This window comes from Streptomyces sp. NPDC003456 (assembly GCF_042878735.1).
Classification (GTDB): Bacteria; Actinomycetota; Actinomycetes; order Streptomycetales; family Streptomycetaceae; genus Streptomyces.
In genome coordinates this window covers 392,325-449,134 of sequence record NZ_JBIAOK010000004.1, presented here as the reverse complement: position 1 = coordinate 449,134, position 56,810 = coordinate 392,325, and the positions used below count along the sequence as shown (strand labels likewise).

Annotated in this window: 50 protein-coding genes and 1 pseudogene (1 of these 51 only partly in view); 30 read left to right on the top strand and 21 right to left on the bottom strand. The window is 73.5% G+C overall.

What is annotated here, in order from left to right; translation table 11 throughout:
* The 3 genes from ACFYWG_RS18215 to ACFYWG_RS18205 all read right to left on the bottom strand — a co-directional run.
* Positions 1–282, bottom strand: partial view of a GntR family transcriptional regulator gene (locus tag ACFYWG_RS18215; RefSeq protein WP_376334279.1) — the 5' portion only. The gene continues 471 nt to the left of window position 1, outside the view; 282 of the gene's 753 nt are visible here — the first part of the coding sequence; its start codon is at positions 280–282; its stop codon lies off the left edge, out of view.
* Between the two features lie 147 nt (positions 283–429).
* Positions 430–1,578 carry a DUF4190 domain-containing protein gene (locus ACFYWG_RS18210; protein ID WP_389202201.1) on the bottom strand — a complete coding sequence of 383 codons (1,149 nt, stop codon included), beginning with the start codon at positions 1,576–1,578 and terminating at the stop codon, positions 430–432.
* 239 nt (positions 1,579–1,817) lie between these two features.
* On the bottom strand, positions 1,818–2,723 hold the full coding sequence (locus ACFYWG_RS18205; protein ID WP_383510389.1) for a LysR family transcriptional regulator: 906 nt from the start codon (positions 2,721–2,723) through the stop codon (positions 1,818–1,820).
* A gap of 93 nt (positions 2,724–2,816) precedes the next feature.
* On the opposite strand from ACFYWG_RS18205, the gene ACFYWG_RS18200 reads away from it, so the two are divergent.
* Together ACFYWG_RS18200 and ACFYWG_RS18195 are read left to right on the top strand one after the other, a co-directional pair.
* On the top strand, positions 2,817–3,647 hold the full coding sequence (locus ACFYWG_RS18200; protein ID WP_383510392.1) for an oxidoreductase: 831 nt from the start codon (positions 2,817–2,819) through the stop codon (positions 3,645–3,647).
* Positions 3,648–3,839: 192 nt separating this feature from the next.
* Positions 3,840–5,420 carry a S8 family serine peptidase gene (locus tag ACFYWG_RS18195; RefSeq protein ID WP_383510394.1) on the top strand — a complete coding sequence of 527 codons (1,581 nt, stop codon included), beginning with the start codon at positions 3,840–3,842 and terminating at the stop codon, positions 5,418–5,420.
* A 63-nt stretch (positions 5,421–5,483) separates the two neighbouring features.
* On the opposite strand, the gene ACFYWG_RS18190 is transcribed toward ACFYWG_RS18195, so the two are convergent.
* Positions 5,484–6,047: a DUF4383 domain-containing protein gene (locus tag ACFYWG_RS18190; RefSeq protein WP_383686149.1), complete on the bottom strand. Its 564-nt coding sequence runs from the start codon at positions 6,045–6,047 to the stop codon at positions 5,484–5,486.
* A 52-nt stretch (positions 6,048–6,099) separates the two neighbouring features.
* On the bottom strand, positions 6,100–6,609 hold the full coding sequence (locus tag ACFYWG_RS18185; RefSeq protein WP_383511106.1) for a MarR family winged helix-turn-helix transcriptional regulator: 510 nt from the start codon (positions 6,607–6,609) through the stop codon (positions 6,100–6,102).
* 74 nt (positions 6,610–6,683) lie between these two features.
* Here ACFYWG_RS18185 and ACFYWG_RS18180 point away from each other — a divergent pair, with 74 nt between their 5' ends.
* From ACFYWG_RS18180 to ACFYWG_RS18150, 7 genes are all read left to right on the top strand, one after another.
* Positions 6,684–8,825, top strand: a complete 2,142-nt coding sequence (locus ACFYWG_RS18180) for an MMPL family transporter (protein ID WP_383511104.1) — start codon at positions 6,684–6,686, stop codon at positions 8,823–8,825.
* A 114-nt stretch (positions 8,826–8,939) separates the two neighbouring features.
* Positions 8,940–10,535, top strand: coding sequence for an SDR family oxidoreductase (locus tag ACFYWG_RS18175; protein ID WP_389202197.1), 1,596 nt, complete (start codon positions 8,940–8,942; stop codon positions 10,533–10,535).
* The gene (locus ACFYWG_RS18170; RefSeq protein WP_383511100.1) at positions 10,532–11,908 is read left to right on the top strand and encodes a cryptochrome/photolyase family protein; all 1,377 of its coding nucleotides are present in this window, start codon (positions 10,532–10,534) and stop codon (positions 11,906–11,908) included. Before ACFYWG_RS18175 ends, ACFYWG_RS18170 begins: the two co-directional genes overlap by 4 nt.
* 123 nt (positions 11,909–12,031) lie before the next feature.
* Entirely contained in the window at positions 12,032–13,174 is a 1,143-nt protein-coding gene (locus ACFYWG_RS18165) for a polyprenyl synthetase family protein (RefSeq protein ID WP_389202194.1), read from the top strand.
* A complete protein-coding gene (gene crtI, locus ACFYWG_RS18160) occupies positions 13,171–14,742 on the top strand; it encodes a phytoene desaturase family protein (protein ID WP_389202192.1) in 1,572 nt (523 codons plus the stop codon). The genes ACFYWG_RS18165 and crtI overlap by 4 nt, the downstream gene beginning before the upstream one ends.
* Complete coding sequence (locus tag ACFYWG_RS18155; protein ID WP_389202190.1) at positions 14,729–15,721, top strand: phytoene/squalene synthase family protein; 993 nt, start codon at positions 14,729–14,731, stop codon at positions 15,719–15,721. Before crtI ends, ACFYWG_RS18155 begins: the two co-directional genes overlap by 14 nt.
* Positions 15,714–16,721, top strand: a complete 1,008-nt coding sequence (locus tag ACFYWG_RS18150) for a Rieske (2Fe-2S) protein (RefSeq protein WP_086683670.1) — start codon at positions 15,714–15,716, stop codon at positions 16,719–16,721. The genes ACFYWG_RS18155 and ACFYWG_RS18150 overlap by 8 nt, the downstream gene beginning before the upstream one ends.
* A 229-nt stretch (positions 16,722–16,950) precedes the next feature.
* On the opposite strand, the gene ACFYWG_RS18145 is transcribed toward ACFYWG_RS18150, so the two are convergent.
* The 5 genes and pseudogenes from ACFYWG_RS18145 to ACFYWG_RS18125 all read right to left on the bottom strand — a co-directional run.
* Positions 16,951–18,519, bottom strand: a complete 1,569-nt coding sequence (locus ACFYWG_RS18145) for an FAD-dependent oxidoreductase (protein ID WP_389202188.1) — start codon at positions 18,517–18,519, stop codon at positions 16,951–16,953.
* The gene (locus ACFYWG_RS18140) at positions 18,516–19,304 is read right to left on the bottom strand and encodes a class I SAM-dependent methyltransferase (protein WP_389202186.1); all 789 of its coding nucleotides are present in this window, start codon (positions 19,302–19,304) and stop codon (positions 18,516–18,518) included. The genes ACFYWG_RS18145 and ACFYWG_RS18140 overlap by 4 nt, the downstream gene beginning before the upstream one ends.
* Complete coding sequence (locus ACFYWG_RS18135; RefSeq protein WP_389202184.1) at positions 19,301–20,515, bottom strand: lycopene cyclase family protein; 1,215 nt, start codon at positions 20,513–20,515, stop codon at positions 19,301–19,303. Before ACFYWG_RS18135 ends, ACFYWG_RS18140 begins: the two co-directional genes overlap by 4 nt.
* A gap of 310 nt (positions 20,516–20,825) precedes the next feature.
* A complete protein-coding gene (locus ACFYWG_RS18130) occupies positions 20,826–21,884 on the bottom strand; it encodes a B12-binding domain-containing protein (RefSeq protein ID WP_389202764.1) in 1,059 nt (352 codons plus the stop codon).
* 15 nt (positions 21,885–21,899) lie between these two features.
* Positions 21,900–22,157: pseudogene (locus ACFYWG_RS18125) on the bottom strand (MerR family transcriptional regulator); the annotation flags it as partial.
* A gap of 161 nt (positions 22,158–22,318) precedes the next feature.
* Here ACFYWG_RS18125 and ACFYWG_RS18120 point away from each other — a divergent pair.
* The 4 genes from ACFYWG_RS18120 (at position 22,319) to ACFYWG_RS18105 (ending at position 24,910) form a co-directional block, all read left to right on the top strand.
* Positions 22,319–22,936, top strand: coding sequence for an RNA polymerase sigma factor (locus ACFYWG_RS18120; protein ID WP_389202182.1), 618 nt, complete (start codon positions 22,319–22,321; stop codon positions 22,934–22,936).
* Between the two features lie 96 nt (positions 22,937–23,032).
* Complete coding sequence (locus ACFYWG_RS18115) at positions 23,033–23,863, top strand: DUF4397 domain-containing protein (RefSeq protein ID WP_389202180.1); 831 nt, start codon at positions 23,033–23,035, stop codon at positions 23,861–23,863.
* The gene (locus tag ACFYWG_RS18110; RefSeq protein WP_383508670.1) at positions 23,856–24,539 is read left to right on the top strand and encodes a class F sortase; all 684 of its coding nucleotides are present in this window, start codon (positions 23,856–23,858) and stop codon (positions 24,537–24,539) included. The genes ACFYWG_RS18115 and ACFYWG_RS18110 overlap by 8 nt, the downstream gene beginning before the upstream one ends.
* Positions 24,539–24,910 (top strand): hypothetical protein, encoded by a 372-nt coding sequence (locus tag ACFYWG_RS18105; RefSeq protein WP_389202178.1) that lies wholly within the window; start codon positions 24,539–24,541, stop codon positions 24,908–24,910. The genes ACFYWG_RS18110 and ACFYWG_RS18105 overlap by 1 nt, the downstream gene beginning before the upstream one ends.
* 86 nt (positions 24,911–24,996) lie before the next feature.
* Here the strand turns inward: ACFYWG_RS18105 and ychF are convergent, their stop codons facing one another.
* On the bottom strand, positions 24,997–26,085 hold the full coding sequence (gene ychF / locus ACFYWG_RS18100; protein WP_383508674.1) for a redox-regulated ATPase YchF: 1,089 nt from the start codon (positions 26,083–26,085) through the stop codon (positions 24,997–24,999).
* A gap of 169 nt (positions 26,086–26,254) precedes the next feature.
* Here ychF and ACFYWG_RS18095 point away from each other — a divergent pair, with 169 nt between their 5' ends.
* Positions 26,255–26,857, top strand: coding sequence for a DUF6542 domain-containing protein (locus ACFYWG_RS18095; protein WP_383508677.1), 603 nt, complete (start codon positions 26,255–26,257; stop codon positions 26,855–26,857).
* Between the two features lie 59 nt (positions 26,858–26,916).
* On the opposite strand, the gene ppgK is transcribed toward ACFYWG_RS18095, so the two are convergent.
* Entirely contained in the window at positions 26,917–27,690 is a 774-nt protein-coding gene (gene ppgK / locus ACFYWG_RS18090) for a polyphosphate--glucose phosphotransferase (protein WP_376334950.1), read from the bottom strand.
* A 71-nt stretch (positions 27,691–27,761) separates the two neighbouring features.
* Complete coding sequence (locus tag ACFYWG_RS18085; RefSeq protein WP_389202174.1) at positions 27,762–28,787, bottom strand: 4-hydroxy-3-methylbut-2-enyl diphosphate reductase; 1,026 nt, start codon at positions 28,785–28,787, stop codon at positions 27,762–27,764.
* A gap of 118 nt (positions 28,788–28,905) precedes the next feature.
* On the opposite strand from ACFYWG_RS18085, the gene ACFYWG_RS18080 reads away from it, so the two are divergent.
* The 4 genes from ACFYWG_RS18080 to ACFYWG_RS18065 all read left to right on the top strand — a co-directional run bounded on the left by ACFYWG_RS18080 (position 28,906) and on the right by ACFYWG_RS18065 (position 33,068).
* The gene (locus ACFYWG_RS18080; protein ID WP_389202172.1) at positions 28,906–30,285 is read left to right on the top strand and encodes an APC family permease; all 1,380 of its coding nucleotides are present in this window, start codon (positions 28,906–28,908) and stop codon (positions 30,283–30,285) included.
* Positions 30,286–30,875: 590 nt separating this feature from the next.
* Complete coding sequence (gene xseA, locus ACFYWG_RS18075; protein ID WP_376329111.1) at positions 30,876–32,084, top strand: exodeoxyribonuclease VII large subunit; 1,209 nt, start codon at positions 30,876–30,878, stop codon at positions 32,082–32,084.
* A 9-nt stretch (positions 32,085–32,093) separates the two neighbouring features.
* Positions 32,094–32,339: an exodeoxyribonuclease VII small subunit gene (locus tag ACFYWG_RS18070; RefSeq protein WP_376329109.1), complete on the top strand. Its 246-nt coding sequence runs from the start codon at positions 32,094–32,096 to the stop codon at positions 32,337–32,339.
* A gap of 138 nt (positions 32,340–32,477) precedes the next feature.
* Entirely contained in the window at positions 32,478–33,068 is a 591-nt protein-coding gene (locus ACFYWG_RS18065) for a malonic semialdehyde reductase (RefSeq protein ID WP_389202169.1), read from the top strand.
* Positions 33,069–33,184: 116 nt separating this feature from the next.
* Here ACFYWG_RS18065 and ACFYWG_RS18060 read toward each other — a convergent pair whose 3' ends face one another.
* On the bottom strand, positions 33,185–33,709 hold the full coding sequence (locus ACFYWG_RS18060; protein ID WP_389202167.1) for a DUF4245 domain-containing protein: 525 nt from the start codon (positions 33,707–33,709) through the stop codon (positions 33,185–33,187).
* Between the two features lie 128 nt (positions 33,710–33,837).
* Between ACFYWG_RS18060 and glpX the strand changes: the two genes are divergently transcribed.
* Positions 33,838–34,872: a class II fructose-bisphosphatase gene (gene glpX, locus ACFYWG_RS18055; protein ID WP_376329102.1), complete on the top strand. Its 1,035-nt coding sequence runs from the start codon at positions 33,838–33,840 to the stop codon at positions 34,870–34,872.
* A gap of 81 nt (positions 34,873–34,953) precedes the next feature.
* On the opposite strand, the gene ACFYWG_RS18050 is transcribed toward glpX, so the two are convergent.
* Both ACFYWG_RS18050 and ACFYWG_RS18045 read right to left on the bottom strand, forming a co-directional pair.
* Complete coding sequence (locus ACFYWG_RS18050; protein ID WP_369197122.1) at positions 34,954–35,331, bottom strand: WhiB family transcriptional regulator; 378 nt, start codon at positions 35,329–35,331, stop codon at positions 34,954–34,956.
* Positions 35,332–35,505: 174 nt separating this feature from the next.
* Positions 35,506–36,222: a DUF1707 domain-containing protein gene (locus ACFYWG_RS18045; RefSeq protein ID WP_385419896.1), complete on the bottom strand. Its 717-nt coding sequence runs from the start codon at positions 36,220–36,222 to the stop codon at positions 35,506–35,508.
* A gap of 166 nt (positions 36,223–36,388) precedes the next feature.
* Here ACFYWG_RS18045 and ACFYWG_RS18040 point away from each other — a divergent pair, with 166 nt between their 5' ends.
* From ACFYWG_RS18040 to ACFYWG_RS18025, 4 genes are all read left to right on the top strand, one after another.
* Positions 36,389–38,059, top strand: a complete 1,671-nt coding sequence (locus ACFYWG_RS18040) for a fumarate hydratase (protein WP_389202164.1) — start codon at positions 36,389–36,391, stop codon at positions 38,057–38,059.
* Between the two features lie 77 nt (positions 38,060–38,136).
* On the top strand, positions 38,137–39,540 hold the full coding sequence (locus ACFYWG_RS18035) for a class II fumarate hydratase (protein ID WP_385419900.1): 1,404 nt from the start codon (positions 38,137–38,139) through the stop codon (positions 39,538–39,540).
* 82 nt (positions 39,541–39,622) lie between these two features.
* Positions 39,623–40,315 (top strand): DUF402 domain-containing protein, encoded by a 693-nt coding sequence (locus ACFYWG_RS18030; protein ID WP_383508703.1) that lies wholly within the window; start codon positions 39,623–39,625, stop codon positions 40,313–40,315.
* Positions 40,316–40,630: 315 nt separating this feature from the next.
* A complete protein-coding gene (locus tag ACFYWG_RS18025; protein WP_383508706.1) occupies positions 40,631–42,754 on the top strand; it encodes a SpoIIE family protein phosphatase in 2,124 nt (707 codons plus the stop codon).
* Positions 42,755–42,823: 69 nt separating this feature from the next.
* Here ACFYWG_RS18025 and ACFYWG_RS18020 read toward each other — a convergent pair whose 3' ends face one another.
* On the bottom strand, positions 42,824–45,115 hold the full coding sequence (locus ACFYWG_RS18020) for a transglycosylase domain-containing protein (RefSeq protein ID WP_389202161.1): 2,292 nt from the start codon (positions 45,113–45,115) through the stop codon (positions 42,824–42,826).
* 275 nt (positions 45,116–45,390) lie between these two features.
* Here ACFYWG_RS18020 and ACFYWG_RS18015 point away from each other — a divergent pair, with 275 nt between their 5' ends.
* From ACFYWG_RS18015 to ACFYWG_RS17995, 5 genes are all read left to right on the top strand, one after another.
* Positions 45,391–46,335, top strand: a complete 945-nt coding sequence (locus tag ACFYWG_RS18015) for an SPFH domain-containing protein (protein WP_376329083.1) — start codon at positions 45,391–45,393, stop codon at positions 46,333–46,335.
* On the top strand, positions 46,332–46,658 hold the full coding sequence (locus ACFYWG_RS18010) for a hypothetical protein (RefSeq protein ID WP_389202159.1): 327 nt from the start codon (positions 46,332–46,334) through the stop codon (positions 46,656–46,658). Before ACFYWG_RS18015 ends, ACFYWG_RS18010 begins: the two co-directional genes overlap by 4 nt.
* A gap of 153 nt (positions 46,659–46,811) precedes the next feature.
* Positions 46,812–47,336: a PadR family transcriptional regulator gene (locus tag ACFYWG_RS18005; protein ID WP_376329078.1), complete on the top strand. Its 525-nt coding sequence runs from the start codon at positions 46,812–46,814 to the stop codon at positions 47,334–47,336.
* Positions 47,333–48,022 (top strand): ABC transporter ATP-binding protein, encoded by a 690-nt coding sequence (locus ACFYWG_RS18000; protein ID WP_376329075.1) that lies wholly within the window; start codon positions 47,333–47,335, stop codon positions 48,020–48,022. Before ACFYWG_RS18005 ends, ACFYWG_RS18000 begins: the two co-directional genes overlap by 4 nt.
* On the top strand, positions 48,019–50,355 hold the full coding sequence (locus tag ACFYWG_RS17995; RefSeq protein ID WP_389202156.1) for an ABC transporter permease: 2,337 nt from the start codon (positions 48,019–48,021) through the stop codon (positions 50,353–50,355). The genes ACFYWG_RS18000 and ACFYWG_RS17995 overlap by 4 nt, the downstream gene beginning before the upstream one ends.
* A 16-nt stretch (positions 50,356–50,371) precedes the next feature.
* On the opposite strand, the gene ACFYWG_RS17990 is transcribed toward ACFYWG_RS17995, so the two are convergent.
* Complete coding sequence (locus tag ACFYWG_RS17990; protein ID WP_383511133.1) at positions 50,372–51,316, bottom strand: LysR substrate-binding domain-containing protein; 945 nt, start codon at positions 51,314–51,316, stop codon at positions 50,372–50,374.
* Positions 51,317–51,455: 139 nt separating this feature from the next.
* Here ACFYWG_RS17990 and ACFYWG_RS17985 point away from each other — a divergent pair, with 139 nt between their 5' ends.
* Both ACFYWG_RS17985 and ACFYWG_RS17980 read left to right on the top strand, forming a co-directional pair.
* Positions 51,456–52,010, top strand: coding sequence for a peroxiredoxin (locus ACFYWG_RS17985; protein WP_190195680.1), 555 nt, complete (start codon positions 51,456–51,458; stop codon positions 52,008–52,010).
* A gap of 6 nt (positions 52,011–52,016) precedes the next feature.
* A complete protein-coding gene (locus ACFYWG_RS17980; RefSeq protein ID WP_376329070.1) occupies positions 52,017–52,550 on the top strand; it encodes an alkyl hydroperoxide reductase in 534 nt (177 codons plus the stop codon).
* Between the two features lie 66 nt (positions 52,551–52,616).
* Here ACFYWG_RS17980 and ACFYWG_RS17975 read toward each other — a convergent pair whose 3' ends face one another.
* The 3 genes from ACFYWG_RS17975 to ACFYWG_RS17965 form a co-directional block, all read right to left on the bottom strand.
* Positions 52,617–53,933, bottom strand: coding sequence for an AI-2E family transporter (locus tag ACFYWG_RS17975; protein WP_383511122.1), 1,317 nt, complete (start codon positions 53,931–53,933; stop codon positions 52,617–52,619).
* Between the two features lie 140 nt (positions 53,934–54,073).
* A complete protein-coding gene (locus tag ACFYWG_RS17970) occupies positions 54,074–54,775 on the bottom strand; it encodes a transglycosylase SLT domain-containing protein (protein WP_376329064.1) in 702 nt (233 codons plus the stop codon).
* 417 nt (positions 54,776–55,192) lie between these two features.
* Positions 55,193–56,518 carry a PhoH family protein gene (locus ACFYWG_RS17965; protein WP_383504577.1) on the bottom strand — a complete coding sequence of 442 codons (1,326 nt, stop codon included), beginning with the start codon at positions 56,516–56,518 and terminating at the stop codon, positions 55,193–55,195.
* Positions 56,519–56,810 lie beyond the last annotated feature (292 nt).

Here is a 56,810-nt window from a genome sequence, read left to right as displayed (position 1 = left end):
GAACGGTGTGGCCCCGCCGGACGGGCGGTATCCGGAGCGGGAGATGCGCCGGGGCACGGGGCGCTCGCGCACGTACGTCCCGGAACCGGAGCGGCCCTCCACCAGACCTTCCGCCATCAGCACCTTGCGGGCCTCCAGCGCGACCGTGTCCGAGACGCCGTACTCCTGGCGGATTCTCGCCTGGGAGGGGAGCCGGGTGTGCGGTGGCAGCTGACCGTCGACGATCTTCTGGCGGAGATCACCCGCGACGCGCAGATACGCCGGCTGCTCACCGAATGTCACTGGCCGCTCCCATCAGGTTGTACAGACAGCAACAGCGTGGCAACCGTATGTTGGGCGAGGCAAGCAAAGGCCAGGGAATCACTCGATGTGATGACATGCGGCGCCTGAAGCCTTTACGCAGGCACTTTCTCCCCGCTATGGGCGCCGTCACACCTGTGCCGCGGAGTCACCGCCCTCGTCCGGCCCGGGGTACGGCGGCTCGGCGGCCAGGCCGAGGGCCTTGCGGGCGGTGACGGCCGCGGGTCCGTCGACGTACGCGTACGCCTCGACGTGGTGCGCGGCGTACGCGTCGGCGTCGGCGGCGGTGCTCGCCCGGTCCCACGCCGCGCGCGCGTCCTCCAGGTCGGCGACCAGGGCGCCGACCGGTCCGCGGGCCCCGGACGGCCAGGTGTACGCGCGCAGGGCCTCGATCTGCTCGTCCAGCACGTCGCGGACCTGGGCGGCCCAGGCGCGGTGGGCGGCGAGGCCGTCCTCGGGGGTCTCCTCGGGTTCCTCGTACAGCGCCGCGTCGACGGCGTTGGCCGTGGAGAGGAAGACGACCTGGTCCGGGCCGAGCGTCGAGGGGTCGCAGCGCAGCGATCCGGTCAGCGGGGGCCCGTGGTCGATGCGGGCGAAGACGCAGGTGATCGCGCGGTCGCCGAAGCGCCGGCTCTCCGGCGAGGGCATCAGGTGGTACACGTCCACGTCGGCCGGCACCGCCCAGGTGTCCATCGCGTACCGGTCCTGCAGCGCGTCGCACCGCTCCTCGGCGAGCTCCCCGATCTCCGCGTCCCCCGGGTGGGCGCCGCCCGGCAGCGTCGCGATGCCGAAGACCTCGCCGTCGTGCCCGCTCGCGCACGGCACCGTGTCGACGGCGGAGGTGTAGCCCTCCAGGCCGCCGGGCGCGTCGAAGCAGTCGCCCTCCTCCAGGGCGAGGACCTCGTTGCCCCGCGCGGCGTCGGTGAACCCCTCCCAGGCCCGGGAGGCGAGGCCGGTGGACAGCACAGCCGCCCACAGCACGGCCCCGGCGGACGACAGCGCCACTCCCGTGAGGGCCATGCCGCGCCCGCTCTGCCCCGTCCGCTTGATCTGCCGCAGCGCGACCAGCCCCAGGACGAGCCCGGCGACGGGCAGGAAGCACAGCAGACCGAGCACCAGGGCGGCGACGGCGAAGGCGTTGACGGACACCGGGGTGCCGTACGGACGCCCGTACGGCCCGTGCGGGGGCGGGGTGGGCAGGGCCGGCGACAGGTCGGCCGGGGGCGGCGCGAACGGATCCCGGGGCTGCGGGTCGCCAGGGGGCGCGGGTATCGACACGGGCGGAACGCTCCTGGCTGAGGCGGCGGACGGGGCCGGCGGACGGCTGGGCGCATCGTAAGCGGGCGGCCTGACACGGCCACCGCACGGGCCCGCGGGGCCGAACCGGCGGGCGGGCCGACACGGCCACCGCACCGGGCCGCGGGAGTCGAGGTCGGCCGGGGCCGCTGCGGCTTTGGCAGTGCGGGTGGGGACCACGGGCGGGAGGCCGAGGCGCCGGAGACGTGCCGTCCGCTCCTCTAGGCCCGCCCCGTCACCTGGCGGCAGGCCCGTGCGTAGGACCGGATGAGGGTCCGGTGCTCGTCCTCGCGGCGCCAGGCCAGGGCGTAGCGGCCGGGTGGGACGCCGTGGACCGGTCGGGCCGTCACGCCGCCCAGGGTGAGCAACGGGACGTTGCCGGCGGCGACGAGGCAGACGCCGAGACCGGCGGCCAGGGCCTCGTAGGTCTCCTCCGTGCCCGCGACCTCGGCGCCGATGCGGGGCGGGCGGCCCGCGCGGGCGTCGAGCGCGAGCCAGAAGTCGCGCAGGGGGCCGGTGCCGGCGGGCAGGGCGAGGAACGGTTCGTCGAGCAGTTCGGCGAAGTCGACCGCGGGGCGGGCGGCGAGGGGGTGGGTGTCGGGGAGGGCGACCATCAGCGGCTCCTCGGCCACGACCGTCCAGGCGTAGCGGTCCTGGTCCGGCAGGGGCAGCCAGACGAACGCGACGTCGGCGGAGCCGTCGGCGAGGCCGGCGGTCGGGTCCTCCCAGGTGACCTGGCGCAGCCGGACCGTGGTGCCGGGGTGTGCGGCGGTGAAGCGGGAACGGATCGCCGGCAGCAGCCCGCCGCGAACCGGACTCGTGCTCATGCCGATCACCAGGGTGTCGCGCCGCTCGGCCCGCAGGGCGTCCATCGCCGCCGCTCCCTCCCCCCACGCGTCCAGCACGGCGCGAGCGTGCGGGAGCAGGGCCGCGCCGGCCTCCGTGAGGGACACGCCGTGCCGGTCGCGCCGGAACAGCTCGGTGCCCAGCTGGCGCTCCAGGGCGCGGATCTGCTTGCTCAGGGCGGGCTGGGACACGTAGAGCCGTTCGGCGGCGCGGGTGAAGTGCAGCTCCTCCGCCACGGCGACGAAGGAGCGCAGGTCCCGTACGTGCACGTCCACGGTCATGCCCATCAGTTATCACCGAAGGTCTTGGACGGACAACGGTCCGGGCGGTGAGGGTGATGGGTGACAGGACGAGGAGCGAAGCGAGGAGCGGTCATGGACAAGGTGTGGCTGATCACGGGTGCGAGCAGCGGGTTCGGGCGGGCGCTCGCCGAGGCCGCGCTCGCGGCGGGCGATGTCGTGGTCGGCGCGGCCCGGCGCCCCGAGAACCTGGGCGATCTGGCCGCCGCCCACCCGGACCGGGTGGAGGTGCTGCGGCTGGACGTCGCCGACACGACGGCCGCCGAGGCCGCGGTACGGGACGTGGTGGCGCGGCACGGGCGGATCGACGTGCTGGTCAACAACGCGGGCCGCACGCACGTCGGGGCGTTCGAGGAGACCACCGAGCAGGAGCTGCGGGAGCTGTTCGAGGTGCACGTGTTCGGACCCGCCGCCCTCACCCGGGCCGTGCTGCCGTTCATGCGCGAGCGGCGCTCGGGCGCGATCGTCCAGATGAGCAGCATGGGCGGGCAGATGTCGTTCGCCGGCTTTTCGGCGTACAGCGCGACGAAGTTCGCCCTGGAGGGCCTGTCCGAGGGGCTCGCGGACGAGGTCGCGGAGTTCGGTGTCAAGGTGCTGGTCGTCGAGCCGGGCGCCTTCCGTACCGGCCTGTTCGCGGCCGGGCGGGCCGGGGCCAGCCGGGACAGCGGCGTCTACGCCGGGGTGGCGCGGACCCGCGCCGCGGTCGCCGGGGGCGACGGCACCCAGCCGGGTGACCCGGCCAAGGCCGCCGCGCTGATCCTGGCCGCGCTGGACTCGGATGACACGCCGCTGCGCCTGCCTCTCGGGGACGACGGCGTCAGCGCCGTGCTCGGCCATCTCGACCAGGTGCGCGGCGAGGTCCTGGCGTGGGAGAAGCGCAGCCGGGACACGGCGTTCGACGCCTGACGGGCCGCCACGAGGGCCCTGCGGCGCGCGCAGGGCCCTTGTGCAATCCCCGGGGAGGCCTCAACCTGGCGCTGACGCACACGAGTTGCCGCTCGATTGACATGCCCATGACCTTTCGGCCACTCATCGGCGGCGACCGACGGGCGTGCACCCCACCCCACAGCGCACCACCGATCGAGGAGGACCCCTCAGATGGCAGTGATGCGTACTCCCCACGGTTCCCCCCGCCGCAGACTCGCCGCGCTCGGCGCGGCGGCCTGCGCGGCGCTGGTCGCGAGTCTCGTCTCCGCCCTCCCCGCCGGAGCGGCCCCGGTCGCGGCCGAAGGGCGCATCCAGTACGAGGACGCCGCGAACTCCGTTCCCGGCAGCTACATCGTCACCCTCAGGACCGAGCGCGCCGGCTCCGCCGAGGGCCGGGCGCTCGCGCACAAGTACGGCGCCGACATCGAGCGGACCTACACCAAGGCCCTGAACGGCTACGCCGTGGCGGCCTCCGAGTCCGAGGCGAAACGTCTCGCCGCCGATCCGGCCGTCGCCTCAGTGGTGCAGGACCGGACGTTCTCCATCAGCGCGACGCAGCCCAGCCCGCCCTCCTGGGGCCTAGACCGCATCGACCAGAAGAACCTGCCGCTGAACAACGCGTACACCTACCCGGACTCCGCAGGCGAGGGCGTCACGGCGTACGTCATCGACACCGGTGTGCGCATCTCGCACGGCGACTTCGGTGGCCGGGCCGCCAACGGCTACGACGCCGTCGACAACGACAACACCGCCCAGGACGGCCACGGCCACGGCACGCACGTCGCCGGCACGATCGCCGGCAGCGCCTACGGCGTGGCCAAGAAGGCCAAGGTCGTCGGGGTGCGCGTGCTGAACAACTCCGGCCAGGGCACCACCGCCCAGGTCGTCGCGGGCATCGACTGGGTGGCCCGCAACGCGGTGAAGCCGGCCGTCGCCAACATGTCGCTCGGCGGCGCCGGCGACACCGCCATCGACACGGCCGTGCGCAACGCCATCACCTCTGGCGTCACCTTCGTGGTCGCGGCCGGAAACGAGTCCACCGACGCCTCCACCCGCTCCCCCGCCCGCGTCGCCGAGGCCGTGACGGTCGGCGCGACGACGTCCACCGACGCCAAGGCGAGCTACTCCAACTACGGCTCGGTCCTGGACCTGTTCGCACCGGGCTCCTCGATCACCTCGGCCTGGAACTCCGGCGACTCGGCGACCAACACCATCTCCGGCACCTCGATGGCGAGCCCGCACGTCGCCGGGGCCGCCGCGCTGCACCTGGCCGCCAACCCCGCGGCCACGCCCGCGCAGGTCTCCGCCGCCCTGACGTCCGCCGCCACCACCGGCGTCGTCACCAGCCCCGGCACCGGCTCGCCCAACCGCCTCCTGAACGTCGGCGGCGGCTCGACCACCCCGCCCGGGCCGCGCTTCGAGAACACCGCCGACCAGGCCATCGCCGACAACGCCACCGCCGAGTCACCCGTGACCGTCTCCGGCGTCTCCGGCAACGCGCCCTCCGCCCTGGCGGTCGAGGTGCACATCGTCCACACCTACATCGGCGACCTCCAGGTCCAGCTGGTCGCCCCGGACGGCACCGCCTACACGCTGAAGGCGTACGGCACCGGCGGCAGTGCGGACAACATCGACACCACGTACACCGTGAACGCCTCCGCGGAGGCTGCCGCGGGCACCTGGAAGCTCCGGGTGAGCGACAACGCCCGGTACGACACCGGGCGGATCGACGCCTGGGCGCTGCAGTTCTGATCCCCGCACGCGGGAGGGGGCCGGGCCGGTGACGGCCCGGCCCCCGGCCGTGCCGGGCGGGTCTCAGCCGGGCAGGCGCCCCCGGGCCGCGCTGCCGGCGTTCGCCACCGGGAGCTCCTGCGGCCGGTCGGCCGCGGGGCCGAGCGCCCGGGTGTCGGGGGCCGCGCGCTCCGGGTGCCGGCGCCGGTAGTACGGGTTGTCGGGGGCGAGCCGGCTGGAGACGCGGCCGTACATGCCGAACGTGGCGATGACCAGGCCCATGACGAAGCTGAAGATCACGTTGGTCATGCCGAAGTCGAGGATGTTGGCGGGCCGGTCCAGCAGGAAGATGTGCACGAAGCCGCTCAGCACGAACAGCGCTCCGACCGTCATGTTGAGCGTGGAGGCGAAGTTGCCCCCGATCACGGCTCCGCCGAGCAGCGCGAGGCCCACCACGGTCGAGATGACGCTCAGCGCCACGTTGGTGGTCATGCCCGCGATGGTGTCGCCGGAGGTGTTGAAGGGACTGAGGGCGTCGGCGAAGCCGAGGGCCGCGAACACCAGGAGCACCAGGCCGCAGAAGCCGGCGCCGTAGCGGTAGACGGTCGCCAGGTGGTGGTCGACCGGAAGTTCGTCTCGTAGCTTCATGCCCCTGTTTCGCCGGTTGTGTCCCTTTCGGATGCGGCGATCGGAAGGAGCCTCATTCGGGGGCCCGGCGCAGCGCGGCGAGCTCGGCGTTCATCTCGCCGAGGAACCGGACGACCACCGCCAGCTCCCCGGGGCTGAACCGGCTCAGGGCCGACTCGGTGCCGCGGGCCAGGGGCAGGAAGTAGTCCCGGGCCAGGCTCCGGGCCGCGTCGGCGTAGTGCAGGTGGACGACGCGTCGGTCGCCGCCGTCCCGCACGCGCCGGACGTGCCCGGCCCGCTCCAGCCGGTCCAGGCAGGCGGTCACCGCGCCCGAGGTGAGGTTGAGCTGCTTGCGCAGCCGGCCGGGCGTCATGGGCTCGCCGCCCGCCACGGGATCGGCCTCCGCGTCCAGGATCGCGATCAGCGCCTGCATGTCGGTCAGGTGCAGGCCCTGCGCCTGGGCGAACTCCTGGGCGATGCGGTTGAACTCGCTGTTCATCCGGCGCAGCAGGACGGCGAAGGACTGCAACCCGATCGGGTCGTCCGCCGGAAGAGATGGCGTGGGCTCACCGGGACCGCTCATCCCCCCAGCCTAGTATCTCTCAATGATTGAGATACTTTATGAGTGAGTCACTTCGTCTACGGCTTGGGATACGCATGACTACCGCACAGCGTTGGGCCCGACGGCTCGTACCGCTCGCTCTGCTGCTCGTCTGGCTGGGGGTGGGCGGGACACTCGGCCCCTTCGCGGGCAGACTGGGCGAGGTCGCCACCAACGACCAGGCCGCCTTCCTGCCCCGCAGCGCCGAGTCCACCCAGGTGCTGGAGGCGCGCGAGGCCTTCGACCAGTCCGAGACGCTGCCCGCCGTGGTGGTCTGGACGGCGGACGGGAAGCGGCTGACCGCTGACCAGCAGGCCGACGCCACCCGTGCCGTGGCGCAGCTCGCCGGGGAGCCCGGGGTCGTGGACCGGCCCTCCCCCGCCCTGCTCTCCGAGGACCGCGAGGCGATGCAGGCCGTCGTCCAGCTGGCACCCGACCTGGGCGAGGAACTGCCCACCGCCCTCGAGAAGGTGCGTGCGGCGGTCGGGGACGTGCCGGGCGCCGAGGCGCAGATCGCCGGACCCGCGGCGAGCCAGGCCGACCTGGCGGACGCGTTCGCCGGCATCGACGGACTGCTGCTGGGCGTGGCCCTCGGCGCCGTGCTGCTGATCCTGCTGCTCGTCTACCGCAGCGTCCTGCTGCCGTTCCTGATCATCATCAGCTCGGTCTTCGCCCTGGGTCTGGCCTGCGCCGTGGTCTACGCCCTGGCCGAGCGGGACGTGGTCCGGGTGGACGGGCAGGTGCAGGGCATCCTGTCGATCCTGGTGATCGGCGCGGCCACGGACTACGCGCTGCTGCTCGCCGCGCGCTTCCGCGAGGAACTGGCCGTGCGCGGGGACCGCACGGCCGCCGCGATCGCCGCGCTGCGCCGCTCCTTCGGCGCGATCACCGCCAGCGCCGCGACCGTGGCGCTCGGACTGCTGGCCCTGCTCGCGAGCGACCTCACCAACAACCGCGCCCTCGGCCCGGTCGGCGCCATCGGCATCGTCTGCGCCGTGCTCACCACGCTGACGTTCCTGCCGGCCGTGCTGGCCCTGCTGGGCCGTGTCGCCTACTGGCCGTCCCGGCCCAAGGCGCCGGAGGAGTCCGCGCAGGGCACCGGCGTGTGGCGCAAGGTGGCCGCCCTGGTCGACGGCCGGCCGCGCCGGACGTGGGTGGTGACGGCACTGATCCTGGCCGTGTTCGCGGCCTTCTCCCCCACCCTGTCCTCCAAGGGCGTGCCGCTCGACGAGATCTTCGTCAACGACGCGCCCTCGGTCGCCGCGCAGCGCACGCTGGGCGAGCACTTCCCCGGCGGCTCCGGCAACCCGGCCGTCATCATCGCCGACGCCGACCGGGTCTCCGAGGTGACCGCCGCCGCCGAGAGCACCGAGGGGGTCGCCACGGCGAGCCCCGTCACCGCCTCCGGGCGTCCCGGGGACGGCAAGCCCCTCGTGGCCGACGGGCGGGTCCTCGTCAACGCCACGCTCAAGGCCTCGGCCGACAGCGACGAGGCCAAGGCCACCGTCGAACGGCTGCGCACGGAGGTCCACGCCGTCCCCGGCGCCGACGCCCTGGTCGGCGGCTACACGGCGCAGCAGTACGACACCCAGCAGACCGCCGCCCACGACCGGACGCTCATCGTGCCCGTCGTGCTCGCGGTGATCCTCCTGATCCTCATGGTGCTGCTGCGCTCGCTGCTCGTGCCGGTGCTGCTGGTGGCGACCGTCGGGCTGAACTTCCTGGCCACCCTGGGCGTCTCGGCGCTGGTCTTCCAGCACCTGCTCGGATTCAGCGGCACGGACGCGTCGGTGCCGCTGTACGGGTTCGTGTTCCTGGTGGCGCTCGGCGTCGACTACAACATCTTCCTGATGTCCCGGGTGCGGGAGGAGGCGCTCGTGCACGGCAACCGCCAGGGCGTGCTGCGCGGGCTGACCACGACCGGCGGGGTGATCACCTCCGCGGGTGTGGTGCTGGCCGCGACGTTCGCCGCGCTCATGGTGATCCCGCTGGCCTTCCTGGTGCAGATCGCCTTCATCGTCGCCTTCGGCGTGCTGCTCGACACGCTCGTCGTCCGCTCGCTGCTGGTGCCCGCACTGGTGATCGACGTCGGACCGCGGGCCTGGTGGCCCAGTGCGCTGGCCCGCCGGGAGCCGCCGCGGGCCGGCGCCTCCGAACCGGCCCCGCGGGAGGCGCACGCCGGTACTCCCTCCGACTGATTCACGCGCGGCGTCTGTGTCGTGCATCCGTGACGGCCGCCGACCGGGAAGTCTTCGGGGAGCAACGCGGCATTGCACCGGCACGGCACAGCGCCGAGGAGTGGAGACAGGACCATGACGACGGACGCACAGGGGTTGCACTGCCTGGTCACCGGGGCGTCCGGGTACGTGGGCGGGCGCCTGGTGCCGGAACTGCTGCGGGCCGGTCACCGCGTCCGGTGCCTGGCGCGCTCCCCCGGCAAACTCCGCGACCACCCGTGGGCGCGGCAGGCCGAGGCCGTGCAGGGGGACGTCACCGACGCGGAGTCCGTCGCCGCCGCGATGCGCGGGATCGACGTGGCCTACTACCTGGTGCACGCCCTGACGTCGGGCTCCGGGTTCGAGGAGACCGACCGCAGGGCCGCACGCGTCTTCGCGGAGCAGGCGCGGATCGCCGGGGTGCGGCGGATCGTCTACCTCGGCGGGCTCACCCCGCAGGACGTGCCCGAGGAGCAGCTCTCCCCCCACCTGCGCTCCCGGGCCGAGGTGGGGCGGATCTTCCTCGACTCCCCCGTGCCCGCCACGGTGCTGCGGGCGGCCGTGGTCATCGGCTCGGGGTCGGCCTCGTTCGAGATGCTGCGCTACCTCACGGAACGGCTGCCCGTCATGGTCACCCCGAGCTGGGTGCACACCCTCACCCAGCCCATCGCCGTGCGGGACGTGCTGCACTACCTCGTCGGCTCGGCGACCATGCCGCCCGACGTCGACCGGGCCTTCGACATCGGCGGTCCCGACGTCCTCACCTACCGGGAGATGATGCGGCGCTACGCCGAAGTCGCCGGGCTGCGGCGGCGGTTCATCGTCCCGGTCCCGGTGCTGACCCCGCGCCTGTCCAGCCACTGGGTCGGGCTGGTCACCCCCGTGCCGGCCTCCCTCGCCCGGCCCCTGACCGAGTCGCTGCGGCACGAGGTCGTCTGCCGGGAGCACGACATCGCCCGCTACGTGCCGGAGGGCCCGGGCCGGCCGCTGCCGTTCGACGAGGCGCTGTCCCTGGCGCTGCGCAAGGTCCGCGACGCGCAGGTGTCCACGCGCTGGTCCTCGGCGTCCGTGCCCGGCGCGCCCAGCGACCCGCTGCCCACCGACCCGGACTGGGCGGGCGGCAGCCTGTACCAGGACGAGCGCGAGCGCCCCGTCGACGCCTCCCGGGAGGCGCTGTGGAGGGTCGTCGAGGGCATCGGGGGCGAGAACGGCTGGTACTCCTCCCCCCTGGCCTGGGCGGTACGGGGCTGGCTCGACCGGTTCGTCGGCGGGGTCGGGCTGCGCCGGGGCCGAAGGGACACCCAGCACCTGAGGGTGGGCGACTCCCTGGACTTCTGGCGGGTGGAGGAGATCGAGCCGGGCCGTCTGCTGCGGCTGCGGGCCGAGATGCGCCTGCCCGGGCTGGCCTGGCTGGAGATGTACACCGAGACCGACGAGCAGGGCCGTACCCGCTACCGGCAGCGCGCCCTGTTCCACCCGCGCGGGCTGCTGGGCCACGCCTACTGGTGGAGCGTCGCCCCGTTCCACGCCGTGGTGTTCGGCGGCATGGCACGCAACATCGCGCGGGCCGCGGCCGGCGAGGTCGGCACGGGCCGCAGCAGCCGGGCCGGCCGCATCCGCGGGGGCCGTTCCGCGGGAAGAACCGGGCAGCGTCATACGGAACCGCGCCACCGCACCAGGAGTGACACATGACCGTCGCGGTCGTCCTGTTCACCTCGGACCTGCGTCTGCACGACCACCCGCCCCTGCACGCGGCGCTGCGCGCGGCGGACGAGGTGGTCCCGCTCTTCGTGCACGACCCCGCGGTGCACGCGGCCGGTTTCGACGTGCCGAACCGGGCCGCCTTCCTCGCCGACTGCCTGGCCGACCTGGACGCCTCCCTGCGCGAGCGCGGCGGCCGCCTGGTGGTGCGCTCGGGCCCGGTCGCCCGGGAGGTGCGCGCGGTCGCCGCCGCCTGCGGTGCCGCGGAGGTGCATCTGGCGGCGGGCATCACCGGGTTCGCCCAGCGCCGCGAGGAGCGGTTGCGCAAGGAGCTGTCGGCGGACGGCGTCGCGCTGCACGTGCACGACGACGTCATCACCGCCCTCGCCCCCGGCCGGGTCACCCCCAACGGCTCCGACCACTTCGCCGTGTTCACGGCCTACTACCGCCGCTGGTCCCGGGAGCGGCTGCGCGAGCCCCTGCCCGCGCCGGACGCGGTCCGCGTGCCCGCAGCCGCGACCGGCGAGGAGCCGCCGTCCCGCGCGCGGCCCGCGGACGTGTCGCCGGGCCTGGCGGCCGGCGGGGAGACGGCGGGCCGCGAGCGGTTCGCCGACTGGGCGCGCACGGACCTCGCCGGCTACGCCGACTCGCACGACGACCTGGCCGGTGACGCCACGTCACGGCTCTCCCCCTACCTGCACTTCGGCGCGCTGTCCCCGGCGGAACTCGTCCACCGGGCCCGCACGCGGGGCGGCGCCGGGTCCGAGGCGTTCGTGCGCCAGCTGTGCTGGCGCGACTTCCACCACCAGCTCCTCGCGGTGCGGCCCGAGGCGTCCCGGCAGGACTACCGCAGCCGCGGCGACCAGTGGCGCGGCGAGGACGAGGCGGCCGAGGACATCACCGCTTGGCGGGAGGGCCGCACGGGCTATCCGATGGTGGACGCCGGCATGCGCCAGCTGCGCCACGAGGGCTGGATGCACAACCGGGCGCGGCTGGTGACGGCGAGTTTCCTGACCAAGACGCTGTACGTCGACTGGCGCGTCGGCGCCCGGCACTTCCTGCGGCACCTGGTCGACGGCGACGTCGTCAACAACCAGATGAACTGGCAGTGGGTCGCCGGCACCGGCACCGACTCCCGCCCCCACCGCGTCCTCAACCCTGTCCTGCAGGGCAGGCGTTACGACCCGGACGGGACCTACGTACGGCGCTGGGTGCCCGAGCTGGCCGACGTCGAGGGCGGCGCGGTGCACGAGCCCTGGCGGCTCCCGGACGACCGGCGGGCCGCGCTGCGTTACCCCGAACCGGTCATCGGCCTCGGCGAGGGACTGGCCCGTTTCCGCGAGGCGCGCGGACGTCAGCGGTGAACCGGGTACCCATGAGCGGACTGCGTACGGACACGTGGCGACGTCGCATCGGTGCGCATCCGGAACACCACTGTCGGCGGAAGCACTGATGTGCGAATGACCGGATGCGAGAAGGGGTTGCGCATGCTTGGACCGCGGCCGACTGTGGCCGGACCGGGGGCACCGGACGACGCCCCGCTCACCGCCCCCGGGGCCACCCGGGCCGTGGAGGCCGTGCTCGGGCAGGTGCTCGAGGCGCGGCTGCGCCACGCCCGTCAGACCGACGCGGTGGCCGCGCGCGACCTGGCCGAGCGCGTCGCCGCGTTCTCCCTGCGCGGCGGCAAGCGGCTGCGCACGGCGTTCGTGTGGTGCGGCTGGCGGGCCGCGGGGGGAACGGGCGACACCGACCCGGTCCTGCGCACCGGGGCCGCCCTGGAACTGCTCCAGGCGTGCGCCCTCATCCACGACGACGTGATGGACGGCTCCCCGCTGCGCCGGGGGGCGCCGGCCCTGCACGTGGACTTCGCCCGCGGGCACCGGGCGGCGCGGATGTCCGGCTCGGCCGAGTCGTTCGGCTCGTCGGCGGCCGTGCTGGCCGGCGACCTGGCACTGGCCTGGGCGGACGACCTGCTGACGGAGACGGCGCTCGCCTCGCCGCACGGCGCCCGGCTGCACGGCGAATGGCGGGCCATGCGCACCGAGATGGTCGCCGGCCAGTACCGGGACCTGAAGGCCCAGGCGAGCGGATCGTCCAGCGGCGAGGAGGCCCTGGCCATCGCCGAACTGAAGAGCGCCCTGTACACGGTCGCCCGGCCCCTCGCGCTGGGCGCCGCGCTGGCGGGAGCCGACCCGCACACCGTGGACGCGCTGCGGGCCGCCGGGCGGTGCGCCGGGCTGGCCTTCCAGCTGCGTGACGACGTCCTCGGCGCGTTCGGCGACCCGCTGCTGACCGGGAAACCCGCCGACGACGACCTGCGGTCGCGCAAGCTCACCCACCTGCTGGCCACGGCCGTGCGGCTCGCCGGGACCACCGGCGACCGCGAGGCCGCCGCCGTGCTCGCCGCGGACCCGGACGCGCGGTCCCCGCAGACCGTGGAGCGGATGCGGGCGGCGCTGGAACGGACGGGGGCGCGGGCCGAGGTGGAGGCCAGGATCGCCGAACTGGCGGCCGCCGCCCTGCGGCACTTCGAGGCCACCGGCGCCGGCGCGCGGGTACAGCAGGAGTTCACCGTATTGGTCGAGCGGGCAGCGGGCGTCGCCCCGCGCCCGGCGGAGGAGCTGGTATGAGGACCGTGCCGGGACCGACGGACCACGTCGTCGTCGTGGGTGCCGGGCTGTCCGGCCTGGCCTGCGCGCTGCACCTGCTGGGCGCGGGCCGCCGGGTCACACTCGTCGAACGGGACCCCGGGCCCGGCGGCCGTGCCGGGCAGGTGCGGCTCGGCGGCTACCAGGTGGACACCGGGCCCACCGTGCTGACCATGCCCGACCTGGCCGAGGAGGCCTTCGCCGCCGTCGGCGACAGCCTGTACCGGCGCGTCGAACTGACGCCCCTGCACCCCGCCTACCGGGCCGGCTTCGCCGACGGCACCTCGCTGGACGTGCACACCGACGGCGACGCCATGGAGGCCGAGGTGCGCCGCTTCGCCGGGCCCGCCGAGGCGGCGGGCTACCGCAGGCTGCGCACGTGGCTGGAGCAGTTGTACCGGGCGCAGATGCGCCGCTTCATCGACACCAACTTCGACTCGCCCTTCCAGCTCGCGCACCCCGACCTGGCCCGGCTGGCGGCCCTCGGCGGCTTCGGCCGGCTGGACGCCCGCATCGGCCGCTTCCTGAACGACCCGCGGCTGCAGCGGGTCTTCTCCTTCCAGGCGCTGTACGCGGGGGTCGCCCCGGCCCGGGCGCTCGCGGCCTACGCGGTGATCGCCTACATGGACACCGTGGCCGGAGTCTGGTTCCCCAAGGGCGGGATGCACGCCCTGCCCCGCGCGATGGCCGACGCGGCGGCGGACGCCGGTGCCGAGCTGCGCTGGTCGGCGGAGGTCAGTGCGCTGGAGAGCGTCTCCGGGCGGGTGGGGGCGGTCCGCCTCGCCTCGGGTGAGCGCATCCCGTGCGACACGGTCGTCCTGACCTGCGAACTGCCCGCCGCCCACCGCCTGATGGGCCGGACACCCCGGCGCCCGGTGCGCCTGCGGCACTCCCCCTCCGCGGTGATCCTGCACGCGGGCACCGACCGCACCTGGCCCGGCCTCGCCCACCACACCCTGTCGTTCGGCGCCGCGTGGGAGCGCACCTTCGACGAACTGACCCGCACGGGGTCGCTGATGAGCGACCCCTCCCTGCTGATCACCCGTCCGACCACGCACGACCCCTCCCTGGCGCCGCCGGGCCGCCACCTGCACTACGTGCTGGCGCCCTGCCCCAACACCGACGTCGGCCCCTCCGCCGCCGCCTGGCGGGACCTCGGCCCCCGCTACCGCGACAGCCTCGTCGCCGAGCTGGAACGGCGCGGCCTGGACGGGTTCGCGGACAGCGTCCAGGAGGAGATGCTGGTGACCCCGCTGGACTGGGCGGCCCAGGGCCACGCCGCGGGCAGCCCCTTCTCGGTGTCCCACACCTTCGCCCAGACCGGGCCCTTCCGGCCCCGCAACCTGGTGCGCGGCGTGGACAACGTGGTGCTCGCGGGCTGCGGCACCACCCCGGGCGTCGGCGTGCCGACCGTGCTCATCAGCGGCAAACTCGCCGCCTCCCGCGTCACCGGCGGACCCGGCCGCCGCCCCTCGGGGCCCCGGCCCCGCCCCGCCGCGGCGGATCTCCCGTCCACTCCGACCGGAGCAGGAGCCCATGACCCGTCGTGAACTGGACGCCGCCGGGATCACCGACCCCGGCCTGCGCGCCGACTACACCCGGTGCCGGGAGCTCAACGCCCGCTACGGGCGCACCTACTTCCTGGCCACGCGCCTGCTGCCGCTGGAGCGCCGCTCGGCCGTGCACGCGCTGTACGGGTTCGCCCGCTGGGCCGACGACATCGTCGACGACCTGGACCGCGGGCGCACCCCCGAGGAGCGCGACCTGTCGCTGAAGCGGCTGGAGGGCGACCTCGCGCACGCGCTGCGCACCGGCGGCGGGGACCAGCCCGTGGTGCGGGCGGTGGCCGACACCGCCGACCGGTACGGCATCGAGGTGCCGCTGTTCGAGGACTTCCTCGCCTCGATGCGCTCGGACCTGACCGTCACCGACTACCCGACCTACGCCGACCTGCGCGCGTACATGCACGGCTCGGCCGCGGTGATCGGCCTGCAGATGCTGCCCGTGCTCGGCACGGTCGTGCCACGCGAGGAGGCCGCACCGCACGCGGCGGCCCTGGGTGTGGCGTTCCAGCTGACCAACTTCCTGCGGGACGTGGGCGAGGACCTGGACCGCGGCCGGGTGTACCTGCCGGCGGACCTGCTCGCCGCGCACGGCGTGGACCGGCCGCTGCTGGAGTGGAGCCGGCGCACCGGCCGGCAGGACCCGCGCATCCGGGCCGCGTTCGTGGCGGCCGAGGAGATGACCCGGGACGTCTACCGGGAGGCGGAGCCGGGCATCGCGATGCTCGACCCCCGGGTGCGGCCCTGCATCCGGGCGGCCTTCACGCTGTACGGCGGCATCCTGGACGAGATCGCCCGGCAGGAGTACACCGTGCTGCACCGCCGTGCCGTCGTCTCCCGCCCCCGGCGGGCGGCGACCGCGGCGGCCGGGATCGTGCGGGTGGCCGCCGCGCGCCGGCGCGCCCGCTCGGCGCGCCCGGCGGCCGGGACCGTCGTACTGGAGCGGAAGGAGCCGGGCCATGGATGACCGGGCGGGCAGGACACGCTGGACGCCGCCGCTGCGGCGGCGCAACGGGCCGAGGTGGGCGGAGCAGGCCCCGACCTGGCGGGCGGCGCGGCCCGGCCTGATCGCCGACGCGCTGAAGCGGGCCTCCGCGCGGCCCTCCGGCAACTGGTTCGTGGCCGGCGCCTCGCGGGACGTGCGCCCCGGGGGCGGCCCCCGCGGCCGGACGATCGGCGGCGTCGAGGTCGTGCTGTGGCGCTCGGACTCGGGTGAGCTGCGCGCGGGTCCGGGGGCCTGCCCGCACCTGGGTGCGCCGCTGCGGGACAGCCGGGTGGTGTGCGGCACGCTGGTGTGCCACTGGCACGGGCTCGCGCTGGACGGTTCGCCGACAGCGGGCTGGCAGCCGTTCCCGGTCCACGACGACGGGGTGCTGGTGTGGGTGCGGCTGGACGCGCTCGGCGGGGAGGAGCCGTCGGAGCGGCCCGTGATCCCGCCGCGTCCCGAGGCGCCCGGCGCGGTGGACTCCGTGTACACCGGGGTCGGCCGGTGCGAGCCGCAGGACGTGGTGGCCAACCGGCTCGACCCGTGGCACGGCTCGTGGTTCCACCCGTACTCCTTCGTCGACCTGCAGGTCGTCCGCGAGCCGGAGGGCGAGGAGGACGACGCGTTCGTCGTCGACGTGTCCTTCCGGGTGGCGGGACGTCTGGTGGTGCCCGTGCGGGCGGAGTTCACCGCTCCGGAGCCGCGCACGGTCGTCATGCGGATCACCGACGGCGAGGGCGCCTCCTCGGTGGTGGAGACCCACGCCACGCCGCTGACCCGGGCGGGCGACGAGCGGCCGCGCACGGCCGTGGTGGAGGCGGTGATCGCCACCTCCGAGCGGCGCGGCTTCGCCCTGGCCCGGGCCGCGGCCCCCGCCCTGCGCCCCCTGATGCGGCACACCGCGGGACGCCTGTGGCGCGACGACCTGGCCTACGCGGAGAGGCGCTGGGAGCTGCGCAGCACGGGCCGCTTCCCGGGCTGAGCGGCACCCCGGAGCGCCGCCCGGCCGACCTGCCCGAGCGGCGCTCCCGGCTGGAAGAACCCCGCCGGACGGGCGCGAGCGGCGCACCCGGCCGGTACGGCACCGCCTGACGGGCCCGGGCCACTCGGCCCGGGCCCGTCCGACTGCCTGGGCGGGTCCGGCTACCCGCTGCCCGGGCCGATCCGGGCACCCGGGCCCGTCCGGCGGACGGGCCGGGGGCGCGGTCTTCTCAGGGACGCCGGCCGGCGAGGGCGCCGAGGGCGCGCAGCGCCGGGGAGCGGCCCGCGCGCGGGACCGTCCACAGGACCTGTCCGCGCACGCCCCAGCGGGCGAGCAGCTCGTTGGAGGCCAGGAAGCCGGTGGTGGCGGCGCGTTCCATGAGGGCCACGGGCAGGTCGCAGCGCAGGCCGTCGCCGGCCAGCGTGAGCCACGGGTGCGGGGTCGTGACCGTGGGGCGGCGGTGGTGGGTGCCGGCGGTGAACATCGGGCAGTCCGCGCGCCACTCGTGCCGGACGTCGACGACCCGCGCCCGGCTCGTCTCCGGGTACACCCGCCGCAACTGGGCGAGCAGTTCGTCCTGCACCTTCTCCCGGTCCGCCCCCTCGGGGACGGCGTAGGCGTGCAGTTCCACCACCGAGCCCCCGGTGCGCGCGGCCCAGCGGGCGGCCTCGCCCTCGTAGCGCTCCAGGACGCTGATGTTGTCCAGGCCCTCGTAGCCGCTGGTGCCGAGGAAGCCGGGGCGGTCGGGCCGTACGGCCCGGTCCAGCCAGAACCGGGAGACGAGGAACGGCGGGGCGGTGCGCAGCGCGTCGATGTCCGCGCGCCAGGGGGCGGTGCCCAGGCCGGGCGAGGCGGCGACGGTGCCCCGCAGCCCTCCGGTGTCCAGGGCGAGCACCACCGCGTCGTACCGGCCGGTTCCCGCGTCCGTGCGCACCTCGGCCCCGCCCTCGCCGTCGAGGGGGTCGACGCCGTGGACGGCCGTGCCGGTGCGGATGTCGGTGCCCAGGCGCTCGAGGTAGTCGCCGAGCGGCTCCCACAGGGCCTGCGGGAAGGGCTCGTCGGGCACGTCGAACAGCAGCCCCTCGGAGGAGCCGAGGAAGTAGATGTGGAACATCAGCATCAGCTCGGCGGCGGACAGTTCGCGCGGGTCGGCGAAGAAGCTGCGCGAGAACACTTCGAAGGCCAGGTGGTGCGCGGCCTCGGGGAAGCGCACGCCCTGCAGGAACCCGGTCGCGCTGACCCGGTCGAACCGCTCGTACACCTCCGGCACGCGGACGTCCAGCAGCGGCAGCGCCGCGCGGGCGTCCATGGAGGTGAGGTCGCGCCAGCCGAACGTGGGGCTGAGGGCGACGAACCCGAGCGCGCTGAGCGGCGGGGTGCGCGGGACGCGGGCGAAGCTGTCGGTGAGCCCGCCGCTGTGCCGCAGGGGGTAGTCGGGCAGCGGGGTGAGCCGGTCCAGGCCGGGATCGGTCCGGCGCAGCAGGCCGCGCAGGTTGTAGTACTGGCGGAAGAACGCGTGGAAGCCGCGGGTCATGGTCACCTCGGAACCGTCCGCGAGCCGGGTGCGCTGCCCGGCGAGGCGGCCGCCGAGGGACTCCTCCCGTTCGTAGAGGGTGACGCGGGCGCCGCGTTCGGCCAGCCCGGTGGCGGCGGCGAGGCCGGCGATGCCGCCGCCCACCACGGCGACGGACGGCGCGTCCCCCGGCGCGAACCGGTCCCGGCCGGGGGCGGGCCTCAGCACCTCGGCCTTGCGGTCACGGCCGCGGCGGGCGGCGGTGTGTGTGGTCCGGGTGGTCATCGGCCGGCCTCCACGGTGGGAACGGGTGCCGCGGCCGTGCCGGGGAAGCTCTGCCGGGCCGGCCCGGCGGCGGCCGGGACGGGGCCGTTGCGGGCGACGAAAGTGTGGGTGATGCCGGTCTGCCACCCGGCCAGGGGCAGGGCGCGGGCGCCCGCGAAGCCGGCGCGGGTCAGCCGGCCGGTGAAGTCGGGGGCGGCGTCGAAGTCGAGGACGCTGTGCCACAGGTGCCGGTACAGGGCCCGGTCGCCGGTGAGGGTGCCCGCCGGGATGACGAACCCCTGGCAGACGGCCGTCCACAGCGCCCGCTGCGCCGGTGAGCCGCCGAGGCTGTACTCGTGCACGGCCAGCCGCCCGCCCGGCTTCAGCAGGGTCCGCACCGAGTGCAGCACCGCATCGGGGTCGGTCACGTTGCGGAAGAGGTAGGCGGCGAAGACCGCGTCGAAGGGGCCTTCGCCGGCGGTCGGCAGTTCCTCGGCGCTCAGGTGCAGGAACCGCACCCGGTCGGGCCACGGTTTGGCCAGGGCCTGCCGCAGCATGCCGCCGGAGGCGTCCACGGCGGTGATGCGCGCCCGGGGCGCGGCCCGCAGCAGGGCCCGGGTGGAGGCGCCGGTGCCGCATCCGAGGTCGAGCACGTGCAGCCCGGCCCCGTCGTCGGGCAGGCGCAGCCGGCGCGCCGAGCGGAGCAGGTCGGTGCGGTAACCGGGGTTGAGGGCCGTGAGCCGGTCGTAGGTGCGGGACGCGTGGTCGAAGGCGCGTGCCAGGTCGTGGTCGCGCAGCAGGGTCATCGGTGGCTTACTCCGGTTCCTGGGAGGGGATGGGTTCGGCGGGGCAGGAAGGGCACTTCGAGCGCGGTGCGCAGCATCGGCCCCACGGGGGTGCGCAGTCCGATGCCCCATTCCTCCCGGAGCGAGGTCGCGCCGTCGAGGAAGCGCAGCAGGCGGTGCGCCGGCGTCCGGCGGAACAGGCCGGTGAAGAAGTCCGGGCCGTCGACGCGCCCGGTGTCCAGGGCGCGCAGCAGTACCGCGTCCATGGCCAGCGCCCGCCGGCCGTGGGGCGGGGGCACGGCGTCGCGGCCGTCGCGCAGGGCGGCGGCGACGGCCCGGCTGTGCCGCTGGACGGCGGCGAAGGTGTAGCCGGTGGCGGGGCGGGTGGCGCCGCCCGCGGTTCCGATGCGGAAGACGGACCGGCCGGTGCGGCGCGCGAAGCGCCCGTCGGTCATGGGGATGACGCCCTGCTCGGCCGACTCGACCTCGAACCCGCCCAGCCGCAGCACGTCCCGGGCGTAGTGGCCGAGCGCGGCCTCGTACGCCTCGGTGGTCAGCGGGGCGCGGGAGAACTCGGTGTACTCGACGAGGGCCCGGTCCGCGGCCAGCGGGAGGACGTACCCGAAGGCGAGCCCGTGCCGGGGCTGCGGCACCCGGAAGTCCATCAGGTCGGCGACGCCGGGGTCGAACCGCTCGCGGTCGGTGCGCACGAACCAGCCGCGGAAGTGCTGCAGCAGCTGGGTGCGGGCGGCGGGCAGGGCGGGCAGCGGCCGTGAGTCGAACACGTACCGGGCGCGCAGCGTCAGGGCCCGCCCGCCGGGTGCCGTGCAGCGGACCTCCGCGCCCCCGGGGACGTCGCGCACGGTGTCCGCCGTGGCCCGCAGCACCCGCCCGCCGGGGGCCTGCTCCACACGGGCGTGCACCAGCCGCTCGAACGCCGAGGAGCGCACCATGCGGTAGGTCGCGGGGGCTGGGTCGACGGTGAGGGCGGTGCCGTCGCGGCCGTGCACCCGCAGCAGGGGCCAGGCGGCGGTCACCGCGGCGCCCAGGTCGTCGTGGCCCTCGTCCCAGTAGCACCAGGTCCGCTCGGCCGGGCGCACGGGACCGTCCGGGGGTTCCACCACGGTGACGCGGGCGGCCCCGGTCTCGACCAGCCGGTGCGCCAGGCTGAGCCCGGCGGCCCCGCCCCCGACGACCACGACCTCCGGCGCCCCGGGCGCTCCCGCGGTCACCGGGCGCCGGCCCGGTGGGCAGCGCGGCTCGCGGCCGGGATCGAGGCGGCGGCGGCCGGCGACGGGCGGGGCGGGCGGTACGGGCTCACCGGGCGCCCTCCCCGTACGAGGAGCCGCCGCGCGGGCCGCGGCGCGGGTCCGGTCCGCGACGGGCGCGGCGGGCACCCGCCCGCCCCGTCGGTCTCGGCGGTCGCAGCCCGCCCCCACGCACCGATCATCCGCACACCCGCTCCCACCGCCCGGCCGACGCCACCATTCGATCCTCCGTCACTTCCCCGGCGGTAGCGGACCCGGATGCAGCCGGGTCCGGTCAGCGCGACACGACCGACTCCAGCAGCGCGACGGCTTCCGCCAGCCCGGTCGGCCGCGGCAGCCCCGTCACCGCCCGGCCCGCCCAGCCCGGCCCGATCGTCAGGACGACCGGCTTGCGCCGGGCACCGCGTACCCCCCATTCCATCGCGGCAACGTGCGCGGCCAGTGGACGGCTCGCGGTGGTACGGGATTGCGCCCACAGCGCGACCGCCGCCGGGCCGGTCCTGCGGACGGCGGTGACGAGCGACTCGACGGGCAGCGCTCCGCCGAACATCCGCACGGGCAGGCCGCGTTCGGCCAGTGCGGCGGCCAGTACCTCCAGCGGCAGCGTGTGGCTCTCCCCCGGCACGCAGGCGAGCACCGTGGTGGCGCCCGGGCGGTCGGCGGCGGAGGGCGGGGTGCAGCGCCGCAGCGCGCCGGAGACGTGCCAGGACAGGAAGTGCTCGACCTCGACGTACTTCTCGCCGGAGCTCTCCCACTTGCGGCCGACCGCCTGGAGCGTGGGCATGATCACCTCGGTCCACGCGGCGATCAGCCCGTGCTGCTCGATCGCGGACCCGAGCAGCTCGTCCAGCGCGGCGGCGTCCAGGCGCAGGGCGGCCCGGGCGATGCCCTTGCACTCCTGACGCACGTCGCCCAGCCGCATCCCGCTGCCGGCCCGGCTGCGTCCCCGGGCGGGCCCTGGCCCGGTCGCGGGGCTCCGCCCGCCGCCGGCAGTGGGGGCGGGACCCAGGGCGTCGTCGACGATGGCGGAGACCAGTCCGGATTCCGGTCCGTCGTCCGCGTCCGCGTCGATGTCCGCCGCGTCCCGGCCGGACAGCCCTGCTGCGTCGCTTCCGGCCGCGTCGCTTCGGTCCGCGCCCGGACCGGCGCCCCGTGCTGCGTCGATTCGGGCCGCGCCGCGGCCGGGCACCCCTGCGTCGAAAGCACCCGCGTCCGCACCCGTCGCGGCCCGCCCCGCGTCGGTTGCGGCGGGGGCGGGGCCGCGCGCAGGCGCCCCGGCGGCGTCCCCCGCCCCGAAGACCCGGGTGGCGCCCGGCGGCGTCTCGCGCAGCACCGTCCGGGCCGCCTCCGCAGGCGCTATCCCCGTCGCCGTCAGCGCGCACATCCGCTCCAGCCGGGCCACGTCCACGGCGGTCCACCTGCGGTGACGGCCGCCCGTGTGCGCGTCGGGGCCGAGACCGTAGCGCCGGTCCCAGGTGCGGACCGTCGTCGGGGCCACGCCCAGCCGTCTGGCCACCTCGCCGGTGGTCAGCCCGGCCCCCTCCGGCAGGTCGGCGCGCGGCTGCGGAGCCGTCGCGGGGTTGTCACTGCGTTCCTGTGCACCCATGCGTCGATCGTACGACGCACAAACGACGCATGTTGAGCTGCGTCGTTTGTGCACCGAACACTGACGGGGAACGCACGGTCCGCGGCTCCCCCCGGCGGCGGCAGGTGCGGTCCGACAACGGCCTTCCGTCCCCGCACGGAGCCCGGCAGGAGGAACCCGGCATGATCACGAACACACGAGTCGCCGCCCCCGCCCCGCCCGTGGAGGAGACACGCTACGAGGAGGAGCTGGCCCGGGGCCTGCTGGCCGCCGACGAGGAGGCGTTCGCCGCGATCTACCGGCGCTGGGGCTCCCTCGTGCACACCATGGCCACGCGGGTGCTCGGCGACACCCATGAGGCGGAGGACGTCACCCAGCAGGTCTTCCTCGGCGCCTGGCACGGCCGCGCGGGCTTCCGCCCGGAACGGGGCCCGCTCGGCGCCTGGCTGGTCGGCATCACCCGCCGCAAGATCGTGGACGCGCTGGCCGCCAGGACGCGGCGTCTGACGCTCGTCGACTCGGCCGCCCGGGACGCGGACGCCCCGGCGGGCCACGGCGAGTCGGCACCGGACCGCGTGCTGGACCGCGTGCTGCTCATCGACGCCCTCGGCCGGTTGCCGCGCCACCAGCGCGAGGTGCTGTGCATGGCCTTCTACGAGGACCTGACCCAGACGCAGATCGCGGAGCGCACCGGTATGCCGCTGGGCACGGTCAAGAGCCACGCCCGCCGCGGTCTGCACCGGCTGCGCCAGGCGGTCGAGCAGAGCCCCGTCCACGACACCGGCGTGCGATCCGGCTGAAGCGGGGCCGCGCGGAGCGCATCCGGTGCGGCCCCGACGCCCGAAACAGGATCGAGACTCCGCACCGTACGGAGACTTGCCGAAGGGATGATTCCGATGACCTCCACCCTCCGCCTCGCCCTCGCCGCCACCACCGGAGCCTGCGCCCTCGCGCTCGGCGCCGCCGCGCCCGCCCTGGCCGCCGACGACTCCGGCAAGGCCATGGTGTCCGTCTTCCACGGCATCCCCGACCTGACGGTGGACGTCTACGCCAACGGCGACGAACTGCTCAGCGACTTCAAGCCCGGCACCGTGACGGACCCGCAGTCCCTCGACGCCGGCACCTACGACATCAAGATCTTCGAAGCGGGCAAGGGGCCGGACGGCACCCCGGCCCTGCAGAAGACGGTGGAGGTGCCCGAGGGCGGCAACGCCACGGTCGCCGCCCACCTCTCCGCCGACGGCCAGCCCGAGCTGACGGCCTTCGCCAACGACGTCTCGCAGGTCGACGCGGGCAAGTCCCGCCTCACGGTCCGCCATGTCGCGGCGGCACCGGCCGTCGACGTCCGGGCCGGCGGGCAGACGGTCTTCAGCGACCTGACCAACCCGAAGGAGGACATCGCCGAGGTCGACGCGGGCACGATCAACGCCGACGTGGTGCTCGCCGGCACCGACACGGTGGCCATCGGCCCGGCCGACCTGAACCTCGCGGAAGGCACGAGCAACGTCGTCTACGCCTGGGGCAGCGCGGAGGACAAGAACCTGGCGCTGGCGACCCAGACGTTCAGCGGCATGGAGTCCAGCCCGCGCGGTGTTCCCGCCGGCGGGAGCGGCGCCGCGGTGACCCCGAACTCCACCGACCTGTCGGCCGGCTGGGCCGTCGCGGGCGGGGCGGCCGTGCTGACGGGCGCGCTGGTGGTCCGCCGGATCGCCGGCCGGCGTGGCTGACCGCGCGCGCCGGCTGACGGGACCGATCGTGGCGGCTGCCGCTCTGGCAGCCGTCCTCGGTTTTCCGCCGGAGCCGAACGACTCTCCGGTGGGTCCGGACTTCGGCACGGCCCGCTCGGACGTGCCGACCGGGACGGCGGCTCCGGCGGGTCCGCAGGACCCGGCGGAGGGGCACGCCCCGGCCGGCCCGCACTCCCCGCGCGACGCGGCACAGGCGCCTGCCCCGCCCGAGCGCGTCCTCGCGCCGGGCGTCGGCCTCGACGCCCGGGTCGGCCCGGTGGGTGTGACGGCCGAGGGCGACATGGCCGTCCCCGAGGATCCGTCCGAGGCCGGCTGGTACCGCTACGGCCCCGCGCCGGGCGGCGACCGGGGCTCGGCCGTGCTCGTCGGGCACGTCGACGACGACACCGGCGAGATCGGCGAGTTCGCCGCGCTCTACGACGTGCGGCCCGGGGACCGGGTCGAGGTGCGCCGGGCGCAGGCCGAGCCGGTGCGCTACCGCGTCGTCGCGCGCGAGACCGTGCCCAAGGACGAGCTGCCCGCCTCGGTGTTCCGCCGCTCCGGCGCCCCCGTCCTCACGCTCATCACCTGCGCGCCGCCGTTCGTCCCCGAGCGGGGCGGCTATCTGTCCAACCTCGTCGTCACGGCGGAGCCCGTCGAGTCCGGGAGGGCGTAGTGGCCCATGTAGAGCCCGCTCACCTGGTGGAACTGGCCCTCGGGCACGCCACGGCGAGCGAGGAGGACGCCGGTGCGCTGCGCCACATCGAGCAGTGCCCGCGCTGCCGGGACGAGCTGCGGACGATGACCCGCGTGGTCACCGCCGCGCGCACGGCCCAGCTGGTGGACCTTCCGGCCGCGCCCCCGGAGCGCGTCTGGCAGCGCATCACCCACGACCTGTACCGCGAGCCCCCGGCCCCCCTGGCTCCGGTGCCGGCCGCCGGCTGCGCGAGGAGGGACCGGCTCCTCCTCACCGCCCTCGCCCTCACGGTCGTCGCCGCCCTCCTGGCCGCCCACCGCGCCCGGCGGCAGCGCGGGGGAACCGCTTAGGCAGCGCGAAGGGGTCGACCCGGGAGAGCCGACCCCTTCCGCAACCGCAGGGCCGCCGGACCGGCGGCCACCCTCACGTCACATGGTCAGACGTTGAAGCGGAACTCCACCACGTCGCCGTCCTGCATGACGTACTCCTTGCCCTCCATGCGGGCCTTGCCCTTGGCGCGGGCCTCCGCGACCGAGCCGGTCTCCACCAGGTCGTCGAAGGAGATGACCTCCGCCTTGATGAAGCCCTTCTGGAAGTCCGTGTGGATGACGCCGGCCGCCTCGGGGGCCGTGGCGCCCTTCTTGATGGTCCAGGCGCGGGATTCCTTCGGACCGGCCGTGAGGTAGGTCTGCAGGCCGAGCGTGCGGAAGCCGACGTGCGCCAGGGTGGCCAGGCCGGGCTCCTCCTGGCCGACGGACTGGAGCAGCTCCAGCGCCTCGTCCTCGTCGAGCTCGGCGAGGTCCGCCTCCAGCTTGGCGTTGAGGAAGATCGCCTCGGCGGGGGCGACCAGGGCCCGCTGCTCGTTCTTGAAGTCCTCGTCCGTCAGCTCGTCCTCGTCGACGTTGAAGACGTAGAGGAACGGCTTGGTCGTGAGCAGGTGCAGGTCGTGCAAGAGCTCGGCGCGCTCGGTGCCCTGGACGATGCCCTGGGAGAAGAGGGTGTCGCCCTTCTCCAGGATCTCCTTGGCCTCCTCGACGGCCTTCACCTTCGGCGCGATGTCCTTCTTGATCCGCGACTCCTTCTGGAGCCGGGGCAGGACCTTCTCGATGGTCTGGAGGTCGGCGAGGATCAGCTCGGTGTTGATCGTCTCGATGTCGTCCTTGGGCGAGACCTTGCCGTCCACGTGCACGACGTTCTCGTCCTTGAAGGCCCGGATGACCTGGCAGATCGCGTCGGACTCACGGATGTTCGCGAGGAACTTGTTGCCCAGGCCCTCACCCTCGCTGGCGCCGCGCACGATGCCCGCGATGTCGACGAAGTCGACCGTGGCCGGGAGCACCCGCTGCGACGCGAAGATCTCCGCCAGCTTCGTCAGGCGCGGGTCGGGGACGCCGACCACACCGACGTTGGGCTCGATCGTGGCGAACGGGTAGTTGGCCGCCAGCACGTCGTTCTTGGTCAGGGCGTTGAACAGGGTCGACTTGCCGACATTCGGCAGACCGACGATTCCGATCGTGAGCGACACGTTGCGACTTCCCGTGAGTGGAGAGGGCAGGGGGCCTAAGGAGCGGCCGATCCACCAGTCTACGGCGTGCCCGCCACGGCCCCGGCGACGTATCGAACGCGTGCCCAAGGCGGGGTCCACGGCGTGTCAGACAGCCTATTCGGCATATTGAACGACCTAAGTTGGTGCGGTGGAGCGATACAGGACGCGACCTGCCCAGTACGGAACGCGACGCGACCGGCCCCGGCCGCCCCTGCCGCCGCAGGTGAAGCGCGGTGCGGACGGCCGTCCCGCGCGCCCGGCCCGGCCGCCGGGCCAGCAGCGGCACCCGGCCCCGGCGCGGCGGCCCGCACCGGTACGGCGGCCGGCTCCGGCTCCCGCTCCGGCCGCCGGGCGCCTGCCGAACCCCCGCCTGACCGGGCTGGGCAGCGGGCTGTTCTGCGCGGCGGTGATGTTCCTCCTCGGCGCGCTCTGCTCGGCACTGTTCGGGGCGTCGCTCACGGTGTACGGGGTGCTGTTCCTGCCGGTGTCCGTGCTGACCGCGCTGTGGGTGCGGCCCGGGGACCTGATGACCGCGCCCATCGTGGTGCCGATCGCGTTCGCCGTGGGGCTGCTGCCGGTGGCCGACGGCGACGGCGGGGTCGGCGGCCGGCTGATGGGCCTGGTGACGGCGCTCGCCACCGAGGCCGGCTGGCTGTACGGCGGGACGCTGCTCGCCGGGGTCCTGGTGATCGCCCGCCGGATCCGGCTGGTGCACCGGCGGCGTACGGCCGGGGCCCGTCAGCCGGCCTGACGGGCCCGGGCTCCCGCACCGACCGCCCGCACGAACCGCCCGGGCGTTCCGCCCGCTGCCTAGCCGTCCCGGCGCGCCGGTCCCGCCCGGTGCTCCGCGACCCGCATGGCCGCGCCCACGATCCCCGCGTTGTTCTGCAACTGGGCCGGGACGATCTCCGCCTTCACGCCCTCGATGTGGGGCAGGAACTTGTGGGCCTTGCGGCTGACGCCGCCGCCGATGATGAACAGCTCCGGCGAGAACAGCATCTCCACGTGCGCGAGGTACTTGCTCACCCGGTGCGCCGCCCAGTGCTCCCACGTCATGTCGTGGTCCTCGCGCACCTTGCTGGAGGCCCGCTTCTCCGCGTCGTGCCCGTCCAGCTCCAGGTGGCCCAGCTCGGTGTTGGGCACGAGGGCGCCGTCGAGGAAGAGCGCGCTGCCGATGCCCGTGCCGAACGTGAGCAGGACGACCGTGCCCGTCCGGCCGCGGCCCGCGCCGAAGTGCATCTCGGCCACGCCCGCCGCGTCGGCGTCGTTGAGCACCGTCACCGGCAGCCCGCCCAGCCGCTCGCCGAGCAGCGCGCGGGCGTCGGTGTCGATCCAGCCCTGGTCGACGTTGGCCGCCGTACGGACGGTCGCCCCGTCGGTGACCACGCCCGGGAAGGTCACGCCGACCGGTCCCGACCAGCCGAAGTGGTCGACGACCTGCTTGACGCCGTCGGCCACCGCGTCCGGGGTCGCCGGGTGGGGCGTGAGCACCTTGTGGCGCTCCTGCGCCAGGTCGCCCTTGTCGAGATCCACCGGGGCACCCTTGATCCCGGACCCGCCGATGTCCACACCGAAGATCTGCATGACACCCACGTTACGACGAACGACTGACGGTCACGGGCCGGACGGGGATCACCGCCCGGCCCTCGACACGATCACTCCCCGGAACGTTCACCGGTTCCGGCGCCGCCCCGCTCGGCGACCAGCGCGGCCGCCTCCTCGCGCAGGTCGCGGCGCAGCTCCTTGGGCAGGGAGAAGGTGATGGACTCCTCGGCTGCCTTCACGATCTCGACGTCCTCGAAACCGCGCTGCGCGAGCCACTCCAGGACCTGCTCGACCAGGACCTCCGGCACGGAGGCGCCGGAGGTCACGCCGATGGTGGAGACGCCCTCCAGCCAGGCCTCGTCGATCTCGTCGGCGAAGTCCACGAGGTAGGCGTCGCGGGCGCCGGCGATCTTGGCGACCTCGACCAGGCGCTTGGAGTTGGAGGAGTTGCGCGAGCCGACCACGATGACCAGGTCGGACTCGGCGCCCATCTGCTTCACGGCGAGCTGGCGGTTCTGCGTGGCGTAGCAGATGTCGTCGCTGGGCGGGGAGATGAGCTGCGGGAACTTCTCCTTCAGGGCGTCGACGGTCTCCATGGTCTCGTCGACGGACAGCGTGGTCTGGGAGAGCCAGACGACCTTGGACGGGTCGCGGACCTCGACCTTGGCGACGTCGCCGGGGCCGTCGACGAGCTGGATGTGGTCGGGGGCCTCGCCGGAGGTGCCGATGACCTCCTCGTGGCCCTCGTGGCCGATCAGCAGGATGTCGTAGTCCTCGCCGGCGAAGCGGACGGCTTCCTTGTGGACCTTGGTGACCAGGGGGCAGGTGGCGTCGATGGTGGCGAGGCGGCCGCGCTCGGCCTCCTCGTGGACGACGGGGGCCACGCCGTGCGCCGAGAACATCACGATGTTGCCCGGCGGGACCTCCTCCGTCCGCTCGACGAAGATCGCACCCTTCTTCTCCAGGGTCTGCACGACGTACTTGTTGTGGACGATCTCGTGCCGGACGTAGACCGGAGCGCCGTACTGCTCCAGCGCTTTCTCGACGGCGATCACGGCGCGGTCCACGCCCGCGCAGTAGCCACGGGGGGCGGCGAGCAGGACACGGCGGCCAGGCGAAGCAGACATGCGTCCCATCGTAAGGCCGCGTTTCGTGAGGCCGCGTTCGGCGGGTCAAAGATCGCGGCCGTCCGCAGTCCCCGGGAAGACTGGGGAAACGGCGGCCGCGGTGACGAGAACCGGAGGGCGGGTCACGATGGCGGAGACCGGCACGCAGGCGCCCGCCCCGGGCGGGGAGCACGCGCTGCGGCGCACCCTGGGCTTTCGCGACCTGGTCGTCTACGGGCTGCTGTTCATCGCGCCGATGGCCCCGGTCGGCGTGTTCGGCACGCTGGACGCGAAGTCGCACGGCGCGGTGGCCCTGGTGTACGCCGTCGCCACGATCGCGATGGCGTTCACCGCGTTCAGCTACGCCCAGATGGTCCGGGTGGTCCCGCAGGCGGGGTCGGTGTTCGCCTACGCGCGCGCGGGGCTCGGGAACGGGGCCGGGTTCGTGGCGGGCTGGATGGCGATGCTGGACTACGTGCTGATCCCGGCCGTGGCGTACCTGTTCTCGGGCGTGGCGATGAACGCGCTGGTGCCGGAGGTGTCGCGGTGGGTGTGGTCGGCGCTCGCGGTGGTGCTGACGACCCTGCTGAACCTGTGGGGCGTACGGGCGGCCGCCCGGGTGGGCTTCCTGGTGCTGGCGATGGAGGTCGTGGTCCTGGCCGTGTTCGTCGTGGCGGCGATCGTGGTGCTGGCGCGGGACGGGGCGCAGCGGGACTGGCTGTCGCCGCTGACGGGGGACGGCTCGCAGGGCGCCTTCGCACTGTCGGCGGTGCTGGGGGCGGTGTCGGTGGCGGTGCTGTCGTACCTGGGGTTCGACGCGATCGCCTCCTTCGCGGAGGAGGTCACGGGCGGTTCGGCGAAGATCGCGCGGGCGCTGCTGTTCTGCCTGGCGCTGGCGGGTGTGCTGTTCCTCGCGCAGACGTACCTGGTGGCGCTGCTGGAGCCGGTGTCGTCGGCGCGGCTGGCGGCGGAGCCGGGGCGGCAGGGCTCGGCGTTCTACGACACCCTGGACGCCGCGGTCGGCACCTGGCTGCACGACCTGGTGGCGGTCAGCAAGGCCGTCGGCGCGGCGTTCGCGGCGCTGGCCGGTCAGGCCGCGGCGGGCCGGCTGCTGTTCGCGATGGGCCGTGACGGGCGGCTGCCGCGCGTGCTGTCCCGGACGGACGCCGGGGTGCCGCGGGTGGCGCTGCTGTGCGCGGCGGTGATCACGCTGGTGGCGGCGGTGTGGGCGGCCCGCCGCGACGACGGCATGGACCAGCTGGTGTCGGTCGTCGACGTCGGCGCCCTGACGGCGTTCACGCTGCTGCACGCGAGCGTGGTGGGCTGGTTCGCGGTCAGGCGCCGCGGCGGCCCGGTGATCTGGTGGCGCCATGTGCTGGTCCCGGTGGCGGGCGCGGCGATCACCGTGGCGGTCATCGTGGAGGCGTCGGGCACGGCCCAGGTGGTCGGCGCGGTGTGGCTGGCGACCGGCCTGGCGGTGCTGACGGCCCAGCGCGGCCGCCGTTCCGGACGGACCACGACCACCTGACGACGCCCGCGACGGCGACCAGCCGGGACGGACGACGGGCGCCCAGCGAGGGCGCGCCCGGTGGGACGGCCGGGGCGGCCAAGGACGGGACGGCCGGGCGCGGGCGCCGGGGCGGGCGGGCTCAGGCGGCTTCGGGCGGCCAGGGGTGGCCGGGCCGAGACGGCTTCGGGCGGCCAGGGGTGGCCGGGCCGAGACGGCTTCGGGCGGCCAGGGGTGGCCGGACCCAGGCGGCTGGCACGGGGCGGGCGGCTGGCGCGGGGCGGCGGGATCCGAGTGGCCGGGAGCGGCCGGAGCCGAGTGGCCGGGAGCGGCCGGAGCCGAGTGGCCGGGAGTGGCCGGGCCCGAGCGACAGCAATCGCGTGGGGGCGGGACGGGTCGGCAGGGACCGAGCGGCAAGGATCCGGTGGCCCGAAACCGCAGGGGCCGGGACCAGCCGGAAGGACCGCAGTGGCCGGCACGGGCCGGCAGCGGACGGGGTCGCGAGGATCCCGGTGGCCCGGACCGGCCGGCAGGGACCGTCGTTGCCGGCGGGCCGTCCGGGCTCAGGGCGGCTGGGCCGGGTTGTCGGTGGGGACCACTACGCTCGCCGCATGGCAGTGAACACGACTCCGGAATCCCCGCTGCCCGTCGGCGAGGTGTCGCGGCTCATCGGGGGGTGGATCGACCGGCTCGGCGCGGTGTGGGTCGAGGGGCAGATCACACAGCTGTCGCGGCGGCCGGGTGCCGGCGTGGTGTTCCTGACCCTGCGCGACCCCTCGCACGACATCTCGGTCGGGGTGACCTGCTACCGGCAGGTGTTCGACTCGGTCGCGGACGTGGTGAGCGAGGGCGCCCGGGTCGTCGTCCTCGCCAAGCCCGAGTGGTACGCGCCCCGGGGGCAGCTGTCGCTGCGGGCCACCGAGATACGGCCCGTGGGCGTCGGCGAGCTGCTCGCGCGGCTGGAGCAGCTGAAGAAGTCCCTGGCCCGGGAGGGCCTGTTCGCGCGGGAGCGCAAGAAGCCGCTGCCGTTCCTGCCGCAGCTGATCGGGCTGGTCTGCGGCCGAGCCTCGGCCGCCGAGCGGGACGTGCTGGAGAACGCGCGGCACCGCTGGCCCGCCGTGCGCTTCGAGGTGCGCAACGTCGCCGTGCAGGGCGTGCACGCCGTACCCCAGGTCGTGCAGGCCGTGAAGGAGCTCGACGCCCTCGACGAGGTGGACGTGATCATCGTCGCCCGGGGCGGCGGCAGCGTGGAGGACCTGCTGCCGTTCTCCGACGAGCAGCTGGTCCGCGCGGTCGCCCGCTGCCGGACGCCCGTGGTGTCGGCCATCGGGCACGAGCCGGACAACCCGCTGCTGGACCACGTGGCCGACCTGCGCGCCTCGACCCCGACCGACGCCGCCAAGAAGGTCGTGCCGGACGTGGGCGAGGAGTTCGACCGGGTGCGGCAGCTGCGCGACCGGGCGCGGCGGTGCGTGCACGCGCTGCTGGACCGGGAGGAGCGGGGCCTGGCCCACGCGCTGGCCCGCCCGTCGATCCAGGATCCGCACCGCATGATCGACGAGCGTGCCGACCAGGTCGAGGACCTGCTCGACCGCGCCCGGCGCTGTCTGCGCCACCAGCTCGACCGGGCGGAGTCGGAGCTGACCCACACGCACGCGCGCGTGGTGGCCCTCTCCCCCGCCGCGACCCTCAAGCGCGGCTACGCCGTGCTCCAGCGGGAGGACGGGCACGCGGTGCGCGATCCCGGCGAGGTGGAGCCCGGCCAGACCCTGCGCGCCCGGGTCTCCGAGGGTGAGTTCTCCGTACGAGTCGACACATAGGGTGGGTGGATGACCAGCGAAGTGGAACAGGCGCCGGGCGTGAGCGAGGCGCTCGGGTACGAGCAGGCGCGGGACGAGCTGATCGAGGTCGTCCGCCGGCTGGAGGCGGGCGGCACGACGCTGGAGGAGTCCCTGGCGCTGTGGGAGCGCGGCGAGGAGCTGGCCAGGGTGTGCCGCCGCTGGCTGGAGGGCGCGCGGGCGCGCCTGGACGCGGCGCTGGCGGAGGAAGCCGCGGCCGACGAGGACGGCGAGTAGCGGGATCCCGGTTCTTTCCTGCCGTGACGTACGACACCCTCGGCTTAGTTGAACGTTGAACTTCTCGGGGGTAGTGTCGGAGACGTCAGCCGGTCCGGCTTCCCGCCGGGCCCGACGTACGTCCCGAGAAGGTTTCCCATGTCTCTCGTTCTTGACCCCGCCGCCCAGGACCTCCTGTTCCGCGAGGCCCGCACCGCCAACGCGTTCACCGACGAGCCGGTGACCGACGAGCAGGTGAAGGCGATCTACGACCTGGTCAAGTACGGCCCGACCGCCTTCAACCAGACCCCGCTGCGCATCACCCTCGTCCGCTCCCCGGAGGCGCGTGAGCGCCTGGTGGCGCACATGGCCGAGGGCAACCGGGCCAAGACCGCGGCCGCCCCGCTGGTCGCGATCCTGTCCGCGGACAACGAGTTCCACGAGGAGCTCCCGCAGCTGTTCCCGGCCTTCCCGCAGGCCAAGGACGCCTTCTTCGCCGAGCGCCCCGTCCGCGAGGGCTCCGCCGCGATGAACGCCGCCCTCCAGGCCGCGTACTTCATCGTCGGCGTCCGCGCCGCCGGTCTCGCCGCCGGCCCGATGACCGGCTTCGACTTCGAGGGCGTGCGCAAGGAGTTCCTGGACGACGACCACACCCCGCTGATGGTCGTCAACATCGGCCGCCCCGGCCCGGACGCCTGGTACCCGCGCTCCCCGCGCCTGGAGTACGACCAGGTCGTCACGACGGTCTGACCCGCACACGACGAAGGCCCCCGGTGTCCACCGGGGGCCTTTCGCATGTCCGTAGGGGTCCACGCATGCGCGCGGTGTGACGCTGACCGCGCGCGGCCACGCGTCAGTCCGCGGGACTACTTGAGCTCGAGCGCCTCCGCCATGCGGGTCAGCTGCTCGAAGTCCGCGGTGCCCGCCACGACCGTCGTCGAGCCCTTGGTGCCCTCCAGGACCAGCGCGTCGTAGCGGCCGCCCTCGTAGCGGGTCCACGTCCTGCCGTCGATCGTCTGCGTCCTGCCGGTCTCGCGCGCCCCTTGCGTCGCCTCGTCCAGGAAGACGGGCCGGCGCTGCGTGGACTGCTCGACCGCCACGTACTCCCCGTCGGGGTCGTGGAAGCCCAGGTGCCAGGCGTCGAACTCGTCGCCGCGGAAACGGACGGAGGTGGCCTTCCACGCGTCGGACAGGCCCTCGGGCGCGGCGACCGGGTAGGAGGCGGCCCGGCGCGCCGTGAGCAGCTCGACCCGGTAGTCGACGCGCTTCACGTCGGGGGCGCTCTCGTCGTGCGGGATGAAGAGGTAGATGAAGCCTGCCACCAGGATGATCACCCCGAGGGAGAGGATCATGTCCCGCGCCGTCTTCTGCTTGCCGTTCGTGCCTGCCACGCCCCCTATCGTCGCAGGTGTCCCCCGTGCTCATCCGTGGGGGCCCCTGCTCATTCTGTGTGCCCGGATATAGAGTCGAGCGAACAACACCCTCATCCGGCCGTCGTCGTACAGAAAGGTGCGCTCCGATGACCGAGCATCATCATTTGCCGTCCGAACTCGATGTGCCCTCCGAGGCCCCCGACCGCAACCTCGCCCTGGAGCTGGTCCGGGTGACCGAGGCGGCCGCGATGGCCGCGGGCCGCTGGGTGGGGCGTGGTGACAAGAACGGCGCCGACGGCGCCGCGGTGCGTGCCATGCGGACACTCGTCTCCACCGTCTCGATGAACGGCGTCGTCGTCATCGGCGAGGGCGAGAAGGACGAGGCGCCCATGCTGTTCAACGGCGAGCGCGTCGGCGACGGCACCGGGCCCGAGTGCGACATCGCCGTCGACCCGATCGACGGCACGACGCTGACCGCCAAAGGCATGACGAACGCGATCGCGGTGCTGGCCGCCGCCGAGCGCGGGTCGATGTTCGACCCGTCGGCCGTGTTCTACATGGACAAGCTCGTCACCGGCCCGGAGGCCGCCGACTTCGTCGACATCGACGCCCCGGTGTCGGTGAACATCCGCCGGGTCGCCAAGGCCAAGCGCTCCACGCCGGAGGACGTGACCGTCGTCATCCTGGACCGGCCGCGGCACGAGGGCATCATCAAGGAGATCCGCGAGACCGGGGCGCGCATCAAGCTGATCTCCGACGGCGACGTGGCCGGCTCGATCCTGGCGCTGCGGGAGGGCACCGGGGTCGATCTGCTGCTCGGCATCGGCGGCACCCCCGAGGGCATCATCTCGGCCTGTGCGGTGAAGTGCCTGGGCGGCACCATCCAGGGCAAGCTGTGGCCCAAGGACGACGAGGAGCGGCAGCGGGCGATCGACGCGGGGCACGACCTGGACCGGGTGCTGACGACGGAGGACCTCGTCACCGGTGAGAACGTGTTCTTCGTGGCGACCGGCATCACGGACGGCGAGCTGCTGCGCGGCGTCCGCTACCGGGCCGAGACGGCGACGACCGACTCGATCGTGATGCGGTCGCGCTCGGGCACGGTCCGCAGGATCGACTCGGAGCACCGGCTGTCCAAGCTCCGGGCGTACAGCGCGATCGACTTCGACAAGGGCAAGTAGTTCCCGCCCGCGCTCGTTCGCGGCCACAGGAGAGGGCGTCCCCGGTGCGGTGGGGACGCCCTTCTCGGTGCCGTGTGCGGGTCAGCCCGCGGCGGCTATCTGGTTCGCCGCGCGGGCCGTCTTCTTCAGCTCCATGTCGCGGCGGCGGCGGCGCGCCAGGACGACACGGCGCTCCGCGGCGGTCAGGCCGCCCCAGACGCCGTAGGGCTCGGGCTGGAGCAGGGCGTGCTCGCGGCATTCGACCATGACCGGACAGCGGGCGCAGACCCGCTTGGCCGCCTCCTCGCGGGAGAGCCGGGCCGCGGTGGGCTCCTTCGAGGGGGCGAAGAACAGGCCGGCCTCGTCCCGCCGGCACACCGCTTCGGTGTGCCACGGGGCGTCCTGGTCCCTGTCTCGCGCTGGCACCCGCGGGGCCGGAACGGCAGCTACCTGCAGGGACGAATGCGGCGGTTGCAGCACGGTCTACTCCTGACGACGGCTTCGCGAGCGAGAGACGATGCAGCAAGCCCTACCCGCTGTACGCGCGCCTATGCACTGAGTTCCCAAGGGCCGCGTCCACCCCGCCCCGCCGGGCCGCGCACGCTCCATCGCCCCGGGCCGGCCGGGCCCGTGCGCCCGGCCGATTCGCGATCGTCAATGGCCCAGGTGCCGGCGCAAACTCTTGTCGACCTTGCGCTGCACCCGGTCCAGGATGTCCGCCACGAGCTTGCCGCGGCGGGGCCGGGCCTCCACGCTGCCCAGGACGGCCCAGCCGTCGACGTAGACGATGGGGGCCTCCGGGTCGCCCGAGTCGAGGGTGGCCACCTCGAAGCTGCCGAGGACGCCGCCGCCCATGCCGCGCAGCGACACGTTCTCCGGGACGCGGATGTCGACGCTGCCGAAGACCGCCCAGGACTTGATGACGACCTGCTGGTGGTCGTAGAGCGCCTCGCTGAGGTCGATCTCGACACTGCCGAAGATCGCGTAGGCGTGGATCCGGCGGCCCGCGCGCCAGCGGCCCTTGCGGACGGCGCTGCTGAAGACCGCGACCACGTTGTCGTCCGGCTCGACCGGGATGGCGCCGGCCGTGGGCCGGTGGGGCGCGGCCGCGTGGGCCGCCGCCGGGCCCTGGTGATGGCCCGCGGGCAGGTCCCGGACGAAGACCTCCAGCTCACCCACCGTCTTGGCGCGCAGCACTCCCTCGACGCGCTCGGCGTGCTCGTCCGCGGTGAGGCGGCCCTCGGCCAGGGCGTCGTGCAGGATGTCGGCGATGCGGTCGCGCTCGGCGTCGGAGGCGCGCAGCTCGGAGGCGGCGGGCGCGCCCTGCGGCCGGGCGTCCGGCTTCTGGAGGTCCTGCTTCTGAAGGTCCACGGCAGCAGCGTACCGAAACACGATAGATCGCGACACCCCCCGGTGCGCGTCCGGGGTGACGAACTGAGCCTTACCTCACAAGCCCGCCGTCGGCGGCAGGTTCTACGCTGGTTGGCGCTCGCCGATGGAGGCGGGCCGCCGTCCGCAGAGTGAGGAATGGGCTGAGATGCCTGAGTTCGCGTACACCGATCTGCTCCCCCAGGGAGAGGACACCACGCCCTACCGCCTGGTGACCTCCGAGGGCGTCTCCACGGTCGAGGGGCCGGACGGGCGCACCTTCCTGCAGGTGGAGCCGGAGGCGCTGCGCAAGCTCGCCGAGGAGGCGATCCACGACATCCAGCACTACCTGCGCCCGGCCCACCTGGCGCAGCTGCGCCGGATCATCGACGACCCCGAGGCGTCGGGCAACGACAAGTTCGTGGCGCTGGACCTGCTGAAGAACGCCAACATCGCGGCGGCGGGCGTGCTGCCCATGTGCCAGGACACCGGCACGGCGATCGTCATGGGCAAGCGCGGCCAGAACGTGCTCACGCACGGCCGGGACGAGGAGGCCCTGAGCCGCGGCATCTACGACGCGTACCAGAACCTGAACCTGCGCTACTCGCAGATGGCTCCCCTCACCATGTGGGAGGAGAAGAACACCGGCTCCAACCTCCCCGCCCAGATCGAGCTGTACGCGACCGACGGCGGCGCCTACAAGTTCCTGTTCATGGCCAAGGGCGGCGGCTCGGCCAACAAGTCGTTCCTGTACCAGGAGACGAAGGCCGTCCTGAACGAGTCCTCCATGATGAAGTTCCTGGAGGAGAAGATCCGCTCGCTGGGCACGGCGGCCTGCCCGCCCTACCACCTGGCGATCGTGGTCGGCGGCACGTCCGCCGAGTACGCGCTGAAGACGGCGAAGTACGCCTCCGCGCACTACCTGGACGAGATCCCCGCCGAGGGCAGCGAGCTGGGGCACGGCTTCCGCGACAAGGAGCTGGAGCAGAAGGTCTTCGAGCTGACGCAGAAGATCGGCATCGGCGCGCAGTTCGGCGGCAAGTACTTCTGCCACGACGTGCGGGTGGTGCGCCTGCCCCGGCACGGAGCCTCCTGCCCGGTGGCCATCGCGGTCTCCTGTTCCGCCGACCGCCAGGCCGTCGCGAAGATCACCGCCGAGGGCGTCTTCCTGGAGCAGCTGGAGAACGACCCGGCGCGCTTCCTGCCGGAGACCACGGACGAGCAGCTCGACGAGTCCTCGGACGTCGTGAAGATCGACCTCAACCAGCCGATGGACACGATCCTCGCCGAGCTCACCAAGTACCCGGTGAAGACCCGGCTCTCGCTGACCGGCCCGCTGGTCGTGGCCCGCGACATCGCGCACGCCAAGATCAAGGAGCGGCTGGACGCGGGCGAGGAGATGCCGCAGTACCTGAAGGACCACCCGGTGTACTACGCCGGCCCCGCCAAGACGCCCGAGGGCTACGCGTCGGGCTCGTTCGGCCCGACGACGGCCGGCCGGATGGACTCCTACGTGGAGCAGTTCCAAGCGGCGGGCGGCTCCAAGGTGATGCTCGCCAAGGGCAACCGCAGCAAGCAGGTCACCGACGCGTGCAACGCCCACGGCGGCTTCTACCTCGGCTCCATCGGCGGCCCGGCCGCGCGCCTGGCCCAGGACTGCATCAAGAAGGTCGAGGTCGTCGAGTACGAGGAGCTCGGTATGGAGGCGGTCTGGAAGATCGAGGTCGAGGACTTCCCGGCGTTCATCGTCGTCGACGACAAGGGCAACGACTTCTTCCAGGACCCGGCCCCGGCGCCGACGTTCACGTCCATTCCGGTACGCGGTCCCGGACTCGCCTGACGAGGGCGGTGACGATTCGCCTCCACGGGGAACAGTGGTCGCGGCGCTGACGCTGTGACACGTGGAGGTGATCGTCGATGACCGGCGAGCAGGACAGGACCGAGTACCGCACCGAGCACGACTCCATGGGCGAGGTGCGGGTGCCCGCCCACGCCAAGTGGCGGGCCCAGACCCAGCGGGCCGTGGAGAACTTCCCCGTGTCCGGGCAGCGCATCGAGCGCGCGCACATCGAGGCGCTGGCCCGCATCAAGGGGGCCGCGGCGAAGGTCAACGCGGAGCTGGGGGTCCTGGACGAGGACGTCGCGCGGGCGATCCAGGAGGCGGCCGGGGAGGTCGCCGAGGGGATGTGGGACGAGCACTTCCCGGTCGACGTGTTCCAGACCGGGTCGGGGACCTCGTCCAACATGAACACCAACGAGGTGATCGCCACGCTGGCGAGCGAGCGGCTGGGCCGCGGCGTGCACCCGAACGACCACGTCAACGCCTCGCAGTCGTCCAACGACGTCTTCCCCTCCTCCATCCACATCGCGGCCACCGCCGCGGTGACCCGTGACCTGATCCCGGCCCTGGAGCACCTGGCCGCCGCCCTGGAGCGCAAGGCGGAGGAGTTCGCCGACGTCGTGAAGTCGGGGCGGACCCACCTGATGGACGCCACGCCCGTGACGCTGGGCCAGGAGTTCGGCGGGTACGCCGCCCAGGTGCGCTACGGCGTCGAGCGGCTGCGGGCCTCCCTTCCCCGGCTGGCCGAACTGCCGCTGGGCGGCACGGCCGTCGGCACCGGCATCAACACCCCGCCCGGCTTCTCGGCCGCCGTGATCGAGGAGGTCGCCCGCAGCACCGGGCTGCCGCTGACCGAGGCCCGCGACCACTTCGAGGCGCAGGGCGCCCGGGACGGCATCGTCGAGACCAGCGGCCAGCTGCGGACCATCGCGGTCGGCCTGACGAAGATCGCCAACGACCTGCGCTGGATGTCCTCCGGGCCGCGCACCGGCCTCGCCGAGATCGCGCTGCCGGACCTCCAGCCCGGCTCGTCGATCATGCCCGGGAAGGTGAACCCGGTCATCCCCGAGGCCGTGCTGATGGTGTGCGCCCAGGTCGTCGGGAACGACGCCACCGTCGCCACCGCGGGCGCCGCCGGCAACTTCGAGCTCAATGTGATGCTGCCGGTCATCGCCAAGAACGTGCTGGAGTCCGTACGGCTGCTCGCCAACGTCTCCCGGCTGCTGGCCGACCGCACCGTGGACGGCATCACCGCGAACCGCGAACGGGCCCGCGAGTACGCCGAGTCCTCCCCCTCGGTCGTCACCCCGCTCAACAAGTACATCGGGTACGAGGAGGCCGCGAAGGTGGCCAAGAAGGCGCTGGCCGAACGGCGGACCATCCGCCAGGTCGTGCTGGACGGCGGGTACGTGGAGCGGGGTGACCTGACCGCGGAGCAGCTCGACGAGGCGCTGGACGTGCTGCGGATGACGCGGCCGTGACCCGGACGGCGGACAGGTCCCCGGGGCGTGAACCGAGCCACGCGCCGCAGCGTCGTATGCCTACGGCACCTAATATCTGTTCATGGCGGACGGTGAGGCGATGAGACGCGTGGAAACGGGCGGTGCGGCGGGCTTCTGGGCGCCGGGGGACCGGATCCTGTGGCGGTACCGGGAGAACGCGGGCCCGCACGTCCACATCGCCCGCCCCGTCACCGTGGTGCGGGACGACGCCGATCTGCTCGCCGTGTGGCTGGCGCCCGGCACCGAGTGCGTCAAGCCGGTGCTCGCCGACGGCACCCCCGTCCACCTGGAGCCGCTGGAGACCCGCTACACCAAGCCCCGCACCGTGCTGCGCGACCGCTGGTTCGGCACGGGCGTGCTGAAGCTGGCCCGCCCCGGCGAGCCCTGGTCGGTGTGGCTGTTCTGGGAGCCGGGCTGGGCGTTCAAGAACTGGTACGTGAACCTGGAGGAGCCGCTGGCCCGTTGGGCGGGCGGGGTGGACTCCGAGGATCATTTTCTGGACATCTCCGTGCACCCGGACCGCAGTTGGCACTGGCGTGACGAGGACGAGTTCGCCCAGGCCCGGCGGGACGGGCTGATGGACGACCGGCAGGCCGAGCGGGTGCGGGCGGCGGGGCGGGCGGCGGTGGAGGTGATCAGCGCCTGGGGGGCGCCGTTCTCGGAAGGCTGGCAGCACTGGCGCCCGGACCCGTCCTGGCCGGTACCGTCACTGCCGGACGACTGGGATCGTACGCCCGCGCACGTGTCCTCATGAGACCCTTGATGCGCCCCCGGGCGAGAAACGTAGGATCGTCCTCCGCAAGGGCGCGGGCGACAACTACCGGAACACGCGCTGAGCTTGACCGATCGTCACCGAGGGGCGGCAGGACGTGAGCGAGGGGTACGAGGGCACCACCGGCGGTACCTGGGCCGCAGGCCCCGCGAACCGCGGGCGGCTCGCCGCCGGCACAGGAACAACCTCTGACCGCGCGGGAATTCCGTTCCTGGGGCACGTATTCCGGGTATCGGAGTCTCGGCGGGACCACCTGCACGTGTGGCGTGCAGCCCCGGACGGACGGATTCGACACGCGTGACGGAGCAGCCGACCTCCTTCGAACGCCCGCAGCCGGGCGTCGACCCCGCGGACCCCCGCGGGGCGCTCGTGCACACCCCGGCACGCGGGCCGGGCGCGGGCACGTTACCGGTACAGGGCCGCCCCGGCGGCGACGTCACCGTCCCGGTCACGACGGCGCACCTCACGCCGGGCACGTCGGACCCGGGCACCTCCACGCCGTTCGGCAAGGGCAAGGACACCGTGAGCGACCCCGCCTCCGAGCACTCCCAGCCGGGTGCCGAGCAGACCGCCGAGCGCGACACCTCCCGGCCGCGGCCCGCCCCCGAGGGCATCCCGCTCCAGCCGGCCGACGAGCAGGACCGGCCGCTGCCCGACGGCGGGACGCAGGAGCGCCGCAGCGGCCAGAACCTGCCGCCGGGCCGACCCACGCCGATGCGCCGGGACGGCGACCGGCTGCGGTTCGTCGGCGCCGCCACGCGCCGGATCGCCCGCGGCATCGACCTCGACGAGATCGTGATGGGGCTGTGCCGGGCCACCGTGCCCACCTTCTCCGACGCGATCCTGGTCTACCTGCGCGACCCGCTGCCGGTCGGCGACGAGCGGCCCACCGGCCCGCTGGTGCTCCGGCTGCGCCGCACCGACCGGATACCGGCCGAGCGCGACACCGAGAACGGCTTCCTGCCCGCCGCCCAGCCCGAGCCGAGCGAGCTGGACTCGGTCGGCGCCGAGCTGTGCGAGGTGCGGCCCGGCAGCGCGCTCGCCGAGGTGCTGCGCGGGGTGCGCCCGGTGTTCACCGAGGCTCCCGCGGCCCGCGCGGCCCTGCCCGAACTGCTCGGCGAGGGCGGCGAGACGGCCCTGCCCGACGGGCAGCGCGCCATCCTGGCCCCCTTGCGCGGCCGCCGCCGGGTGATCGGGGCCGCCCTGTTCCTGCGCCGCCCCGAGCGCATCCCCTTCGAGCCGGACGACCTGCTGGTGGCCGCGCAGCTCGCCACGCACAGCGCCCTCGGCATCGACAAGGCGGTGCTGTACGGGCGCGAGGCGTACATCGCGGACGAGTTGCAGCGCACCATGCTGCCCGAGACGCTGCCCCGCCCGACGGGCGTGCGCCTCGCCTCGCGTTACCTGCCCGCCGCGGAGACCGCCCGGGTCGGCGGCGACTGGTACGACGCGATCCCGCTGCCGGGCAGCCGCGTCGCCCTGGTCGTCGGTGACGTGATGGGCCACTCCATGACCTCGGCGGCGATCATGGGCCAGCTGCGCACGACGGCCCAGACCCTGGCCGGCCTCGACCTGCCGCCGCAGGAGGTCCTGCACCACCTCGACGAACAGGCCCAGCGCCTGGGCGTGGACCGCATGGCGACCTGCCTGTACGCCGTCTACGACCCGGTCGCGCACCGCATCACCATCGCCAACGCCGGTCATCCGCCGCCCGTCCTGCTGCATCTGGGCGGTCGCGCGGAGGTGCTGCGCGTGCCCGCCGGGGCCCCGATCGGCGTCGGCGGCGTCGACTTCGAGGCCGTGGAGCTGGACGCGCCCGCCGGCGCGACCCTGCTGCTCTACACCGACGGCCTGGTCGAGTCCCGCCTGCGCGACGTGTGGACCGGCATCGAGCAGCTGCGCGAGAAGCTCGCCGCGGTCGCGCAGCTCACCGGGCCGGACCACCCGCCGCCCCTGGAGGCGCTGTGCGACGAGGTGCTCGACATGCTCGGCCCGGGCGACCGGGACGACGACATCGCGCTGCTCGCCGCCCGCTTCGACGGGATCGCGCCCAGTGACGTCGCGTACTGGTTCCTGGAGCCGGAGGACGCCGCCCCCGGCCGAGCGCGCCGCCTGGCCCGCCGGGCGTTGCAGCGCTGGGGCCTGGAGGAGCTGAGCGACTCGGTGGAGCTGCTGGTCAGCGAGGTCGTGACGAACGCCGTGCGGTACGCGTCCCGGCCGGTCACCCTGCGGCTGCTGCGCACGGACGTGCTGCGCTGCGAAGTCGGGGACGACGTACCGCAGTTGCCGCGGCTGCGCCAGGCCCGTGCGACGGACGAGGGCGGCCGCGGCCTGTACCTGGTCAACCGGCTGGCCCGGCGCTGGGGCGCGACCCGGCTCAGCACCGGCAAGGTGGTCTGGTTCGAGCTCAACCACGGCTGATCTCGCACGGACACGCCGAAGGGCGCCCGGCCGGTGCCGGGCGCCCTTCGGCGTACGTCCGCCGCCGCCCTACTCGTCGTCGTTCGGCCGCAGCGGCTCGAACGGGTCGCCGCCGTCGCCCGGGGGTGTCGTCGACGGGGTCGTGGGCGGGGTGGTCGTCGGCGCCGTGGTCGACGGGCTCGCGGGCGGCGAGGTGCTCGGCTTCTCGCTCGTCGGCGGCGGCGAGGACGACGGCTCCTCGGTCGTCGGCTCCTGCGTCGGCTCCTCGGTGGGCTCCTGCGTGGCCGACGGCGTCCAGGTCGGCTCCACGGCCGCGCCCTGCAGCGTCTCCAGGTCGAACCTGCTGACCTCGCTCATCACGCCGAAGGTGTACGCCGCCCAGATCTGCGCCGGAAAGCCACCGCCGTTGACGCGGGGCTGCCCGCCGGCCTTGTACATCGGGACCTGCTTGTACGGGGGCTTGTCGTCCTCGCCGAACAGGCCGACCGAGGTGACCAGGTTCGGCGTGTAGCCGGTGAACCAGGCCGACTTGTTGTTGTCGGACGTCCCCGTCTTGCCCGCGACCTGCTGGCCGTCGCGCCGGGGGTTGTCCCGTACGGACCGCTGGGCGGTGCCGTCGTCGACGACGCCGGTGAGCACGGAGGTGACCGTGTCGGCGGCCTCGCGGCTGATGGCCTGCTCACCGATGGGGTCGGGCATCTTCACCGTCCGGTTCAGGTGCTGGGCCGACTTGAGCACGGAGGGGGTGACCTTCCTGCCGTGGTTGTCGAGGGTCGCGTAGACCCCGGCCATCTGCAGGGGGCTGGCGCCCATGCTGCCCAGGGTCTGGGCGGGCACGGCCTCCATGTTCTCGGTGTCCATGCCGAGTCGGCCCGCGACCTCGACCACCTCGGGCATGCCGACGTCGACGCCCATCTGCGCGAAGACGGAGTTGACGGACTTGTTCATGGCCGTCTGGACGGTGATCTTGCCGTAGTTCGCGTCGTCCTCGTTCTCGGGCGCGAAGCCGACCTTGCTGCCGCCGGAGACCACCGGGCGCTCGCTGGTGCCGTCGTAGACGGTGTTCGCGGTGATCGGCTTGCCGTCCTGCGTCTTCGCGCCGTTCTCCAGGGCCGCGGCCAGGATGACCGGCTTGAAGGTGGACGCGGGCTGGTAGTCGGCGCGGGTGGCGTTGTTCACGTAGTGCTTGAAGTAGTCCCTGCCGCCGTACATCGCGACCACGGCGCCCGTCTTGGGGTTCACGGACACCGCACCGGCCTGGACGTCCGCGTCGACCTTGCGCTCGGCCGGGTCGAGCTTGCTGGTCAGCTGCTGCCGGACGGACCTCTCCAGGGCGGCCTGCTTCTTCTTGTCGATGTTCAGCCTGAGGGTCCAGCCGCCGGCGTTGACCAGCGCCTCGGCCTCCTTGGCGCTGTCGGCGGTTCCCTCGGCGACGAGTTGCTTCTCCAGGGCCGCGTTGGCCGCGTTGACCAGGTAGCCCTTCTGGCCCTCCATGCCCGGGGCGGGCTTGGGGTCCTGCGGCACGGGGAACTTCATGGACGCGCGCTCGGAGCGGTCGAGCCAGCCCTCCTCGACCATGTTGTCCAGGACGTAGTTCCAGCGGGCCTTCACCAGCTTCCTGCCGGCCGGGGAGGCGACCGCCCAGTCGTACTGGCTCGGGGCCTGGAGCAGCGCGGCGAGGTAGGCGCCCTGCGCGACCGAGAGCTTCTCGGCGTCGGTGCGGTAGTAGGCCTGGGCGGCGGCCTGGATGCCGTAGGCGCCCCGGCCGTAGTAGCTGGTGTTGATGTAGCCGGCGAGGATGTAGTCCTTGGACTTCTCCCGGTCCAGCTTCAGGGAGATGACCAGCTCCTTGAGCTTGCGGGAGACGGCCTGCTCCTGCGTCAGGTAGTAGTTCTTGACGTACTGCTGGGTGATCGTCGAGCCGCCCTGCGCGCCCCGGCCGGCCACGGTGTTGAGCAGGCCGCGGGCGGTGCCCTTGAAGTCGACGCCGGCGTCCTTGTAGAAGGTCTTGTTCTCGGCCGCCACGAAGGTCATCCGGACGCCCTTGGGGACCCGGGACAGGTCGACGTTCTCGCGGTTGACCTTGCCGTCGCGGGCCATGATCGTGCCGTCGCTGTACTCGTAGATGTTGCTCTGGCGCTTGGCGTCGGCGTTCCCCTCGGGGATGTCGATCACCATGTACAGCACGATGAAGGCCCCCATGCCGAGCAGGCACAGGCCCAGGAAGGTCCCGAGGATCTTCTTCCAGGTGAAGAGCCGGCGTATGCCGCTCCTGCCGGCCGCGTCCGACGGACGGCGGCGCCCGGGCGCCGCCCGGCGCCCGCCGCGCTGTCGGGCGCGTCTTTCTTCCGCTCGTCCCATGGGTCCGATCCGCTCCGCTTCGTTCATGTGTGCGCGTATGTCACACAGGTTCGCCGCTCAGGTCAGCTCAGAAAGCTAACACCGGGAGATATGAGAAAGGGCTGCCGATCCGGCCCCAACCGGACGTGACAATCAGCACCCATCCCAACGGAACCGACGTACGAGACCTGTACGGGGTTGCCAGGAACGCTTAAAGTGATATCACTTAGCTAGACAGAAGCTATGCGGGCGACGCCCTGCCCGCACGGCTTCTCCGAAAGAACGGGGGTTCACCCATGTCCACCCACGACACCCATGACGCCCAGGTCACGGCCGACGTGCCCGAGATGCCCGCGCCCCGGGTGCGGGAGTTCGCCGCGCACAGCATCGGCGGCGGCCTCGCCCTGCTGCTGGGACTGCTCGGACTGCTGGCCGGCGCCGGGCTGATCGCGGCCGCCACGGCCGTGGCCTCCTCCGGCGCGCAGGCCGCACTGATCGTCGCCGGCATCCTGGTGGCGCTCGCCGCGTTCCTCGCCATGTGCGGGCTGAACATGGTCGCGCCGGGCGAGGCCCGGGTCGTGCAGCTCTTCGGCCGCTACCGGGGCACGATCCGCCAGGACGGCCTGCGCTGGGTGAACCCCTTCACCTCGCGCACCAAGATCTCCACGCGGGTGCGCAACCACGAGACCGCGGTGCTGAAGGTCAACGACGCCTACGGCAACCCGATCGAGCTCGCCGCGGTCGTGGTGTGGCGGGTCGAGGACACCGCCCAGGCCACGTTCGAGGTGGACGACTACGTCGAGTTCGTCTCCACCCAGACCGAGGCGGCCGTGCGGCACATCGCCATCGAGTACCCCTACGACGCCCACGAGGAGGACGGCCTCTCGCTGCGCGGCAACGCCGAGGAGATCACCGAGAAGCTCGCGGTCGAACTGCACGCGCGCGTGGAGGCGGCCGGCGTGCAGATCATCGAGTCCCGCTTCACGCACCTCGCCTACGCGCCGGAGATCGCCTCGGCGATGCTCCAGCGGCAGCAGGCGGGAGCGGTGGTCGCCGCTCGGCGGCAGATCGTGGACGGAGCCGTGGGCATGGTCGAGGCCGCGATCGCGCGCATCACCGAGCGGGACATCGTGGAGCTGGACTCCGAGCGCAAGGCGGCCATGGTGTCCAACCTGATGGTCGTGCTGTGCGGCGACCGCGCCGCGCAGCCGGTGCTCAACACCGGGTCCCTCTACCAGTGACCGTCCCCGACGAGGGCGCGGGTGCGCGTCGCCGGCCGCCGCAGCAGCGCAAGCAGGTGCTGCTGCGGCTGGACCCCGCGGTGTACGAGGCGCTGGCGCGGTGGGCCGGGGACGAACTGCGCTCGGCCAACGCGCAGATCGAGTTCCTGCTGCGCCGGGCCCTGGCCGAGGCCGGACGGCTGCCCCGGGAGACCGGACCGCTCCCCCGGCGCGGCCGGCCGCCCTCGGACCCGGGTGGTCCGTCGGGTGGCCCGGGTGGAGCGCCGAGCGGCTCACCGGGCGGACCGCCCGAGGGGCCGCCGGACGTGCCCCCGAAGGCCTGAGCCGCCCGGGGGGTGCGGCCCGGACCGTGCGGCAGGCACCGCCTGTTGCGGAACCGTGACAACGACCCCCCACCTGCGCTCCCGCACCCCCCGCCATGCACTGCACACTCGGCGTATACATCGTGCGTATACACGCCGTGTACAGTCGCTCCCATGTCCATCGGTCACACCCTCCTGGGGCTCCTGGAGTCCGGCCCGCGCCACGGTTACGACCTGAAGCGGGCCTTCGACGAGAAGTTCGGTCACGACCGGCCGCTGCACTACGGCCAGGTCTACTCGACGATGTCCCGCCTGCTGAAGAACGGGCTCGTCCAGGTCGACGGCATCGAGGCCGGCGGCGGCCCCGAGCGCAAGCGGTACGCCATCACGGAGGCCGGCATCACGGACGTCGAGCGCTGGCTCGCCACCCCCGAGAAGCCCGAGCCGTACCTGCAGTCGACCCTCTACACCAAGGTCGTCCTCGCGCTGCTCACCGAGCGCGACGCCGCCGACGTCCTGGACACCCAGCGCTCGGAGCACCTGCGCAGCATGCGGATCCTCACCGACCGCAAGCGCAAGGGCGACCTGGCCGACCAGCTCATCTGCGACCACGCGCTGTTCCACCTGGAGGCGGACCTGCGCTGGCTGGAGCTGACCGCGGCCCGCCTGGACAAGCTCCGTGAGGCGGTGGCCCGATGACCGTTCCCGCCGGCTCGCTCCTCACCGCGCAGGACCTGCGCAAGGCCTACGGCCCGACGACGGCGCTGGACGGCGCCGAGTTCTCCATCCACCCGGGCGAGATCGTCGCCGTCATGGGCCCCTCCGGCTCGGGCAAGTCGACGCTGCTGCACTGCCTCGCCGGGATCGTGACGCCCGACTCCGGCTCGATCAGCTACAACGGGCGCGAGGTGACCTCCATGAGCGACGCCGAGCGCAGCGCGCTGCGCCGCTCGGAGTTCGGCTTCGTCTTCCAGTTCGGGCAGCTGGTGCCGGAACTGACCTGCGTGGAGAACGTCGCCCTGCCGCTGCGGCTGAGCGGAGCGTCCCGCAAGGAGGCCGAGCGCGCCGCGCTGGCCTGGATGGAGCGGCTGGAGGTGGACGACCTGCGCAAGAAGCGGCCGGGCGAGGTCTCCGGCGGCCAGGGGCAGCGGGTCGCCGTCGCCCGCGCGCTGGTCACCGACCCGCGGGTCGTCTTCGCCGACGAGCCGACCGGAGCGCTGGACTCCTTCAACGGGGAACGCGTGATGGAACTGCTCACCGACGCCGCCCGGTCCGCCAACGCGGCCGTGGTGCTGGTCACGCACGAGGCCCGGGTGGCCGCGTACTCCGACCGCGAGATCGTCGTGCGCGACGGCAGGTCACGGGACATGGAGCGGGTCGTATGAGCCTCGGGCAGTGGGGCCGCGACCTGGCGATGGGGACCCGGTTCGCCTTCGCCGGCGGACGCGAGGGCTGGGTCCGGGCGGTGCTCACGGCCGTCGGCGTCGGGCTCGGGGTGGCGCTGCTGCTGCTGACCACCGCCATACCCGACGCGCTGGCGGAGCGGGGGCGCCGCGAGGAGGCCCGCAGCGACCACACGTACAGCCAGCCGAAGATACCCAAGGCCGACGACACCCTGATCGTCGTCGACGCGAACACCACCTTCCGCGACCAGGACGTGCGCGGGCGGCTGCTGGAGGCGGAGGGCCCCGAGGCCCCGCTGCCCCCGGGCGTCGCGGAGTTCCCGGCTCCGGGCGAGATGGTCGTCTCCCCGGCGCTGAAGGAGCTGCTCGCCTCCGACGGGGGCAAGCTGCTGCGCGAGCGGCTGCAGTACCGCGTCGCGGGCACCATCGGCGAGCAGGGGCTCATCGGGCCCCGGGAACTCGCCTACTACGCGGGCGGCGAGGAGCTGGCCCAGCGCATCAAGGGTTCGGCGAACGGGGCCAGGATCGACAGCTTCGGCGACGAGGGGCCGGCGGACTCCGACCCGTGGGACCCGGTGCTGCTCCTGCTGGTCCTGGTCGTCTTCGTGGTGCTGCTGATGCCCGTCGCGGTGTTCATCGCCGCGGCCGTGCGGTTCGGCGGCGAGCGGCGCGACCGCAGGCTGGCGGCGCTGCGGCTGGTGGGCTCCGACAGCCGGGCGACCCGGCGCATCGCCGCGGGCGAGGCGCTCGCCGGCTCCCTGCTGGGCCTGGTCCTGGGCACCGTCTTCTTCCTGGCCGGACGCCGGCTGGCCGCCTCCTTCGAGGTGTTCGGCGTCAGCGTCTTCCCGAGCTACCTGAACCCGTCCCCGTTGCTGGCCTTGCTGGTGGCGCTGGCGGTTCCCGCGGCCGCGGTGCTGGTGACCGTCCTCGCCCTGCGCGGGGTCGTCATCGAGCCCCTGGGCGTGGTGCGCACGGCCCGGCCCGCCCGGCGCCGGCTGTGGTGGCGGCTGCTGCTGCCGCTGGGCGGACTGGCGCTGCTCGCCCCGATGATGGGGCAGGGCGACGACGGCGGGGAGTTCAACCAGTACCTGGTCGTCGGCGGTGTGATGCTGCTGCTGGTCGGCGTCACGGCCCTGCTGCCGTGGGTGGTGGAGACGGTCGTCTCCCGGCTCGGCGCGGGCGGGGTCGCCTGGCAGCTCGCCGTCCGCAGGCTCCAGTTGAGCAGCGGCACCGCGGCCCGCATGGTCAACGGCATCGCGGTGGCGGTGGCCGGGGCGATCGCGCTGCAGATGCTGTTCGCCGGGGTGGAGGGCACCTACACCAGGGCGTCGCAGTACGACGTCTCCCGGGCCCAGATGAGCGTGGACGTCCCGGACGGCGCCGGCGCCGCGGCCACGGTCCGGCAGTATCGGCAGACCGAGGGCGTGCGCAAGGTCACCGCCCTCTCCGACCTCCACCTCGCCGACCGGCGCAAGGGGGATGCCTCCTACGTCCAGGTCACCGTCGCCGACTGCGCCTCGCTGCGCGAGGTGGCCACCCTGCCCTCCTGCCGCGACGGCGACGTCTTCGCGGTCCGGGGTGCGCAGTACGAGGCCGGGACCGAGAAGCTCGCCCGGCCCGGCAGGACCCTGTGGACCGACCCCACGGACACCTCCCGTCCCGGCGGCCCGGTCTCCTGGACGCTGCCGCGGGACATCCGGCCGGCCGAGTCCCGCGAGGACCCCACGGGTTACGAGCGCGGCGGCGTCCTGGTCACGCCCGGCGCCCTGCCGGAGAAGCTCAGGGCCTCCACCTCCTCGCAGCTCTTCCTGAGCCTGGATCCCGCGGTGCCCGACGCGTACGACCACGCGCGCAACACGGCGGCGCGGCTGGATCCGACGTCGGAGCCCATGACCTGGAGCAGCGTCGAGCGCAACGAGCGCTACGACACGATCCGCACGGGCCTGTCCGTCGGCGCCGCGGCGGTGCTGGCGCTGATCGGGGCGAGTCTGCTGGTCTCGCAGCTGGAGCAGTTGCGCGAGCGGCGCAAGCTGCTGTCGTCGCTGGTCGCCTTCGGCACCCGGCGCCGCACCCTCGGCCTGTCGGTGCTGTGGCAGTCGGCCGTCCCGATCGGGCTGGGCCTGCTGCTCGCCGCGACGGTGGGCATGGCCCTGGGCGCCGTGCTGCTGCGGATGACGGCCACACCGGTCCGGGTGGACTGGGCGAGTGTGCTGTCGATGACCGGCATCGGGGCGGGCGTGGTGCTCGTGGTGACGCTGCTGAGCCTGCCGCCGCTGCTGAAGCTGACGCGGCCGGACGGCCTGCGCACCGAGTAGCCGCCCGGACGCGCCGTCAGGCGTCCTGCTCCAGGACGCGTACGGGCAGCGGCCGCAGCGCCTGGCGCAGGGCGGCCGCCAGCTCCTCGTACTCCGCGCCGCGCGCGGCCCCCGTCCGCATCGCCAGGGCGACCCGCCGGGTGGGGGCCGGGTCGGCGAAGGACCCGGTCAGAAGCTGGCTGCTGCGCGATATCTCCACCTTCAGGGCGGTGCGCGGCAGCAGCGTCACGCCGAGTCCGCCGGCCACCAGCTGCACCAGCGTGGACAGGCCGGCGGCCGTCGTGGTGACGGGGGCGTCCTCGCGGCCGGCCTCCCGGCAGATGTCGAGGGCCTGGTCGCGCAGGCAGTGCCCCTCGTCGAGCAGCAGCAGGCGCAGCTCGCGCAGCGCCTCGCGCGGGATGCCCTCGCGTCCGCCGAGCCGGTGGTCGAGCGGGGTGACGAGCACGAAGTCCTCGTCGAACAGGGGCAGTTCGGTCACGCCCGGCACGCCCAGCGGCACGGCGAGCAGCAGCAGGTCCAGCCGCCCGCCGGCGAGTCCGTCGAGCAGGTTGGCGGTCTGCTCCTCGTGCACCTGCAGGTCGAGGTCGGGGTAGCGCTCGTGGACCAGGCGCAGCACGGTCGGCAGCAGATAGGGCGCCACCGTCGGGATCACCCCGAGCCGCAGCACCCCGGTGAAGGGGGCGCGGGCCGCCTCGGCCTCCTCCATGAGCGACTCGACCTCCCCCAGCACGGCCTTGGCCCGTGCGGCGATCCGCTCGCCCTCGGGCGAGAGCAGCACCTTGCGCGTCGTACGCTCGAGGAGCGTCACTCCGAGTGTCTCCTCCAGGGCCGACACCGCGCCGGAGAGGGCGGGCTGGCTCATCCCTATCGCGGCGGCGGCGTCCCGGAAGTGCAGGTGCTCGGCGACGGCCGCAAAGGCCCGCAGCTGGGCGAGGCTCGGCTGCCTGCGCTTACTACCCACAGTCACTGATAACTACCTCCGATCAACCCGACCGAGTGTAGCTATTTCCCTAATCAATCGGCGCTGTGCCAACATCAACACCGTCCAACCCATGGGAAACACCCGCAATCCGGGTGTTTCTTCGCTGCAAGGAGAGCGTGTGCTCACTGTCGGTGACAAGTTCCCCGAGTTCGACCTGACCGCCTGCGTCTCGCTGGAGAAGGGCAAGGAGTTCCAGCAGATCAACCACAAGACCTACGAGGGTCAGTGGAAGGTCATCTTCGCGTGGCCCAAGGACTTCACCTTCGTGTGCCCGACCGAGATCGCCGCCTTCGGCAAGCTGAACGACGAGTTCGCCGACCGCGACGCCCAGGTCCTCGGCTTCTCCGGCGACTCCGAGTTCGTCCACCACGCCTGGCGCAAGGACCACGACGACCTGCGTGACCTGCCCTTCCCGATGATGGCCGACTCCAAGCACGAGCTGATGCGCGACCTCGGCATCGAGGGCGAGGACGGCTTCGCCAAGCGCGCGGTGTTCATCGTGGACCAGAACAACGAGATCCAGTTCTCCATGGTGACCGCGGGCTCCGTCGGCCGTAACCCCAAGGAGGTCCTGCGGGTCCTGGACGCCCTGCAGACGGACGAGCTCTGCCCCTGCAACTGGTCCAAGGGCGACGAGACCCTGGACCCGGTCGCGCTGCTCTCCGGGGAGTGATCTGACATGTCCCTCGACGCACTGAAGTCCGCGATACCGGACTACGCCAAGGACCTGAAGCTCAACCTGGGCTCGGTCATCGGCAACTCCGACCTGCCGGCCCAGCAGCTGTGGGGCACGGTCCTGTCGACGGCGATCGCCTCGCGCTCCCCGATCGTGCTGCGCGAGCTGGAGCCGGAGGCCAAGGCCAACCTGTCGCCGGAGGCGTACACGGCGGCCAAGGCCGCCGCCGCGGTGATGGCGATGAACAACGTCTTCTACCGCACGCGCCACCTGCTGTCCGACCACGAGTACGGCAGCCTGCGCGCGGGTCTGCGGATGAACGTCATCGGCAACCCGGGCGTCGACAAGGTCGACTTCGAGCTGTGGTCCTTCGCCGTCTCGGCCATCAACGGCTGCGGCATGTGCCTGGACTCGCACGAGCAGGTGCTGCGCAAGGCGGGCCTGGACCGTGAGGTCGTCCAGGAGGCGTTCAAGATCGCTTCCGTGATCCAGGCGGTCGGCGTCACGCTGGACGCCGAGGCGGTCCTGTCCGAGTAACCCCCGGCGGCCGCACAGCGACAGGGCCCCGTCCACCGACCGGTGGACGGGGCCCTGTCGTCGTCGCTACGGTGCGGGCGTCTCGCCGTCGGGCGGCGGCGGCTCCGCGCTCACCGCCGTGGCCCCGCGCGGGCGGACCGCCTGGCGCAGCGCCGACTCCCGCGAGTAGGACCGCAGATAGCCCGCGACCGTGTTCGTCACGGCCACCAGCGGCACCGCGACCACCGCGCCGCCGATCCCGGCCACCATGCCGCCGCAGGCCACCGCCAGCACCACCGCGAGCGGATGCACCCGCACGGCCCGTCCCAGGATGAACGGCTGCAGGATGTGCCCCTCGATCTGCTGGACCGCCAGCACCACCACCAGCGTCATGACGGCCGTGAACACGCCCTGCGTGACCAGCGCGACGACCACCGCCAGCGCCCCGGAGACCACCGCGCCCACCAGCGGGATGAAGGCGAACAGGAAGATGAACACCGCCAGCGGCACGGCCATCGGCACGTCGAGGAAGTAGATGCCGAGCCCGATGAAGATGGCGTCGATCAGGGCCACGATGACCGTGCCCCGCACGTACGCCGTCAGCGTCCGCCAGGCCGCCGGGCCCGCCCCGGCCACGCCCGGGCGCGCCGCCGCCGGCACCAGCTTCAGCGTCCACTGCCAGATCCGCCTGCCGTCGTAGAGCAGGAACAGGGTGCAGAAGACGGCCAGCAGGATCCCGGTCAGCGCCTCGACGACGACCGTGACGCCCTCCAGCCCGGCCGAGGTGATCTGGTCGGTGTTGGCGCCGACCGCCTCGCGCAGGTTCGCGGCGATCTCGTTGATCTGCTTGTCGGTGACGTGGAAGGGGCTGTTCAGCAGCCAGTTCCGCAACTCGTCGATGCCGTCCTGGATCTGGCCGGAGAGGTCGTCGATGTTCTCCATGACCTGCCAGGTCACGAACCAGCCGATGAGGCCCATCACGACGAAGCCGAGGATCGCGGTGAGGGCGGTGGCCGGGCCGCGCGGCACCCCGTGGCGGCGCAGCCGCGCCACGGTCGGCTGGAGCAGGGCCGTGATGAGCAGCGCGATGACGAACGACAGCACCACGAGCTGGACGGCGCTGATGACCCGCATCAGCACCCAGAGGGTGCCGGCGAGGACCAGCAGCCGCCAGCCGGCCTCGGCGGCGACCCGCACGCCCCAGGGCACGGCCAGCGCGGGGTCGGGCCTGGGCGCGACGTCGGGGGCGTAGTCCGGGGGCGGCGGGACGTGTTCGTAGGCCCGGGAGCGGGACTCGGAGTCCTCGTGCTCCCGTTCGGCCTCGGCGCGGCGCTCGTTGTACCGCTCGCTGATCTCGGTCAGCCCGGCACCGACCCGGCCGAGCCACCCTGGCACTCGCGACATGATCCGTCCTCTTCCCCCGTCTGTCCGCACCACTCCCCCCGGGGAGCGGTCCGCGTCCGACCGTACATGGCGCGAGCCCCGCACCGGACGACGGTGCGGGGCTCGCGCTCAGGATCGGTTCGACCCGGGGGCCGGCCGGCTCAGTACCAGTGGTTGGCCTGCCAGAACGACCAGGCGTCGCAAGGACTGCCGTAGCGCTCGTTCATGTAGTTCAGGCCCCACTTGATCTGGGTGGCCGGGTTGGTACGCCAGTCGGCGCCGGCGGACGCCATCTTGGTACCGGGCAGCGCCTGGAACATGCCGTAGGCGCCGGAGGAGGGGTTGACCGCCTTGTAGTTCCAGTCGGACTCGTGGTCCACGATGTTGCTGAAGCACTGGAACTGGCCCGCCGGCACCATCTGCCGCGCCATCGCCTGGATCTGGGCGATGGTGTAGGAGCTGGCGACGGGGAAGTCGGAGATGTCCTTGGAGCGGCTCGCGGCCTTCTTGGCCTCCGCGCGCTCCTCGGCGGCCTTCTCGGCCTCGGCCGCCTTCTGCGCGGCGGCCTTCTTCTTGGCGATGGCCGTCTCGGCGGCGGCCTTGCGGGCGGCCTCCTCGGCGTCCTTCTTGGCGCTCGCGTCCGCCGCGATGGCCTGGACGTCGGCCTGCTGCGTCAGGGAGGCGGTCTGCACCTGGGCCTGCTGGCCCGCGGGGATGTCCGCGAGCAGCGTGGTGCCGCTTGCCGTCGCTTCCGCGTCGTTGTTCTGCGCGGTGCTGCCCGAGGCAACGCCGACGACGCTTCCGACAGCGGTGACCGCGGTGGCCGAGGCCACTGCGAATCCCCGGACCGAGATCCGGCTCACACGGTTTCCTTCCAGCATCGCCCGCTTCGGTGACCCTCGCGGACGCAATCGTGCCCCTGGCACTGGCCTCCCCAACTGCGGGTCACGGGAGGCGCGGGCCCGGTGGGCAACTCCCGTGAGGGGAGCGCCGCGTGGTGCTCGGGCGGCATACGACATCGCTATGGAATTGGGGTGGTGCTCAGGTGGTGCTGTACCGCTGGGGGTACGGCTGAGTCGTATGCGGGGCCTGACAGGAGTGAGACTCTGCCGTAACCCGACGGCGCGAGGCAATTCCGAGTTGCGTGTGAAAGCTCACATCTCGTTTGGCGCGGGAAATTCACCGGAACGGCCACACGCGAAGGCGCCGCCCGGCTAGGCTCTTCGCCTTTCCGGACGGCGCCAACTGCTCCACGATCGCCCCCGCTTGGGGCGCTTGGGTCAGACTTGCCCGTCTTCCAGCATTTCGGTCACAAGAGCGGCGATCTGCGACCTCTCGGACCGGGTGAGGGTCACGTGGGCGAAGAGCGGATGGCCCTTCAGCTTCTCCACGACGGCGACGACACCGTCGTAGCGGCCGACCCTCAGGTTGTCCCGCTGGGCCACGTCGTGGGTGAGCACCACCCGCGAGTTGGCCCCGATGCGGGACAGCACGGTGAGCAGGACGTTCCGCTCCAGCGACTGGGCCTCGTCCACGATGACGAACGCGTCGTGCAGGGAGCGGCCGCGGATGTGGGTGAGCGGCAGCACCTCCAGCATGCCGCGCGCGGTGACCTCCTCGATGACCTCACGGCTGGTGACGGCCGACAGCGTGTCGAACACCGCCTGCGCCCAGGGGCTCATCTTCTCGGCCTCGGAGCCCGGCAGGTAGCCGAGTTCCTGCCCGCCCACCGCGTACAGCGGCCGGAAGACCATCACCTTCTGGTGCTGGCGCCGCTCCAGCACGGCCTCCAGGCCCGCGCACAGCGCGAGCGCCGACTTGCCGGTGCCGGCCCGGCCGCCCATGGACACGATCCCGACGTCCGGATCGAGCAGCAGGTCCAGCGCGATGCGCTGCTCGGCGCTGCGTCCCTTGATGCCGAACACCTCGCGGTCGCCGCGCACGACCCGGACGTTGCCGTCCGGGGTGACCCGCCCGAGCGCCTTGCCGCGCTCGGACTGGATCACCAGCCCGGTGTGCACCGGCAGTTCGGCGGCTTCCGGGACGTGGACGCGCCCCTCCTCGAAGAGGATGTCCACCTGCTCGCCGGACAGGGTCAGTTCGGACATTCCGGTCCAGCCGGAGGCGTCCGTGATGGCGAGTTCCGCGCGGTACTCCTCGGCGAGGAGCCCGACGGAGGAGGCCTTGATCCTGAGCGGGAGGTCCTTGGACACGACGGTGACGTCGAACCCCTCGGCCTGCAGGTTGCGGGCGACCGCGAGGATGCGGGAGTCGTTGTCCCCCAGGCGGTAGCCGCTGGGCAGCACGCTGGGGTCCGAGTGGTTGAGCTCGACACGGACGGTCCCGCCGAGATCCCCGATCGGGATGGGGGCGTCGAGGCGACCGTGCCGGACGCGGAACTCGTCGAGCAGGCGCAGGGCCTGCCGGGCGAAGTAGCCGAGTTCGGGGTGGTGCCGCTTGGCCTCCAGCTCTGTCACCACGACGATGGGGAGCACGACCTCGTGCTCGTCGAAGCGGCTCAGGGCGTTCGGGTCGGCCAGCAGGACGCTGGTGTCGAGAACATAGGTGCGCCGGTCGGGCTTGTGGCGCTTTGTGCTGGTCACCACGGAAGGACGTACCCCCTCGGATGAGGTCGGGGAGCGACGGTATGGAGCTGGACCGGTCGTCGGCCGCCCTGCGCGGGCCGAGAACCGGCCCTCCGCCTCTTCGTCCGTGCTGTGACCGCACGATCGGGCTGGTGCAAAGGGCCTCCCGGGCGGACGGCCCCGTGCCGCCCGCTGAGAACCGACACCCGTGGTTCGGGCGTCGACCTGACTGGGTTATGCCCTCGAACGAGCGTCGCCATGCCACGGCATATGACGGCGCGCCGGTGAACTCCGCGTGACCTCGCTCCGCCGC

Coding starts and splice junctions, on each gene's coding strand:
- ACFYWG_RS18205 (WP_383510389.1), bottom strand. CDS start 2,723: ATGACCGTGGACGTGCACGTACGGGACCTGCGCTCCTTCGTCGCCGTG.
- ACFYWG_RS18200 (WP_383510392.1), top strand. CDS start 2,817: ATGGACAAGGTGTGGCTGATCACGGGTGCGAGCAGCGGGTTCGGGCGG.
- ACFYWG_RS18195 (WP_383510394.1), top strand. CDS start 3,840: ATGGCAGTGATGCGTACTCCCCACGGTTCCCCCCGCCGCAGACTCGCC.
- ACFYWG_RS18190 (WP_383686149.1), bottom strand. CDS start 6,047: ATGAAGCTACGAGACGAACTTCCGGTCGACCACCACCTGGCGACCGTC.
- ACFYWG_RS18185 (WP_383511106.1), bottom strand. CDS start 6,609: ATGAGCGGTCCCGGTGAGCCCACGCCATCTCTTCCGGCGGACGACCCG.
- ACFYWG_RS18180 (WP_383511104.1), top strand. CDS start 6,684: ATGACTACCGCACAGCGTTGGGCCCGACGGCTCGTACCGCTCGCTCTG.
- ACFYWG_RS18175 (WP_389202197.1), top strand. CDS start 8,940: ATGACGACGGACGCACAGGGGTTGCACTGCCTGGTCACCGGGGCGTCC.
- ACFYWG_RS18170 (WP_383511100.1), top strand. CDS start 10,532: ATGACCGTCGCGGTCGTCCTGTTCACCTCGGACCTGCGTCTGCACGAC.
- ACFYWG_RS18165 (WP_389202194.1), top strand. CDS start 12,032: ATGCTTGGACCGCGGCCGACTGTGGCCGGACCGGGGGCACCGGACGAC.
- crtI (WP_389202192.1), top strand. CDS start 13,171: ATGAGGACCGTGCCGGGACCGACGGACCACGTCGTCGTCGTGGGTGCC.
- ACFYWG_RS18155 (WP_389202190.1), top strand. CDS start 14,729: ATGACCCGTCGTGAACTGGACGCCGCCGGGATCACCGACCCCGGCCTG.
- ACFYWG_RS18150 (WP_086683670.1), top strand. CDS start 15,714: ATGGATGACCGGGCGGGCAGGACACGCTGGACGCCGCCGCTGCGGCGG.
- ACFYWG_RS18145 (WP_389202188.1), bottom strand. CDS start 18,519: ATGACCACCCGGACCACACACACCGCCGCCCGCCGCGGCCGTGACCGC.
- ACFYWG_RS18140 (WP_389202186.1), bottom strand. CDS start 19,304: ATGACCCTGCTGCGCGACCACGACCTGGCACGCGCCTTCGACCACGCG.
- ACFYWG_RS18120 (WP_389202182.1), top strand. CDS start 22,319: ATGATCACGAACACACGAGTCGCCGCCCCCGCCCCGCCCGTGGAGGAG.
- ACFYWG_RS18115 (WP_389202180.1), top strand. CDS start 23,033: ATGACCTCCACCCTCCGCCTCGCCCTCGCCGCCACCACCGGAGCCTGC.
- ppgK (WP_376334950.1), bottom strand. CDS start 27,690: ATGCAGATCTTCGGTGTGGACATCGGCGGGTCCGGGATCAAGGGTGCC.
- ACFYWG_RS18085 (WP_389202174.1), bottom strand. CDS start 28,787: ATGGGACGCATGTCTGCTTCGCCTGGCCGCCGTGTCCTGCTCGCCGCC.
- ACFYWG_RS18080 (WP_389202172.1), top strand. CDS start 28,906: ATGGCGGAGACCGGCACGCAGGCGCCCGCCCCGGGCGGGGAGCACGCG.
- xseA (WP_376329111.1), top strand. CDS start 30,876: ATGGCAGTGAACACGACTCCGGAATCCCCGCTGCCCGTCGGCGAGGTG.
- ACFYWG_RS18070 (WP_376329109.1), top strand. CDS start 32,094: ATGACCAGCGAAGTGGAACAGGCGCCGGGCGTGAGCGAGGCGCTCGGG.
- ACFYWG_RS18065 (WP_389202169.1), top strand. CDS start 32,478: ATGTCTCTCGTTCTTGACCCCGCCGCCCAGGACCTCCTGTTCCGCGAG.
- glpX (WP_376329102.1), top strand. CDS start 33,838: ATGACCGAGCATCATCATTTGCCGTCCGAACTCGATGTGCCCTCCGAG.
- ACFYWG_RS18040 (WP_389202164.1), top strand. CDS start 36,389: ATGCCTGAGTTCGCGTACACCGATCTGCTCCCCCAGGGAGAGGACACC.
- ACFYWG_RS18035 (WP_385419900.1), top strand. CDS start 38,137: ATGACCGGCGAGCAGGACAGGACCGAGTACCGCACCGAGCACGACTCC.
- ACFYWG_RS18030 (WP_383508703.1), top strand. CDS start 39,623: ATGGCGGACGGTGAGGCGATGAGACGCGTGGAAACGGGCGGTGCGGCG.
- ACFYWG_RS18020 (WP_389202161.1), bottom strand. CDS start 45,115: ATGGGACGAGCGGAAGAAAGACGCGCCCGACAGCGCGGCGGGCGCCGG.
- ACFYWG_RS18015 (WP_376329083.1), top strand. CDS start 45,391: ATGTCCACCCACGACACCCATGACGCCCAGGTCACGGCCGACGTGCCC.
- ACFYWG_RS18005 (WP_376329078.1), top strand. CDS start 46,812: ATGTCCATCGGTCACACCCTCCTGGGGCTCCTGGAGTCCGGCCCGCGC.
- ACFYWG_RS18000 (WP_376329075.1), top strand. CDS start 47,333: ATGACCGTTCCCGCCGGCTCGCTCCTCACCGCGCAGGACCTGCGCAAG.
- ACFYWG_RS17995 (WP_389202156.1), top strand. CDS start 48,019: ATGAGCCTCGGGCAGTGGGGCCGCGACCTGGCGATGGGGACCCGGTTC.
- ACFYWG_RS17980 (WP_376329070.1), top strand. CDS start 52,017: ATGTCCCTCGACGCACTGAAGTCCGCGATACCGGACTACGCCAAGGAC.
- ACFYWG_RS17975 (WP_383511122.1), bottom strand. CDS start 53,933: ATGTCGCGAGTGCCAGGGTGGCTCGGCCGGGTCGGTGCCGGGCTGACC.